This is a genomic window from Robiginitalea insularis, assembly GCF_052497835.1.
Window position 1 is genome coordinate 81,239 of the sequence record NZ_CP199296.1, and the last position, 57,671, is coordinate 138,909.

Here is a 57,671-nt window from a genome sequence, read left to right on the forward strand (position 1 = left end):
ATGAACCCGTTACCAGTCCTCCGGTATATGAAGGGATCGGCAGTTTGCAGGCTTACCTGAAACAGTCGCTTTACTATCAGGTCAGTGAGGTGGCCGGGGATGATAAAATGATGGCACTGGTCTGGGTAATCGGGCTGGTATTGATCTTGTTTTTCTTAAAAAACATATTCAATTACCTCGCCATGTATTTCATTACCTTTTTAAGGAATGGGGTTTTAAAGGACCTCAGGAATGCCATGTACGAAAAAATAGTGACGCTTCCGGTCTCCTTTTACTCAGAAAAGAAAAAAGGAGATGTTATCGCGCGAATAACCTCTGATGTCCTGGAAATACAGCATTCGTTCCTATCCATCCTGGAACTGATTATACGCGAACCCCTGACTATCCTTTTTACCATTGCGGTTATGTTTTTTATCAGTGTGAAGCTTACACTGTTTGTCTTTATATTCATTCCCCTGGCTGGTTTAATCATCTCAAGAATCGGCAAATCCCTGAAACGAAAAAGCGACAGGGTGCAGGAGGAACAGGGTGCCTTCCTGTCCATTGTGGAAGAGACCCTGGGGGGGCTGCGGGTTATCAAGGCCTTTAATGCAGAATCCCGTTTCAGGAAGGTATTCGAAACCTCAACCACCCGATTTTTTCATTTCTCGAATAGTTTGCTCAACCGACAGAACCTGGCATCGCCTACGGGAGAATTCCTGGGAATACTCGTAATAGGGGTGCTATTATGGTTCGGGGGGAAGATGGTCCTTGTTGAAGAAAGCCTGGATGCTGCCTCCTTCATTGCCTACATGGGTTTGGCCTATAACATCCTAACCCCCGCCAAGGCGATCAGCAAGGCTTCCTACGGGGTGCGCAAGGGAAATGCTGCCGCCGAACGTGTGCTGCACATCCTGGAAACGGAAAACCCTTTAAAAGATCCGGAAGACGGCAGGGAAATCAATGAATTCAGGGAGTCCATATCTTTATCAGAAGTCTGTTTCAGCTATGAGGCTGAGCAGGTTCTGGACCATTTCAGCCTGACGGTAAAAAAAGGGCAGACCGTGGCCCTGGTCGGGCAATCGGGCAGTGGAAAAAGCACCATCGCGAATCTGGTAACCCGTTTTTACGATGTGAATTCCGGCAGTATTCAGATTGATGGCACAGACATCCGATCAGTCAGCAAGGCCTCTCTCCGTCAACTGATGGGCCTGGTTACCCAGGACTCCATTCTATTTAACGATACTGTCCGGAATAATATCCTGCTTGGAAAAGAGGGGGCGAGCCAGGAAGAAGTTGAAGAAGCAGCCAGGATTGCCAATGCGCACGATTTTATCATGCAGCTTCCCAGGGGTTACGACACCAACATCGGAGATAGCGGTAATAAGTTGAGCGGCGGGCAGAAACAGCGCTTGTCAATAGCCCGTGCCGTACTTAAAAACCCTCCAATTATGATATTGGATGAAGCGACCTCTGCCCTGGACACAGAGAGTGAAAGACTGGTACAGGACGCCCTGGAGAAAATGATGCAGAACAGGACCTCCCTGGTCATTGCCCACCGGTTGAGTACCATACAGAATGCGGATTTGATTGTGGTCCTTCAGAAAGGTAAGATTGTTGAACAGGGGACCCATCAGGAACTGATTAACCGGAAAGGAATCTACCACAAACTGGTAAATATGCAACAACTGGCATAAAAATGAGAACCGGCAAAAAGGAGGTGTTGGACCACTCATTTAAACCTTTTCGCAATCTTTCTGTCTAAAACGTAATTCGCGTATATGTCTTCAGAAACGATTTTGGTCAGCCAATTACAGGACAGGCACTCCAAGGAAGCAGCCTTTCGTTCTCTGGTAGCCCAATACCAGGAACGCTTGTACTGGCATATTCGCAGAATGGTCCTGTGCCATGAAGATGCAGACGACGTATTGCAAAATACCTTTATCAAGGTTTTCAAGAATATTGATCAATTCAAAGGGGAGAGTAAATTATATTCATGGATGTACCGGATTGCCACCAACGAGGCGCTGAGTTTTATGAAGAAAAGATCGAAAATCCAGGGGGTGAGTGATGCCGAAATCGGACAGCTCATGGTAGACCAGCTGGAGGCTGACCCTTATTTTGACGGGGAAGCAGCACAGCTGCAACTGCAGCGGGCCCTGGCGACGCTGCCCGAGAAACAACGGCTGGTCTTCAATATGAAATATTTTGAAGAAATGAAATACGATGAGATTTCGGAGGTACTCGAAACCTCTGTTGGAGCCCTGAAGGCATCGTACCACCTGGCTGTAAAAAAAATAGAGAGTTATTTAAAAAAGAAACCTTTGGAATAAATTCTGACAGGGGGTATTAAACCTTTTGCAAGAAAAAGTATCTAATAAGAGATGAAACCGACATCTAAACATAAGGGCTTTAATGTGCCGGAGGGTTATTTTGACGCTCTGACAGACCGGGTATTGGAACAGGTCAAAAAAGAGCATATCCCTAAAACAACTGAAGATCAGGGTTTTAAATTGCCAGAAGGGTATTTTGAAAACTTTGGTCAGCGATTGGAAAGCAGGATGCACCGGCCCGAAGGAAAGGTCCGCAGGCTTTGGGGACCCCGAATGGCACTGGCCATGTCTGCCGCGGCAGCTATAGTGTTGATGCTGGTTTACTATCCTTTCAAAGCGGATCAAGGATTGCAATTTGATGATCTCGGCAAAAGCGAGATACAGGCCTATTTGGAATCTGAAGAAATGGATATGAGCACCTTTGAACTGGCAGAAGTCCTTCCCCTGGACGGAATCGGAATGGACGATGTACTGGAGGCAGGGCCTAAAGAAGAACAAATTCTGGACTATCTGGATGACAATATGGAAGGTCTGGATGAAATATACTGGGAAACAGATGAGTAAGATATACCTACAATGGGTTCTGGTTATCCCGTTTGTGCTTTTTAGCATGATGGGTCATACTCAGGACAAGCCGAACCAGCAGAAGATAAAAGCATTAAAAATTGCTTTTTTTACAGAACGACTGGAACTAAGCCCCGAGGAAGCTTCGGTTTTTTGGCCTATTTACAATAAATACGAGCAGGAAAAAGAACGCTTGAGAAATTTGGAAATCAAGGAAGTCCGAAACCGGATTGCCGCCGCAAATTCCTTTTCAGAAAGCCAGGCAAAACAAATCCTGAACCGGTATATCGCCATCGAGGAAGAACAGGAAGAGCTGGACAAAAATTTTTACCGGGAAATGGCCGCTTCGCTTTCGGCCTCCAAAACGCTTCAATTATTCCGGGCAGAACACGAATTCAGGCGTCGCCTCTTAAAGGAATTCCGTAAACGGCAGGGGGATTAATCTTATCGAAAGGTAAGCTTTGCTATCCTTCCTTTTCCGGAGGCATAGGCCACTGAATCATTTATAAAGCGGATACTGTAAAAGGATTCCTCTGAGAGCTGGACCCAACTGCTTCCCTGGTCGGCCGAATAGACCACTCCTGTAAAACCTACAGCAGCCAGGTCCATTCCACTGGAGCCGGGTATGAATTGCACGCAACTCTTGTATCCCGGATCTGCCCCATCCCCTACTAGTTCCCACTGCCTGCCACCATCGCGGCTGAGGGCTTTGTTAGCTCTGTTGATTTCGGGCTCCGTATAATCACCTCCTATTGCAAAACCCAGTTTTTCGTCATGAAAATCAATACTGTAAATGCCCTGGGTTTGTAAACTGTTTACGATGGGGGACTGAAAAACTTCCCAGGTGCTTCCCAAGTCCGGGGAATAATAGATTCTCCCGGCAGTAGTCCCTATCCAACAATGCGTACCAAATAGGGCCACATTGGTGTCGCTGGCCGCAAAGGCACCTTCTCCTTCCAAGGCCGGCGGAAGGGACTCACAGGGTAATTTCTTCCAGCTGCTGCCCCCGTCACGGGTAAGCAATACGCTTAGGCAACCGCTAAGGGCATCGCCAACCACTATCCCATATGTATCATCCCAGAAAGCCATGGAATCGTAAAAAACCCCAGGGCCACTCTCGGTATAAACCAGTTCCATCTGACCGCGGTCTCCCGTTTTAAAAAGCAAGGCCGGATCTCCGGCGGAGAGCATGAAAAAATCAGTATTTGTATGCCCCACAGCGCGGAAATCGGGAAAAAGGCCCTGATATTGCTGCCTGGATACCCGTACCCGGTCTGTTCCGGTTTCAACATTCCCGAAAACACCTCCGCTTCCGGCAAAAGCAACCACACCGGGCATTACTTCCAGGGCACGGATGGAGACACTGTCTTCAAAAACCGTTTTGATTTCAACCGATGAAAAACGATGGGAAGGATTTTTTTCTTCACAGGAACAGGCAATTAACAGGCCTGCCAGGAATAGTACTTTTTTCATTGGTTTCTTTTTCCCTAAAGATACTTTTATTCTCCTCAAAATGATACCTTTGACGCCCAATTCAATTCGATGCGATTTCATAGAAACCTCGTGTACGCCGTAGTGGACGGTATGGACCAGATCTTCAACCAGGACGAGTATGCAGATAAGGTAGTGGAGCGCCTGCTCAAAAGGGATAAGCGCTGGGGCAGTCGTGACCGCGGATTTATAGCGGAAACCCTTTATGATATTGTGCGCTGGAAACGCCTCTATAGCGAAATCGCGGAGGTTAAGCCTCCTTATAGCAGGACAGATTGTTTTCGGCTGTTTGCCGTCTGGTCCGTACTCCGGGGCCATCCCCTGCCCGACTGGAAAGAATTTGTACAGGTGCCCGAACGCCGTATTAAGGGGCGGTTTGATGAGCTGAGTAAAATCAGGAAATTCAGGGAATCAGTACCAGACTGGATAGATAAACTGATGTCGGAACAGCTGGGGGAAGCCAAATGGGAAAAGGAAATTCACGCTTTAAACGAGCCTGCCCCGGTCATTTTAAGAGCCAATGCACTGCTTAACAGCAGGGAAGAATTGGCAGAATCCCTGGCTGCAGAAGGGATTAAATGTCGCTTTATAGCAGCCTGCCCGGATGCCCTGGAGCTGGAGGAACGAGCAAATGTCTTTACCACTGAGGCCTTTAAAAAGGGTTCTTTTGAGGTTCAGGATGCAGCCTCCCAACTGGTGGGGCCGTTTCTGGAGGCAGCCCCGGGCATGCGTATTATTGACGCTTGTGCAGGAGCCGGTGGCAAAACGCTGCACCTGGCCGCCCTGATGCAAAATAAAGGGCAATTGCTGGCCCTGGATATCTATCCCAATAAATTAAAAGAACTTAAAAGAAGGGCTTCACGGGCAAAGGCTTTCAATATTGAGACCCGGCCCATCACCTCTGCAAAGACCATAAAACGTCTGGAACGATCGGCCGACCGGGTATTGATTGATGCCCCCTGTACCGGTTTGGGGGTGCTGCGCCGGAATCCGGATGCAAAATGGAAATTAAAGGAGGGCTTTGTAAATGAAGTCTGCGGCCTGCAACAGTCATTGCTTTCTGATTACAGCAAAATGGTAAAACCCGGCGGGAAGCTGGTCTACGCCACCTGTTCCATCCTTCCGCTCGAAAACCAACTGCAGGTCTCGGAATTTCTGAAGTCCGAAGCCGGCCTTGAATTTACACTGGAAGAAGAGCGCACTATCTCTGTATCGGAAACCGGTTTTGACGGTTTCTATATGGCCCGTCTCAGTCGAAAAGCGCTTTAAGGCCATTTAAAAGGTATTTTGAGATTAATCAACAAAAACCAGCAAGGCTGTTGATTAATATCTCGCGGAATTTCAGCGATAAAATGGTACCTTTGAGGCTTTTAATTCACTTAACAGGCTTTTCATGATTCATTTCTTCGGAGATCCGCAAAAAACCGTTTATGCCCTGGATAGCGGAGGGGATCTAGACCCGGAAACCATTGCAAAACTTTCCTGGCTCTTTGGAAATCAACCCATGCTGCAGGGGGCGTCCGTAGACGCCTTTTTTGTTGGCCCGCGTTCGGCCATGATTACTCCCTGGAGTACCAATGCCACGGAAATTACCCAGAACATGGGGATCAGCGGGATCAATCGTATTGAACGATTTCAGGCTGCGGAAAAGGATGCTCAGGACTATGACCCTATGCTCTACCAGAAATACGAGAGCCTTACCCAGGATATCTTTACCATTGAGCATGAGCCAGAGGCCATCCGTGAAATACATGATATAGCTGCATACAACCGCGAAGAAGGCCTTGCCCTGAGTGATGAGGAGATTGCTTACCTGCAGGAGTTGAGCCAGCGGCTGCAGCGGCCCTTAACCGATTCTGAAGTATTTGGGTTCAGCCAGGTAAATTCTGAGCATTGCCGCCACAAGATCTTTAACGGCACGTTTATTATCGATCATCTGGAAATGCCGGAATCTCTTTTTAAACTCATCAAAAAAACATCGGTTGAACATCCTAATGATATCGTTTCTGCCTATAAAGACAATGTTGCCTTTGTAAAAGGCCCTGAAGTGGTACAATTTGCCCCGCGAACGGCAGATCGGCCCGATTTTTATGAGGAGCAGCCTTTTGAATCAGTACTTTCCCTTAAGGCTGAAACACATAATTTCCCTACTACTGTGGAGCCGTTCAATGGAGCGGCCACCGGATCGGGAGGGGAGATCAGAGACCGTCTGGCGGGTGGAAAAGGCGCCCTGCCGCTGGCGGGAACAGCCGTCTATATGACCGCTTACTCCCGGCTTGAAAAAAACCGGCCCTGGGAAAATAACATGGAGGAACGCAAATGGCTCTATCAAACCCCCATCGATATCCTTATAAAGGCCTCTAACGGGGCTTCGGACTTTGGGAATAAATTTGGACAGCCGCTTATAAGTGGTTCCGTGCTAACTTTTGAGCACAGGGAAGCTGATCGTTACCTTGGCTACGATAAGGTAATAATGCTGGCAGGGGGTATTGGTTACGGAAAGGCTAACCAGGCCCTGAAAGACAAACCCTCTAAAGGAGACCGCATTGTGGTGATGGGCGGGGATAATTACCGTATCGGGATGGGTGGTGCAGCTGTTTCCAGTGCGGATACGGGCGAATTCAGTTCTGCCATCGAACTCAATGCCGTGCAGCGATCCAACCCCGAAATGCAGAAAAGGGCAGCCAATGCTATCCGTGGCCTGGTAGAAGGCGGGCACAACCCGGTTGTTTCCATTCATGACCATGGAGCAGGAGGCCATTTGAACTGCCTCTCAGAGTTGGTTGAGGAAACCGGTGGACGCATTGATCTGGATAAGCTGCCGGTTGGCGACCCCACCCTCTCTGCCAAAGAACTTATAGGGAACGAATCCCAGGAAAGGATGGGCCTGGTAATGGCGCCAAAAGATATGGACCTGCTAAAAAGGATAGCCGCCCGGGAACGCGCCCCCTTATACGATGTGGGCGAGGTTACCGGAGACAACCGTTTTACAATAGCTTCCGCCACCGAAAAACCAATGGACCTGGCACTTGCTGACATGTTCGGCAGTTCTCCCAAGACCATTATGGAGGATAGCAGGATTGAGCGGTCTTACCAGGAATTAGAATATAATCTGGAAGCCTTCCATCAGTATCTGGATCAGGTGCTGCAGTTGGAGGCCGTTGCCTGTAAAGACTGGCTCACCAACAAGGTAGACCGCTGCGTGGGGGGGCGGGTGGCCAAACAGCAATGTGCCGGACCCCTGCAACTACCCCTGAATAATTGTGGGGTAATGGCCCTAGATTTCAAGGGAAAAGAAGGGATGGCCACCTCCCTGGGGCATTCGCCTGTCTCCGCCTTAATTGATCCGCGGGCCGGTAGTCAGAACAGTATTGCCGAGGCGCTAACCAATCTGGTCTGGGCTCCTTTAAAAAAGGGTATCAAATCCGTATCGCTTTCGGCCAACTGGATGTGGCCCTGTAACAACCCGGGAGAAGATGCCCGCCTGTATGAGGCTGTTGCTGCTGCCTCTGAGTTTGCCATTGCCCTGGGGATCAATATTCCAACCGGCAAGGATTCCCTCTCCATGAAACAGAAGTACCCGGATAAGGAAGTCCTTGCTCCGGGGACCGTCATCATTTCGGCAGCCGGACATTGCAAGGATATAAAAAAGGTGGTAGAACCTGTTTTTAAGAAAAAAGGTGGGCCTATCTATTACCTGAACCTTTCCGGTGATGCTTTTAAACTGGGCGGTTCCTCTTTTGCACAGGTTCTTGGCAGCATTGGAAATGAGGCCCCGCATATTACAGACGCTGCCTATTTTGCCAAAGCTTTTAATACCATTCAGAGGCTGATTGAAAATGGTGACATTCTCGCCGGGCATGATATTGCCTCGGGAGGACTTATCACCACCTTGCTTGAAATGTGCTTTGCCGATACAGACCTGGGGGCCGACCTGGACCTGACTGCCCTGGGGGAGGAAGACCTTCTGAAGGTGTTATTCGCCGAAAATGCAGGGGTAGTGATCCAGGCCCGCAATACCAAAGTGGAAGCTTTCCTGGAAAAAGCTGGGGTGGCTTTCTGCAGGATTGGTACCGTAACGGAAGGAAAAAGTATACAGCTGAAAAATTATCGGCTGACCATGGAACTGGATGTCCCAAAACTGCGGGATTGCTGGTATAAAACCTCTTATTTGCTGGACCGCCGGCAAACGGCAGGAGATCTGGCAAAGGTCCGTTTTGAGCAATACAAAAAACAACCGCTTTCTTTTGCGTTCCCCAAAAAATTTAAGGGTCGCCTGCCTGAGGGTAGCACAAAGGCCTCAGAACGACCAAAGGCAGCCATATTAAGGGAAAAAGGAAGCAATTCGGAGCGGGAAATGGCCCATGCGATGTACCTGGCCGGTTTCGATGTAAAGGATGTACACATGACCGACCTGATCTCAGGGCGCGAAACCCTTGAGGATATTCGGTTTATAGGGGCCGTGGGCGGTTTCTCCAATTCCGATGTACTGGGGAGTGCCAAAGGCTGGGCAGGGGCATTCAAGTATAACGAGAAGGCCCGAAAAGCCCTGGACCGCTTTTTTAACCGTCCCGATACGCTTTCTGTAGGCATCTGCAATGGCTGCCAGCTTTTTATGGAGTTGGAACTCATACATCCCGATCACGACAACCACGGGAAAATGACCTATAACGATTCCCGGAAACACGAAAGCAGTTTTACCTCCGTAACCATTGGGAAAAACCACTCGGTAATGTTATCTGATCTGGAAGGGGCCACCCTCGGGGTCTGGATTTCACATGGGGAGGGGAAATTCAGCTTGCCATACGAGGCGGGCAGGTACAATATCGTTGCTACTTACGGATATAAGGCCTACCCTTCCAATCCGAATGGCAGCGACTATAATACCGCCATGCTTTGTGATGACAGCGGCAGGCACCTGGTTACCATGCCACACATAGAACGCTCTGTTTTCCCGTGGAACTGGGCCTGTTACCCGGAGGATCGTGACGATGCCGTTTCACCCTGGCTTCAGGCCTTTGTAAATGCACGGAAATGGATTGAGTCACATTAAGACCTGACGGAGAATATCCTGAAAAGACGAGTGAATGAGCTATTTTACGAGCTTTGATTAAACAACTTCTGTGAAAACAACCGAGGATCCGGTAGTGCTTGAGGCGGATTTTAATCATCCCCTCCCAAGGCTATGGAAAGCCCTGACAGACCGGGAAGAAATGGTTCAGTGGTTTTTTGAAAATATCCCGGAATTTAAGGCGCAAAAGGGGTTTAAAACCAGGTTTTCAGTCCTTTCAGGGGGTCGGACTTTCGAGCATATCTGGCATATCAGTGAAGTTGTCCCTTTAGAGAAAATCGTTTATGACTGGTCGTATAGCGGTTATCCGGGACAGTCACAGGTTCTGTTTGAAATATCAGGAGATGCTGCTTCTTCCCGGCTGAAACTCACCCATTCTGTACTTGAAGATTTTCCTGATGCCATCCCCGAGTTTCAGCGGAAGAGCTGTCTGCAGGGATGGGAATATTTTATTGGAGACCGGCTTAAAGCCTTCCTGGGGTAAATCTCCGGCTAAAAGTCCGCTAATTACTTCGATCATTTTTGTTTAACTTCCGGGAAAGAATTAAGCCGCTAAACTTCCAAATCGGCAATAACCCTTTTAATAGCCCTATGAATAAACCTGTAATAATCCTTCTGATGTGCATCTGCTTTATCGGATGCTCGGAACCCAATGCAAAAAAGGCTGACACCCAGGATACTTTTGAAACCGATGAATACAAGGACCTGGTCCTTCTTTTTCAGGACTGGCGTCAATTTGAAAACCCGCCTCTCTTTGAGGGAGCCCCCGATTACCGTCAGCAGACTTTCGATAAAAGACGCCCGGAATTTCAAGCCTTGCGCAGCAGGCTGCAGCAAATAGACACTGCCAACTGGGATATTCCACAACAGGTAGACTGGATGATCGTATGGGCAGAAATGAACGGATACGATTTTAATGAGCGAATCCTGAAACCCTGGCAAAGGGATCCCGCTTTTTATAAATCCGTCTGGACAGCTCGAAGCGATGTTCCTGCGCACGAAGGCCCCACAAACCACGGAACCACGGAATTGTGGACGTACCAGTTTCCATTGACCCCTGAAGAAAAAACAAGATTGGAGGCAGACCTTAAGCGAATTCCTGCTTTAAACCGTCAGGCACAAACCAACCTGGTTGGCAATGCAAAAGAGTTATGGGTTGCCGGAATACGGGATATTAAAGAACAGAGCGAGGTATTATCATCCCTGGCAAATGATCCGCATATCTCTGAAGACCCCGAACTTAGCCGTCTCGTGGCTGAAGCAAAAACCGCCACGGACGAACTGGTTTCCTGGTTACAGGCAGAAGCCGGCAACAAAACAGGCCCCTCTGGCATCGGAAAAGAAAACTATAGCTGGTATCTGCAAAATGTACATCTGGTTCCTCTTAGCTGGGAAGACGAGGTACTGCTACTGAAGCGGGAACTGGCAAGAGCCTGGACCGCGCTGAAATTTGAGGAACACAAAAACCGGGATCTTGCCGAGCTGGAAGATGCCAACTCTGTGGAAGCCTATAATGCGATGGCAGACAGGGCTGCCAGCAGTCTTATTTCCTTTTTGCAAGAGCAGCAGATCGTTACCGTAAAACCCTATTTTGAACCTGCCTTGAGGGAACATCTGGGGAGTTATATTCCCAGGGAGAAGCGCAATTTTTTTGTAATCGGGGAGCATCTGGATCCCAGGCCCTTATACTCGCATTTTTACCATTGGTTTGAACTGGCCCGTATGGATACCGAACCGAATCAGAGTGAGATAAGAAGGGGCCCTTTACTCTATAATATATTTGATTCCCGCAATGAGGGTACGGCAACCGCTGTGGAGGAGATGTTCCTGCAGGCCGGTTTGTATGAAGACAGTCCCCGAAGCCGGGAAATAGTATATATCATGATCGCGCAGCGGGCGGCCAGGGGCCTGGGCTCCCTTTATGCCCACGCCAACCTGATGAGTATGGAAGAAGCCGGAGGGATACATTCGGAATATACGCCCAGGGGTTGGATGAAAACCGAAAAGGAATTGTTACTCTTTGAGCAGCACCTCTATATGCGGCAACCCGGATATGGCAGCAGTTATATCAGCGGGAAATATTTGCTTGAAAATGCTTTGGCAGATTATGCCCTGCAGCTTGAAAATTCCGGAGAGCCGTTTGTTCCCAAAAACTTTTTCGATCAGCTGAATAAAATAGGCAATATTCCGGTTAGTCTTGCCCAATGGGAGTTGACGGGATCTAAAAAAGCCTTATCCCCAATCATTTCTCAAAAATAATCCACTGGCCTCTTGTAAAAAACCAATTGCTCAGGCCGCGATCCAAAAAAGACTAATCCACTTCAATCATCAGGTTTTTACGAAAGATTGATTTTTATTGAAATATGTAAGACCCTGACTAAAAGCTTTTATGGAACGTGAGAATATCGTAAATTTATAGAAGCTGGGTACACTATATCGGCCAGCATAACGGATTTATTCCATGATTGAAAAACTAATTGCATTTTTTAAAAAGGACCGCAGCGAAAACGCCGGGAAAAGCCCGGAAGGAGTTTGTCCGAATTGCTGGGGGAAGCAGGAATACGATCAGCAGATCCGGGAACTCTATAAGGATAAGCAGATCGACGTCAACAATCATATGGCTCACTACTCTTTTATAAAGGATTTCGTAATAAAGCATATTGACGGGATACGGCTGAAAAAAGGAAGCAATAGCCTGGAATGTCCTACCTGCAAGGTTAAGTTTGACAAGCAGTCCTAGTCCCTGTCCATTTCCTTTGGTAAACTACTTTAAGTGTTTAGAAATAGGGGGTATTCCTCTTAAACCGCTCAGAGAATCTTAATGAAGCAGCATCTTTTTAAATTTTTCCTTTTAGCTACCCCATTTTTTATTCTCCTGGCCTCTTGCAGAACTGCAACCCATAAAGGTATAGTGATCGCTTCGGCTTCTAATATGCAGTATGCTCTTGAGGATATCTCCGCTGCTTTTACCGCAGAAACGGGTATTACCTGCCAACTGGTGCTCGGTTCTACAGGAAAACTCACGGCGCAAATACGGGAAGGGGCGCCTTACGACATTTTCCTGGCGGCAGATATGAAATACCCTCAGGATCTTTACAACAAAGGGTTTTCAAAAAAAGCGCCAGAAGTGTACGCCCTGGGAAGTCTGGTTTTATTAAGCCTGAAAGACAGTATCAATCCCTCTTTTGAAGTCTTACAACTTCCTTCCATATCCCACATTGCAATTGCCAATCCGGTTACAGCCCCCTACGGCCGGGCTGCAAAAGAGGTATTGGAGCAAAAAGGCCTCTACCGGCCCTTACAATCCAAGCTGGTTTATGGGGAAAATATCGGACAGACCACTCAATATATTTATTCCGGGGCCGCCGAGCTTGGTTTTACAGCACGCTCCGCCCTGTTTGCCCCTGAATTGCAGGGAAAAGGCAGATGGATGGCGGTTAATCCGAAACTGCACAAACCTATTCGTCAGGGGATTTTACTGCTTCATCCTGAAAATGGCTTGAAAAAGGGCGTTCAGGAATTTTATCAGTATCTTTTTTCCCGACAGGCCAGGGAAATCCTGAAATCTTATGGGTATTTAATTAATGAATAAGTTAAAGGGACATATCAGTTCGGTCGTCAGCCATGGAAACCTCAGCCGGGTAGTGGTAAGTGTTTCAGAGAACCTAGACCTTCAGGCAGTGGTTATTGATAAGCCCGGGACGGCAGACTATCTGAATGAAGGTTCCGCGGTAAACCTGATATTTAAAGAAACTGAAGTGATTCTGTGTCAGGCAGGAAGCCCACTTATGAGTGTGGCAAACCGCATTTCCGGGGTTGTCTCCCAAGTGCAGGAAGGAAAGATTCTCAGCCGTATAGATGTACAATGGGATGGTGGATCAATATCAGCTATCGCAGATACAAAGGCTATTGAGGCTATGTCCCTTGAAAAAGGGATAGATTTACTGATGGTAATCCCTTTTAATCAAATAATGTTGCAGCCGGCATGAACTGGAACCCGCTTGTTCTGACTTTTGAACTGGCCTTGGCCACTACGCTGCTATTACTGTTTCTTGGGCTTCCCCTGGCTTACTGGCTGGCACATACCCGTTCGCGAATCAAACCTGTGGTGGAAACCCTGGTCAGTATGCCGCTGGTATTGCCACCAACCGTGCTGGGTTTTTATTTCCTGATTGCCTTCAGTCCGGGCAACAGTTTTGGGGCCTGGCTGGACCAGTGGCTGGGCCTGCAATTGGTCTTCTCCTTCGAAGGCCTGGTTCTGGCTTCCCTAATTTACAGTCTCCCTTTTATGGTACATCCCGTACAGGCAGGGTTTTCCGGGCTCCCTCCCTCCCTGCGGGAAGCGGCATTCGTTTTGGGAAAATCCAAATGGCAGACCTTGCTGAAAGTACAGCTACCCAACATCAGGGCTTCCCTTTTAACAGGGGTTGTACTTTCCTTTGCCCATACCGTTGGAGAGTTTGGGGTGGTTTTGATGATAGGTGGGAATATCCCGGGAGAAACCAGGGTGGCCTCCATTGCGATTTATGAGGAAGTAGAGGCCATGAATTACGGGATGGCCAATTTTTATTCACTCATCCTGTTTGCGATAACTTTCTTTATACTCCTGACCGTCTATCTTGCTAATGGGAACTACCTGAACCGCTTCTGGAAATGATTGTACTGAATCTTCATAAAAAGCTGGACGGACCTGAGGAATCCTTTTCCCTTGATGTGGAAATGGAAGTGCTGCAGGGTAAATGCATTGCCCTGTACGGACCATCCGGCGCTGGGAAGACTTCCCTGCTGCGGATCTTATCGGGCTTGTTAAAGCCGGACTCCGGACAAATCCGGATAGGGGAAAAATACTGGTATGAGGCTTCCAAAAAGATTAATCTTAGTCCCCAAAAACGAAATACGGGCTATGTCTTCCAGGACTATGCCCTCTTTCCGAATATGACGGTTTTGGAAAATATACAGTTCGCGGAGGCCGGAAAGGATCGTGGACGAAAAACCAACTCAATTATTGAATTGATGGAATTGGGTGCACTATGCCAGCGAAAACCCGCAACCCTGTCCGGAGGTCAGAAACAAAGGGTTGCACTGGCCAGGGCTCTGGTCCGGCAACCGGAGATGCTGTTACTCGATGAACCCTTATCTGCCCTGGATGGAAAAACGCGGAACAAATTGCAGGATTATATTCTTAAAATACAACGGGAGTTTAAACCAACCACTTTTCTGGTTAGCCACGATATATCTGAAATTATGAAACTGGCCGGGGAAGTCTGGGTGATGAACAATGGAAAAATAACCCGTCACGGTCCGCCACCCAAAGTATTCTCTAACAATACCCTTAGTGGGAAATTCACATTTACCGGAGATATTGTAAACATTATGGAAGAAGAGGTAGTTTCTGTCATTACCGTCCTGGTGGGAAACGATCTTGTAAAAGTAATTGTTGAATCGTCAGAGGCCGGAGCATTTCAAATCGGAAACAAAGTACTTCTGGCATCCAAGGCATTTAACCCTGTAATACAGAAAATCAACCCTGCAGAATAAACAGTAGCTCTTTTCGTCGATACAGGCTTGCAAGTATCCATGCATATTTTGCAAAAAAAAGATCAGGATGAGCCGTTTAAAATGTAAATCCCACGGATCTTGTTTGTCACCATAGCTCCCAGCGGCTTCACTTACTGCGAATTCCTAGCACCCTATCCAAAAATGCCTTATCTTATACCAAACTTAATAACTAACTGAAATGAAGACTACCAAACAAATAGTATTACTTGCCATTGGAGCTAGCTGTTTTTTTATGCAATGGGGGCATGCCCAGACAGAACGTATTATTACGCTGTATGTTAATACTGCTGAAATACAAAACCCAGATGTTAACGCCTCTTGTAATTTCGGGCAGACGGACGGTAGTAGTAATGAAGATTATACCATCAGCGCCAACGTGGATGATATTATTGTCTGGAAGGGAGTGGCACTTGGGGCTACTGAAACAAGTAGTGTGGAAATTGTGGCGATCAACCACCAGGGGGCCAATGGGGGGAGAGATGTATTTGGAGGGGATAATCGCCTGACTGCGGACGACGGAGAAGTAAGGGGCACCATTGTAACCACAACGGAACCCGGGACAGATTACAAATACAAAATATCCTTTCGGGTAATTCACGAAGGTGAAAGTAAAGGAGGTATTTTTCAGATAGACCCGAAGATTAAGGTAAACTAAAAGATAGTAGCAGCTGCTTTTTATGTCTGCACCAAATAAAATCTTATTTAAAGTAAGGAAAACATTGGCCCGGATATGCCTGGGCTTTTTTTTTAGTTGTGGCCTTTCGCAGCTATGTGCCCAGCAACAGCTTCCCCAATCCGCAGACAGCCTGGAAGCGTATTATCTGAATGGCCCGTTTGAGCCGGCAGACAGTATTGCAATCCTTGGGGAACTTACTTATGCTTTGCAGGATCCCCAAAAAATGCTTCAGTATAGCAACGCCTACATCGAGATGGCGATCCGAATGGATTCCCCGGAAGCCCTCTATAATGGCTATTTTCGGAAAGGAACAGCGTATCGGATGACGGGAGATTTTGCAGAGGCGCTGAAAAACTATTTTTATGCAGCCAACCTGGCAATTGAGCGTGAAAACGACAAGGATTTAGGTCAGGCCTACATCACCATTGCAGATTCCTATTCTTTGATGGGCAATACCCAAAATGCCAGTGATTACTATAACCGGGCCATCAGGATACTGAAGACCACCGGCGATTCACTCTCTGTAGCCATGGCACTTTCCAATGCAGGTGATGAGTATTTCAATCAGGGAAAATTGGATTCCGCCCTGATCTATTTTGAGGAATCGGGTGCGTTATTCAAAGCTGTTGATTTTAATTTGGGCAAAGGGTATTATCTGGGCTCAGTTGGCATGGTACTCGGAAAACAGGGAAAAGACTCCCTGGCCCTATTAAAACTAAATCAGGGTCTGGAAATTCTGCGTGAGGAAAAGGACTTTTATGGAATTGCTGCCTTTCTCCCTTATGTGGCAGATATCTACCAAAATCAGAACAATCTGGATGCTGCCTTGCGTTATACACACCGTGGTCTCGCCATTGCCGAAGAATACGGGCTGAAAGAACAAATTAGCGATGCCAATCTGAAACTTTCCGAATTGTATGAGGCCAAAGGACTAACGACCCGGGCACTGGGATATTACAAAACCTATACCGCATATAAAGACAGTATCAATAATGTTGATCTCGTTCAACAAATGGCCAAAATGCGAAACGATTTTGAAATTTCCCAGAAACAGGCCGAGGTAGATTTACTGGAAAAAGAGGCTGAAATTCAATCGCTTAGGGATCGTAAACAAAAATCCATCCTCTATGTAAGTATTGGAATTACCGGCCTGGTGTTTCTGCTTGCCCTGGGCATGTATTACCGCTATCGCTATATTAAAAAGACTTCCCGCATCATTCAGGATGAAAAGATGCGCTCAGATAATCTGTTGAAGAATATCCTGCCGGACGAAACGGCGGAAGAGCTCAAGCGCAGCGGAAGGGTAAAGGCTAAAAAATTCGATTCTGCCACGGTTATGTTTGCAGATTTTGTGGGCTTTACCCACCACTCCGAAAATATGGGCCCTGAGGCCCTGGTTCAGAATGTGGATTTCTATTTCTCAAAATTTGATGAAATCATTGGAAAGTATGAGCTGGAAAAAATAAAAAGTATAGGAGATTGCTATATGTGTGCCTCGGGATTGCCTTTCACTTCTTCAGACCATGCCGTTAGAATGGTTAAGGCCGCTATGGATATCATCCGGTTTGTAGGGGAAGTAGAGGCAGATAATACTCCCGGAGGCCAAAAATTTGAAATCCGTATCGGTATTAACAGCGGGCCGATAGTGGCCGGAGTGGTGGGAACCAAAAAATTTGCCTACGACATTTGGGGAGATACCGTTAACACGGCTGCAAGGATGGAAGCGAACTCTTCCACCAGCAAGGTCAATATCTCTGAGAACACCTTTAAACTGGTTCAGGATCATTTTCAGTGCGAGTACAGGGGAATGATTTCGGCAAAAAATAAAGGAATGCTTAAAATGTATTTTGTGACTTCTGAAAAAGTAAAGGAACATCAGGATAATTCAGAACTTGAAAATGTAAAGTCGTGATTGCTGTGCTGTATTCAAAGTCTGCTACTAAAACCAAATACAATGGATACTAATAGAATAATCTCAAAAACATTACTAATCGCGCTCCTAATGACCGGAGCAACAGCCTTTCCCCAGACCCAACTTGAAAATATGCTTGCAGGGCCCTATGCCCAAACCATTGAGGGTACTGCAGACGGAAAGGCGATTGCATGGATTGTCAACAAAGAGGGCGTCCGCAACATCTGGCACAGCCTGGTTTCGGAGCCTGCTCCTGTCCAACTCACTAATTACCGGGAAGACGATGGCCTGGATCTTGGAAATCTGATCCTTACCGCAGATTTTCTGATCTATACAAAAGGTAATGGCAACAACCGTCAGGGTTATCCCGCAAATCCGGCCAGCCTGCCAAGTACTCCGCAGCGTATTTTATTGCGAATGCGACTTTCTGATAAACAAACCGATACCCTGGCCACTGCCAGTTCCGCTGTCCTTTCCCCGGATGGAAAATCTCTTATTTACCCTTCAAAACAGGGGGTATACCTTATCCCTGACCTTTCCGTTGCCCGTGCGAAACCGAAAAAACTATTTGAGGTTCGAAGTGGGGCCGGTTCCCTTACCTGGTCCCCCGACGGCAAGGCCATCGCCTTTGTGAGTTCCCGGGGTGATCACAGTTTTATCGGACAGTATCAGATCAATCAGCAAAAAATTCAATGGGTAGCCCCCTCTCTGTATTTTGATGAACATCCGGCATGGTCTCCAGATGGAAAAAAAATAGCCTATATCCGCAGGCCTGGACAGGGTAAAGACGAACTGCGAAATATTATGGGCGGGAACCCTTTTACAATCATGGTTGCAGATGCCGATGGCAATAATGTAAAGGCCATCTGGGCATCGCCAGGAGATGATGGTGGTTTTGCTCAATATTATCCCAACGATCCGCTCAGATGGACCCGCAGTGGGAAAATTCTCTTCAGTTCGGAACACCAGGGATGGAATCACTTGTATGCCATCAACCCGGACGGGAGCGGGTTAACAGACCTGAGTCCCGGACAATGTGAAATTGAGAACAGCACGCTGTCTCTGGATGAAACTTCGGTAATAATCTCCACGAATTGCGGAGACACACACAGAAGGCACCTGTGGAGGAGCAATGTCCAAAACGGGCAAACAGAAAGGATCACTTCAGGCAAGGGCATAGAGACAGATCCCGTTGCCCTTGAAGGGGATGCTTTTGCCTTTCGGGAGGGCCTTTACGACCTTCCCACGGGAGTTGTTCTTCAAAACGGGAATGGGAAACATCGGCTAACACAAATCGAGGACGATTTTCCAAGGGATGCCTTTACTGAACCCGTTCCGGTTCAGTTCACCGCTGCCGATGGCCTTACCATCCACGGACAGTTGTTCTTACCCGATACCGCAAAAAAAGACAGGAAACCAGGGTTGATTTTCATGCATGGAGGGCCCATCAGGCAAATGCTGCTGGGCTTTCATTACAGTGGTTATTACGCAAATGCCTATGCGATGAATCAATATCTGGCCTCTCAGGGTTATGTGGTACTGGCAGTGAATTTCCGTACCGGGATTGGCTATGGCAGGGATTTCAGAAGGGCTGATAAACAGGGTCCCAGAGGCGCATCCGAATACCAGGATATCCTGGCTGCAGCCCGTTATCTGCAATCACGGCCAGAGGTAAACCCAGACAAAATAGGACTCTGGGGCGGTTCCTACGGAGGTTTCCTCACCGCTATGGGGCTGGCCAGGAATTCAGACATCTTTAAGGCAGGGGTGGATTTACACGGGGTTCACGACTGGTCCTGGCGCGCCCGTGACTTCTCTCCAGGAGGCGCCTGGGGAATCGGAAAAGATCTGATGGAACTGGCGTTGGAATCTTCGCCTGTTAACGATTTAAGCAAATGGCAATCTCCTGTTTTGCTTATTAGCGGAGATGATGATCGCAACGTAATGTTCGGACAGTCAATAGATTTAAAGAATCGGCTGGATGCGCTTGGGGTTTATAATGAAGCCCTGGTTTTCCCTGATGAAGTTCATGGCTTTCTCCGCCATGAAAGCTGGCTAAAAGCCTATGAGGCCTCTGCAGACTTTTTTAACCGACATCTAAAAGATTAGCGGGCTCATTCCAGCTGCATTATGAAAACACCCTTTTCACTTGAGTTTTTGGATCACGTTGCCCTCAGGGTGAGCGATATGGAGCGCTCGGCTACTTGGTACCAGCAGGTACTCGGGCTAAAGCGCTATCAGCTTCCTGAATGGGGGGATTTCCCTATTTTTATGTTATATGGAAAAAGTGGAATTGCCCTCTTTCCGGTTAAGGATGGCGCATCCAATACACCTGATATTTCAGGAATTTGCATTGATCACTTTGCATTTCAGGTGACCCGCGAAAACTACGACAAAGCGCTGGGGCACTTCAGGCAGCTGGGTATTGAATTTAAAGAACAGGATCATCACTATTTCCATTCGGTTTACATTCAGGATCCGGATGGACATGTAGTGGAACTGACCACTCTGCTGGGAGAGGCGGACGATTTTTATAAATAAGTCCGCACTAGAGGCTCAGGCCTGCATTTATGACGGGGGCGTTTCTCTCAATCCGGAGAAATATCGGACCGGGGGGGTATCCCCCCCCCTCCAACAATTTAAAACAGGAAACTGCAGCTGGCCATCATAAAACCAATCTTCAACTTAAAAATGGGTACATGACCATTGGCTCATTGTGCACTATTTTGCCAATTACGCAAAAATACAGTGCAGATATTATCAGCCTTCTTGTAAAATACCACTCCCTTTTCTTATTTTGCAATGCACTAAGCAGCTAAACAAAATGCAAGAAGTAAAACGCCTCTTCGAATTCCCCTACTATCAACAAGCCAACTGCGCCCTGGAAAAATCCATGGTAACCAAATACGGAGACCAGTGGAGAGCGGTTTCTACAGCAGAATACCTCAACCAAGCCAATGCAATAAGCAGGGGATTATTGCGCCTTGGGGTTCAGGCAAATGATAAAATTGCCCTGATCTCTATGACCAATCGCACCGAATGGAGTATTATGGATACAGGAATCCTTCAGGTTGGGGCCCAGGACGTACCGATCTACCCTACCATCTCAGAAGCCGATTATTCGTATATCCTGAATCATTCGGAAGCGGTCTTTTGTTTTGTCTCCTGTGAGGAAGTGCTTGAGAAAGTGGAGGCTATCCGGTCTGAAGTTCCCAGTTTAAAAGGGGTATACAGTTTTGATGAGATTCCGGGCTGTAAGCATTGGAGTGAAGTAAAGGAGTTGGGGAAAGACGAATCCAACCAGAAGGAAGTACAGGCGCGGATGGACTCAGTAAGGCCCGAAGACCTGGCGACCCTTATTTACACCTCCGGGACCACCGGAAAACCAAAAGGGGTTATGTTGTCGCACCACAATATCGTCTCTAATGTGCTGGCCAGCCAGAAACGGGTTCCTTTTGACTATGGACACAGTGCTCTTAGTTTTTTACCGGTTTGTCACATTTTCGAACGGATGATCCTCTACCTGTACCAGTATTGCGGGATCAGTGTTTACTATGCCGAAGGACTGGACAAAATCAGTGATAACCTAAAGGAGGTCAAACCCAATGTCATGACGGTGGTTCCCAGGTTGCTGGAAAAGGTCTATGACAAAATTATCGCCAGGGGTGCAGATCTTACAGGAATTAAAAAAGCCTTGTTTTTCTGGGCGGTGGAATTGGGATTACAATACAAACCATACGGGGCTAATGGCTGGTGGTATGAGAAAAAGCTAGGGCTGGCACGCAAATTGATTTTTAAAAAATGGCAGGAAGCCCTGGGCGGTAATTTGGAAACCATGGTCTCCGGAAGTGCTGCCCTGCAACAGCGCCTTGCCAGGATCTTTGCTGCTGCAGGCATCCCTGTTATGGAGGGATATGGTCTTACGGAGACTTCGCCTGTTATTTCTGTAAACGACCAGCGAAATCGCGGATGGAAAATCGGCTCCGTTGGAAAGATTATAGAGGGGGTCGAAATAAAGATTGCCGAAGACGGGGAAATTCTCTGCAAAGGCCCCAATGTAATGATGGGCTATTACAAGGATCCGGAAAAAACTGCCGAGGTACTAAAAAACGGCTACTTCCACACCGGGGATATCGGAGAGGTCGATTCGGAAGGCTTTTTAAAGATCACCGATCGCAAGAAGGAGATGTTCAAAACCTCCGGCGGCAAGTATGTGGCCCCGCAACTGCTGGAAAACCGTTTTAAACAATCGCGCTTTATAGAACAAATCATGGTGTTGGGAGAAGGCGAAAAGATGCCTGCTGCCCTGATACAACCCAATTTTGAGTTCCTGAGCGAATGGGCCAAAAGGCATAAGATTGAATTGTCCAGCAATCAACAAATTGTGGATCACCCGCAAGTGGTGGCGCGCTATCAGGAAGAAGTTGATCTGGCCAACGCGCAATTCGCCAAGTGGGAAAAGGTGAAGGACTTCCGCCTGACCCCGGATATCTGGACTGTGGAAGAAGGTCACCTCACCCCTACCATGAAACTGAAACGCAAAATTATCCTGCAGAAATACGCTTCCCTCTACAGTGATATTTACGGGCATCCCGCCGAAAAAATATAGTTCTCCACTTAAAAGGCGCTACAACTGATTTTTATAAATTTATTATGCATGCATAATAAATTTTATTATATTTGAAGTGCTTATTACTGCATATGAAGGATATCACAATTGATTATGCCCTTCGGGCTACATGGCAGGCCGTGGCCCGCATGTACAATGAAGAGGCAAAAAATTTCGACAGTACCATGGCCGTGGGTTTTACGCTATTGAGTATTGACCCGAAAACGGGAACGCCTTCTACTGCTTTGGGGCCTAAGATGGGTATGGAAGCAACCAGCCTCTCCCGTATCCTGAAAAGCATGGAAGAAAAAGGGCTTATCTGCCGCAAACCCAACCCTGAAGACGGAAGGGGCGTACTTATACATCTTACGGATTTCGGACTTGAAAAACGCAAGGATTCCAAAGACGTGGTACTTCGCTTTAATGAGGCGGTAAAATGTGAACTGAAAGACGAAGATCTGAAGGGGTTCTATGCAGTTGTGCAAACCATCAATCAATTGATCAGCGAAAAAAAAATCTATCTGAAATCAGACCAATCAAAATCCAAATAGAAGGGATCCATGAAAAAACACATTAAAAAAGTTGCCGTAATTGGCTCAGGGATAATGGGCAGTGGGATAGCCTGCCACTTTGCCAATATAGGAGTGGAGGTATTACTGCTGGATATTGTCCCCCGGGAACTTACAGATGCTGAAAAGGCGAAAGGCCTCAGTCTTAAGGATGCGGTAGTACGCAACAGATTAGTAAACAATTCCTTAACTAACGCCCTGAAATCCAGGCCCTCCCCTATTTATCACAAAGATTTTGCTTCCAGGATTCAAACCGGAAACCTGGAGGATGATATCAGCAAAGTCGGCAGTGCAGACTGGATTATCGAGGTGGTTGTGGAGCGACTGGATATCAAAAAACAGGTATTTGAAAAACTGGAAGCACATCGCGAGCCGGGCACCCTTATTACCTCGAATACCTCAGGGATTCCAATTCACTTTATGAGTGAAGGGCGGAGTGAAGATTTTCAGCAGCATTTCTGCGGAACGCATTTCTTTAATCCCGCCCGCTACCTGAAATTATTTGAAATCATCCCGGGGCCCAAAACCAAGCCGGAAGTCCTGGATTTCCTCAATAGTTACGGGGAACAATTTTTGGGAAAAACTTCGGTAGTTGCCAAGGATACCCCGGCCTTTATCGGCAACAGGATTGGGATTTTCAGTATCATGAGCCTCTTCCATACGGTTAAGGAAATGGGAATGACCGTGGAAGAAGTAGACAAGCTTACCGGCCCGGTTATCGGGAGACCAAAATCTGCCACTTTCCGTACTGTGGATGTTGTGGGACTGGATACCCTGGTACATGTAGCCAATGGGATTGCCGAAAATTGTCCGGATGACGAACGCAAAGACCTGTTCAAGCTGCCCGATTTTATCAAAACCATGGTAGACAATAAATGGCTGGGTAGCAAAAGCGGACAGGGATTCTATAAAAAAGTCAAGAACAAGGACGGCTCCAGTGAAATCCTGAGCCTGGACCTCGATACGCTGGAATACCGCTCAAAAAAACGAGCCCAGTTTGCCACCCTGGAAAACACCAAAACTATCGATACGGTTATTGATCGTTTTAAGGTACTGGTGGCTGGAAAAGACAAGGCAGGCGAATTTTATCGCAATAGTTTCGGGGCTTTATTTGCCTATGTCTCCCACCGTATCCCTGAAATCACAGATGCGCTTTATAAAATTGATGATGCGATGAAGGCCGGGTTTGGCTGGGAACACGGTCCCTTTCAGATCTGGGATGCCATCGGCCTGGAGCAGGGGATTGAGCTTGCCAAAGCCAACGGGCAAGAGGTAGCCCCCTGGGTCATGGAAATGAAGGCAGCCGGATCAGAGCAGTTTTATACTGTCAAGGACGGGGCCAGCTGGTACTACGATATCCCTGAAAAAGCACAGCGCAAAATACCCGGGCAGGATGCCTTTATTATTCTGGATAACATCCGGGAATCCAAAGAAGTCTTTAAAAATACCGGAGTGGTAGTGGAAGACCTTGGGGACGGAATTTTAAATGTGGAGTTCCGCTCCAAAATGAATACCATTGGTGCCGATGTCCTGGCGGGTCTCAATAAGGCGGTAGACCTTGCCGAGAAGGACTTTCAGGGCCTGGTAGTCGGAAACCAGGCTGCAAACTTTTCAGTAGGGGCCAATATTGGAATGATCTTTATGATGGCCGTTGAACAGGAATATGACGAGCTTAATATGGCTGTAAAATATTTCCAGGATACAATGATGCGCATGAGGTATTCGGCTATCCCTGTAATCGCAGCACCCCACGGTATGTGCCTGGGTGGTGGATGTGAACTTAGTTTACATGCAGATAAGGTTGTAGCGGCGGCTGAAACCTATATAGGTCTGGTCGAATTCGGTGTTGGGGTAATCCCCGGGGGCGGAGGATCCAAAGAAATGGCCCTGCGCGCTTCGGATACCTTTAGGAAAAACGATGTGGAGCTCAATGTACTCCAGGAATATTTCCTCACCATTGGGATGGCGAAAGTCTCCACTTCTGCCTATGAAGCCTTTGATACCGGGATCCTTCAGAAAGGGAAAGACATCATTGTCGTAAATAAAGACCGGCAGATTGCCACAGCTAAGCAGTATGCCCGTATTATGGCTGAAAGCGGTTATTCACAGCCTATACGAAGGAAAGATGTAAAAGTCCTTGGGAAACAGGCCCTGGGAATGTTCCTGGTGGGCACGGATTCAATGGAAGCCGGGCATTATATTTCAGAACACGATAAAAAGATTGCCGACAAACTCGCTTATGTAATGGCGGGAGGCGACCTTTCAGAAGCCTCCTATGTAACTGAACAATACCTCTTAGACCTGGAAAGGGAGGCTTTCCTCTCCCTGTGTACCGAACGCAAAACGCTGGAACGCATCCAGCACATGCTTAAAACCGGAAAACCCTTAAGAAACTAATTATAAATAGAGATCCAAAAAAGATCATGAAAACAGCATATATCGTTAAAGCATATCGCACCGCTGTGGGCAAAGCCCCGAGAGGCAAATTCAGGTTCAAGCGACCTGATGAACTGGCAGCTGAAACCATCGCCCATATGATGGCGGAATTACCAGGGCTGGACAAAAAGCGTATAGATGACGTGATTGTAGGGAACGCCATGCCGGAAGCCGAACAGGGCCTTAATATGGCCCGACTGATCTCCCTGATGGGCCTGCAGATCGAAGACGTGCCCGGGGTTACCGTTAACCGTTACTGTGCCTCAGGTTTGGAAACCATAGGGATTGCCACCGCAAAGATACAGGCCGGGATGGCAGACTGTATTATCGCCGGAGGGGCCGAAAGCATGAGTTATATTCCCATGGGCGGATACAAACCCACCCCGGATTATAAAATAGCAAAAGCCGGGCACGAAGACTACTACTGGGGTATGGGGCTTACTGCCGAAGCGGTGGCAGAACAATTCAAGGTTAGCCGGGAAGACCAGGATGCCTTCGCCTATGCATCCCACCAAAAAGCATTGAAGGCACAGGAAGAAGGGAAATTTGATTCCCAGATTGTGCCCATTGAGGTTTCACATACCTATGTAAATACCGCCGGCAAAAAAACGACAGATTCCTACACCGTATCCAAAGATGAGGGTCCGCGTGCAGACACTTCCCTGGAAGTACTCGCCAAGCTTCGGCCTGTATTTGCAGAAGGGGGCAGCGTAACGGCAGGAAACAGCTCACAAATGAGTGACGGGGCTGCTTTTGTACTGGTTATGAGCGAGGAAATGGTGAAGGAATTGAAACTGGAACCCATTGCCCGACTGGTAAACTATGCAGCAGCCGGGGTAGAACCCAGGATCATGGGAATCGGACCTGTTAAGGCCATCCCTAAAGCACTTTCCCAGGCCGGATTAAAGTTGGCAGATATCGGTCTGATCGAATTGAACGAGGCATTTGCTTCCCAGTCCCTGGCAGTGATCCGGGAACTGGGCTTAAACCAGGAAATCGTAAACGTAAACGGAGGAGCAATTGCATTAGGACACCCGCTGGGATGTACCGGTGCCAAACTCTCTGTCCAGCTTTTTGACGAAATGCGCCGGCGAAATATGAAAGGGCAATACGGCATGGTAACCATGTGCGTGGGTACCGGACAGGGAGCTGCCGGTATTTTTGAATTCCTTGCCTGATAATAAAATTGGATAAACAGATTTAAATAAAAAAACTATGAACACCGAAACCAAAGAAAAAGATATCCTGCGCGGGGGGCAGTTTCTCGTAAAGGAGACAGACTGCGATGATATTTTCACCCTAGAAGACCTCGATGAGGAACAAAAAATGATGCGTGAGAGCACCATTGAATTCGTAGACCGCGAGCTTTGGGCCCATTGGGAGCGATTTGAGAAAAAAGACTACGCCTATACGGAAGCCTGCATGAAAAAGGCGGGGGAGCTGGGGCTGTTGAGTATTGCTGTACCTGAAGCCTATGGCGGAATGGGGATGGGCTTTGTCTCCACCATGCTGGTCTGTGATTATATTTCCGGCGCCACCGGCTCCTTCAGCACTGCTTTCGGTGCCCATACGGGGATTGGCACGCTGCCCATAACCCTTTATGGAACAGAAGAACAAAAACAAAAATACGTGCCCAAACTGGCCAGCGGGGAATGGTTCGGGGCATATTGCCTTACCGAGCCGGGAGCCGGCTCCGACGCCAATTCCGGGAAAACCAAGGCAGTTCTTTCCGAGGATGGTAAATACTATTCCATTACAGGACAGAAGATGTGGATTTCAAACGCCGGATTTTGCCAGCTTTTCATTGTTTTCGCAAGGATAGAAGACGATAAGAACATAACCGGTTTTATTGTTGAAAACGATCCGAAGAACGGGATCAGCCTTGGGGATGAAGAAAAGAAACTCGGGATCCACTCCTCCTCTACCCGTCAGGTTTTTTTCAACGAAACCAAAGTGCCGGTTGAAAATATGCTTTCCGAACGTGGAAATGGGTTTAAAATCGCCATGAATGCCCTGAATGTGGGGCGGATCAAACTGGCTGCAGCCTGCCTGGAAGCCCAGCGACGGGTAACAGACGAAGCTGTCCGCTATGCTGCGGAACGGGTTCAGTTTAAAACCCCTATTATCAATTTCGGAGCCATCAAGGCCAAAATTGCCACGATGGCTACCAATGCCTATGTGGGTGAAGCTGCCTGTTACCGGGCTGCAAAAAATATTGAAGATCGTATTGCGCTGCGTGTAGCTGCCGGAAACTCGCACCAGGAAGCAGAATTAAAAGGTGTTGAAGAATACGCCATAGAGTGTTCGATCCTGAAAGTTGCCGTTTCCGAAGATGTACAGCAAACCACGGACGAAGGGATTCAGATCTTCGGGGGAATGGGCTTTAGCGCTGATACGCCTATGGAAAAGGCCTGGAGAGACGCACGGATCTCCAGAATATATGAGGGAACCAATGAAATCAACCGGATGCTATCGGTGGGAATGCTCATTAAAAAGGCCATGAAAGGCCACGTGGACATGCTGGGCCCGGCAACGGCCGTGGGAGAAGAGTTAATGGGAATCCCTTCCTTTGACATCCCCGATTTTTCCGGCCTGCTTGCTGAGGAAAAAGACATGATCGCCCGATTGAAAAAGGTTTTTCTGATGGTAGCAGGAAAGGCCGTACAGACGTATGGCCCAGACCTGGAAAAACATCAGCAACTCCTTATGGCTGCTGCTGACATCCTGATCCAAATCTATATGGCAGAATCAGCAATCCTAAGGGCTGAGAAAAATGCCAAGCGTTCTGGTCCGGAAGCCCAGGCAACCCAGATTGCCATGGCAAGGCTCAACCTGTACGAAGCGGTAGATATCGTAATCAAACAAGGAAAAGAAGCCATAGTATCCTTTACCTCCGGGGACGAACAGAAAATGATGCTGATGGGTCTGAAGCGATTTACCAAGTATACCAATCAGCCCAATGTGGCGGCACTTCGCGAGCAGATTGCCGATAAGGTTGCAGCCGACGGCGGGTACAAGTTCGACTGATCTTTTAATAAAGTATACAATTAAAGCCGCCCGTTTCGGGCGGTTTTTTTCTTCCCGCCCCTGACGTACCTTTAGCCATAATTTGGCTGATAGTACCATACCCTTACAACCATGGATCAAAACCTGTTACAAAAAGCTTTCAATCCTGATCATTTTCTGGCTGCAGGGAACATGCTGATGGAACAGCTTCATGCACATCTGCAACTGTCTACAAAGGGGGTTGCCCCGCAGGTATTGCAGTGGGAAGATCCGGATAAACAACTCGCGTACTGGAAGGAATTTATGACCTCGGGTAATCCGGAACAATTCTTTTCCGAAGTAATTAAACGGACAACCCATACCCACCACCCCCGTTACATGGGGCATCAGGTTTCTGCAACGGCCCCCCTTACAGCCCTGAGCGGGATGGTCAGTGCGCTGCTGAACAATGGGATGGCCGTGTATGAAATGGGGATGGCCCCTTCCGCTATTGAACAGTGTGTTATTGAAGCACTAGCCGAAAACATGGGCTTTCGGAAAGCTGCCGGCGGCCTGCTTACCTCCGGTGGTACATTGGCCAATTTGACAGCACTGTTGTCTGCCCGAAAGGCGAAAGCCAGCCATGATGTCTGGAATGAAGGGTTGCAAAAACCCCTTGCTATCATGGTAAGCGAAGAAGCCCACTACTGTATTGATCGCGCTGCAAAAATTATGGGGCTTGGAAATAAGGGAATAATCAAAATCCCTGTAAATAAGAATTTTGCGCTGGACCCATCCCAGCTGGAAATATACTATGAACAGGCTCAGTCCGAAGGCCTGGAGGTTTTTGCCATAGTCGGAAGTGCCCCCTGCACAGCAACCGGGGCTTATGATGACCTGCAGGCAATCGCCCGCTTCGCCAAATCAAAAAACCTGTGGTTCCATGTAGACGGGGCCCATGGAGGGGCTGCTATCTTTTCGGGTAAATACCGTCAGTTGCTTCAGGGGATTGAACAGGCAGATTCCGTTGTCATTGATGGGCATAAAATGATGTTGATGCCCACTATTACCACAGCCCTTATTTATCGCAATGGGAGGCATGCCCTGCACACCTTTAGTCAGAAAGCAGACTACCTCCTCAGTGAGGTGGAAGAAGCGGGATGGATCAATAGCGGGAAGAAAACCTTTGAATGTACCAAGACCATGATGAGCCTGCATTGGTATTTGTTATTCAAGGTTTACGGGACAGCCCTTTTTGACCAGTTCCTTACCCGTCAGTACGACCTTGCTGCCGATTTCTGGCGTATCCTGGAAGATGCAGACGATTTTGAAGTTGCAGTCCGTCCCATGTCAAACATTGTGTGCTTCCGGTATGTTCAACCGGGAATGTCCCTGGAGGCTCTGGATCAGTTAAATGCATTCACAAGGGCGGAAAGCCTGAAAGCGGGCCGCTATTATATTGTGCAGACCAGGCTTAAAGGGAGGTTATACCTGAGGACCAGCCTGATGAATCCTTTTACGAGCCTCCAAGACCTGAAAAACCTGCTCAGTTACCTGAGGGATTTGGCGAAAAGCCAGCAGAGATAAGGAGTCTCCGTTCAGGAAACCTCTGAATACAGGGTAAATGGAATGCAGAATCAGGCATTTTAAATACTCCGCCTTCATTTTCCGGGGGCCCCACCCCCTTTTTTTAAATCTAATCCCTATCCCCGCAAATACCTTTCATTCCATTAAAAACGCCAAGGAAATCCCAGCCGGGCTTCTGCCCTTAATTCTGCATAGATTTCAGTATCTGAGCCTCGTGGGCCTTGTTGGAAAAATTCACAGCACACTCTATCAATGCCAGATGGGAATACGCCTGAGGGAAATTCCCCAGCAGGCGTTTGGTTTTAAAATCGATATCCTCACTGAAAAGGCCTAAATGGTTGCTGTAACTCAATAAGCGGTCAAAGAGCTCCTGGGCCCGGTCTTCCTCCCCTATTTTAAACAGGCTGTTGATAAACCAAAAGGTACATATGGTAAAAGATGAGGAGGGAAGTCCAAAATCATCTTCGTTCTTATAGCGGTACAACAAACCGTCATTACTCAATTCCCTTTCAATGGCGTACACCGTACTGACAAATTTGGGGTCCTTGGCATCAATAAAATCATAGCTTTCCATCAGCAGAACAGAGGCGTCCAGATTTTTGGATCCATAGGATTGGGTAAAGGCCTGAACCTCCTCATTCCACGCATTCTGATGGATATCTTCGCGTATCTCCTGTTCCAGAAGGTTCCATTTCTCAATTTTACGCTGTTTCCTGAATATTCGCGCAACTTTTATAGCCCTGTCGATGGCCACCCAGCAAAGGACCTTGGAAAAGGTAAAATGACGGTCTTCGGTCCGGAATTCCCAGATGCCTTTATCGGCTTCCCGCCAGTGACGTTGTACAATCCAGACGATCCCCTTGGTAAGGGTCCAGAGCTCTTCCCCGTTCTCGATGTCGTTCTCAAAGCGCACCAGTTGCGCATAGATTACATCCATGAGGATGCCGTAAATATCGTTTTGGCGCTGTTTGTAAGCGGCATTGCCAATCCGCACGGGTTTAGACCCTTTATAACCGGCCAGGTGGTCCAGGGTGGTTTCGGTTAGTTGTTTCTCTTTATTGATCCCGTACATGATCTGCAATTTCTCGTCTTTGTCGGGAATCAGGTCTACAATAAACCTCAGATACCTCCGGGCCACATTTTTATGCCCCAGGTCGGAGACCACCTTGACTACCATAGAGGCATCCCGTATCCAGCAAAATCGATAATCCCAATTCCGCACCTCCCCTATGGTTTCGGGAAGGGAAGTAGTTGCAGCAGCCAGCACGGCCCCTGACTTGTCGTAACTCAGCAGTTTCAGCGTTATGGCTGATCGGTGTATCTGGGCGTTGTATTGTTTATAAACCGGGGTGCGGGCACTCCAGTTTAACCAATATACCTTGGTTCGCTCCAATTCCAGGTACATTTTTTTTGTAGTGGGCTTAAACAACTTCTCATTATACCCCAGCAGGAAAAAACCATCCTCCGTCAGTTCGATGGGCCTGCCTTCAACCACCGCATTCTTGTTAAAGGAGGTATACAGGAAAACGGTATCGTACTTCTCCCCATGATTCAGGCTCACCACAAAATTGTGCTTCACAAAGGTTTCGGTATGCCCCTGGGCGTATTCCAGGCGCGGGTCGTACTGTACTCTGAAGACCGGTTTCCCGCTTATATAGCGAATGTAACGCACAATTTCAGGCGGGGCCTGGTATTGCCGGTCTTCCTTGTAGTAGCGGGGCATAAAATCCCGTACCTCAAAAATATTTTCCCCATCTGAAAAGCGGGTAACCAAAAGGGCTGTATTCTTTTTGTATCGTTGGGTGATGGTATAGGAGTCGTCTGTAAGGATAGCGAAACTCCCTCCTTTCTCCTGGTCCAGCAATTTGGCAAAAACAGAAGAGGAATCGAACTCAGGCAGACAACACCAGTCCAGGGAGCCCGTTTTGGAAATCAGGGCCGCCGACCGGCAATTCCCTATAATTCCATAATCCAGATTATCCATAAGCTATATTTTCTTTAAAATTTTCGAATTAATTGGCTTTGCGCCTCAATTTGACGAAATTTAGGCAAAATGAATTCAAAATCCACGAATAAATCCCGTTTCATGAGCAAAACTATCATTATCTCAAACAGACTTCCCGTTCAATTGCAAATCAGCGATGGGGGGCTGCAGGCCATTCCCAGTGTGGGCGGGCTGGCTACGGGGATGAAATCGGTACACAGTGACGGGGAAAGTCTTTGGATTGGATGGAGCGGACTAACGGATGAAGAAATTCCGGATGGCCTGGAAGGAGAAATAGATAAAGCGCTGGAAGCACATGGATGTTCCAAGGTACGGCTCACGAAAAAAGAAGTGAATGGTTTCTATTTTGGATTCAGCAACCGAACGGTCTGGCCCCTTTTCCATTATTTTATGGAATACTCCGAATTTGAGCTCTCAAACTGGGAAATTTACGAAGCGGTTAACCAGAAGTTTGCCAATGCCATTTTGGAGGTGGCCGAAGAGGATGATGTAATTTGGGTACACGATTACCAGCTGATGCTTGTTCCCGAAATGGTCCGCAAACAACGTCCAGAAGTTTCCATTGGCTTTTTCCTGCATATCCCCTTCCCCTCCTATGAAATATTCAGAACCCTGCCCTGGAGGAGGGAGGTCCTCAGGGGCCTGCTGGGCTCGGACCTGATCGGCTTCCACACCTATGATTACGAGCGACATTTTTTGAGTTCGGTACGCCGGCTGCTGGGGCTGGAAGTGAGTTTTAACGAAATCCACCTGGAAGAGCGTATCGTAAAGGTAGACTCCTTTCCCATGGGCATCGACTACAAAAAATTCCATCAGGCCGCCCTGGACCACAGCAAGTTAAAGGCGGGCGAAGAATCAGACCTGAAACGCCGCCTCAACACTCATAAGGCCTCTACCCCTAATGCCAAATTCTTCTTGTCCATAGACCGGCTGGATTACACCAAGGGGATTGCCAAACGCATCAATGCCTTCGAGTACTTCCTGCAGAAATACCCGGAGTATAAGGAAAAAGTACGCCTGATTATCCTGGCGGTTCCCTCCCGCTCCAAGGTTCCCCAATACCAAAAACTCAAAAAAGAAATAGACGAACTGGTTGGGCGAATCAACGGCGAGTTATCTACGGTCAGCTGGACCCCTATCTGGTATTTCTACCGTTCGCTCCCCTTTGACAACCTCATAGACTTATACACCAGTTGTGACATTGCCTGGTTAACCCCTATCCGCGACGGGATGAACCTGGTAGCCAAGGAGTACATCGCCACACGTACAGACCAGAGCGGGGTACTCATCTTAAGTGAAATGGCGGGATCGGCCAATGAAATGAATGAAGCCCTGCTGATCAACCCCAATAACTTTGAACAGATAGCCGATGCGCTGCACCAGGCCATCAATATGCCCAAAGAAGAACAGGTAGCCAGGAATGTGCCCATGCAAAAACGCCTGGAGCGCTATAATGTTGAAAAATGGGCCAATGATTTTATGGACTCCCTCAAAGTACAGAAGAAGCAGGATTTCAGTTTTGTGGCCAGGCGCCTATCGGTGGACCAGACCAATACCCTGATGAAAGATTATCGGAAAGCCGGAAACCGCATCCTCTTCCTGGATTACGACGGTACCCTGGCCGGCTTTAAAAATGATCCGCAAAAAGCCAGTCCGGATAGCGAGTTACTGGATCTTTTGGATGAACTCCACAAGCAGACCCGTACAGACATCTTCCTGATCAGCGGCCGTGACAAGGATACCTTCACGAGGTGGTTTGAAGGGAAGCAATATTCCATGATCGTAGAGCACGGCGTCTGGATCGCTGAAAAAGGGGAGCCTTTCCAGCTGCTGGAGAATGTCAAGAATGACTGGATGGCCAAAATCCGACCGGTACTGGAGTCCTTCGTGGATCGTACCCCGGGCTCATTTATTGAGGATAAAAATTACTCCCTGGCCTGGCACTACCGCAGTACAGATCCTGATTTCGGGCAGAAAAGGGCTTCTGAGCTCAATACGGTGCTGACCTCCCTGATTGCCAATGACGACCTCAGCGTACTCAATGGCAATAAGGTGGTAGAAATCAAAAGCAGTAATGTAAATAAGGGCCGTGCGGCATTGCGGATGATCTCCCGCAAGTCCTATGACTTTATTTTTGCCATCGGGGATGACTGGACAGATGAATTTATGTTCCAGGATTTACCAAAGGAGGCCATTACGGTAAAAGTGGGGCGCATGAAGACCCAGGCGCGATACTATGTGGACGGGATTGGAAATGTACGCGAATTATTAAAGCGTTTTACGAGTATTTAAATTATTTCCGGGGACCCTGATCCAATGAAAAATAAATATTATACTCATGATATCTTTCAGATAAACCAGCTTTATGCCGCACATATCAGATCATTAAGCATTCCTTATGACTACATTAAGCAAAACCCTTATTTTCCAGGCCCTTCGGGGGGTTATCCTCTTGAGCTTTTTGGGCAGCCTGCATGCTCAAACGGAATCGGAAATATACCTGGCCGGACTTGAAATCCGGGAGGGGGTAATCCGTCTGGATAAACCCATAAACATCTCGAATAACGCTGGCTATGATAACCAGCCCTCCTTCTTAAACGAGGGTGAATTACTGTATTCCCGTACACGAAACGGACAGACAGATATTGCCCGCTACACCATCAGTGACAGCCTGCTGAGCTGGGTTACCAACACCCCTGTCGGGAGCGAATACTCCCCCTTGAAAATCCCGCATCGGAATGCTGTTTCGGCCATTCGCCTGGATACAAGCGGGCTGCAGAGGCTCTACAGTTATAAGCTGTCTTCCGGAAAATCAAAAGTGCTGCTTGAGGATCAGAAAGTGGGGTACCACCTGTGGTACTCCAAAGACCTGCTGGTCTGTACCGTTTTAACCGGAGAGGGGATGAACCTGGTGGTTGCGAATCTGAAAGATCATACCGTCTACACTTTTCAGAAAGGAGTGGGGCGCTCCCTGCAGCGGATTCCCGGCTCTGACCGTATCAGTTATACAGCGGTTGAAAACGGGCAGTTGCTTTTAAAATCCATGGACCCGCGTTCAGGAGCCACGGACCCGATTGTCCAACTACCGGAAGGAAGCCAGGATATTTGCTGGTTACCGGACGGGCAGTTGCTTTGCGGGTATCAGAATATGCTGCTTTCCTGCAGGCCCGGGAAAGATATGGAATGGCAACCCTTACAGGAATTTCCTGAAGCATGGGGAACCATCAGCCGTATGGCCCTGAGCCCGGCAGCCGATAAGCTGGCCTTTGTGGTGTCTCCAAAAAATTAACCCTATGAAATTTCCGCATAACAGCAACCGATTGGAAGCCTTCAGCGATGGAGTTTTCGCCTTTGCAGCCACGCTGATGGTAGTCTCTCTGGACCTGAACCAGAGTTTTATGACCTTAAGTACAAAAGGCAGCAGCCTGATCACCATTGGTGTTAGTTTTTTTGTACTAGCCGCCCTTTGGGTGGTGCATTACAATTATTTTAAAAGAAGCGGGTATGTTGATAATTGGATTATCACCTTTAATACGGTTTTGCTTTTTGTAATCCTCTATTATGTTTTTCCCATGAAGTCCCTGATCCGCACCTGGATGGGACAGGAAGAAATCAATATGCAGGGGCTGGCAGACCTGTTTCAATGGTACAGCCTTGGCTTTATGCTAATTTTCCTCTGTTACGCGCTGATGTATTACCGGGCCTACCGGAAAACCCGCTCCCTGTCAAACTCCATTGTCCTGTATTTTTACGCCCGGCACTTTTCGATATATGTGTTTGTTGGCCTGATATCAATAGCCCTGTCTACCCTGAAAATTGGAATAACCTATGGATTGCCAGGTTTTATATACGTACTTTTAAGGCCGTTTTGTTATGCACATTCCCAATGGTTCGAAAAAAAATTTAAAACCCCCGAATTATGAAGAGATTAGTACTCCTGTTCACTGCTATTAGCAGCCTCAGTTTATCGGCACAAACCGATGCCCGTATTTACGAGATTATCGAGAAGGTTTCTGCGGATCGCATCGAAAATGACATTACCACCCTGGTAGGTTTTGGTACCCGCCACACCCTGAGCGATACGCTTTCGGAAAGCCGCGGAATTGGAGCGGCCCGCCGATGGATTAAAAAAGAATTTGAGAAGATCTCTGCAGATTGCGGGGGATGCCTGGAGGTGTTCTATCAGAAAAATTTGGTGAAGGCCGCCGAAAACCAGCGTATTCCCAAAGATGTCTGGGTCGTAAATGTGGTTGCTATACAACGCGGAACCGAACACCCGAACCGCTATATAATGATGAGCGGAGACATTGATTCCAGGGTAAGTGACCCAAACAATGCCACCGATGATTCCCCCGGGGCCAATGACAACGCCAGTGGGATGGCGGGAACCATAGAGGCAGCCCGGGCACTTACCGGTTATAAGTTCAATAACTCCATTGTTTATGTAGGGCTTTCCGGGGAAGAACAGGGCTTATTTGGGGGAAAAGGGCTGGCCGAATACGCCAAAGAAAATAGCTGGGATATCATCGGTATCCTCAATAACGACATGATCGGAAACATCCGCGGGGTTGACGGGGTTGTCAGCAACCGGGATTTCCGGATTTTCTCTGAACCTGTACCTCCCACAGAAACCGAGCGGGAACGCAGAGGGCGCCGCTTTTACGGCGGGGAAGTAGACGGTCTCTCCAGGCAACTGGCGCGATATGTACACAAAACCACCCGAACCTATATGCCGGAAATGAACCCCATGCTCATTTACCGCCTGGATCGTTTTGGACGTGGCGGGCACCACCGGCCCTTTAACGATATGGGGTTTGCAGGAATCCGCATTATGGAAGCACATGAAAACTACACCCAGCAACATCAGGATATCCGCATGGAAGGGGGTATTCAGTACGGGGATTTGCTTCGTTTTGTGAATTTTGACTATGCTGCAAAACTGACCGCTGTTAATGCAATAAGCCTTGCTTCCCTCGCATGGGCACCGCAGGCACCCGAAGAGGTGGAAATTGGCGGGATTGTGGAACCCTCCGCACGGTTGCGCTGGAAAGCTGTTCCCGGGGCCGTTAAATACAAAGTTTACTGGAGGGATACCACCTCCCCTACCTGGGACTATTTTAAAGTAGTGGAGGAAGGGACTGAAATTACCCTGGATGGCATTGTAATTGATAATTACTTTTTTGGAGTAGCAGCCGTTGGAGCCAATGGACATGAAAGTGAAGTAGTTTTCCCGACCGGAGTCTTTCGTTAATCCCAACCCGTTTCTTCACTATAATTTGAGTTGCCAATGAAAAATCTTCTTTTGTGCGCGCTGTTGTGCCTGGGGCTGGCCTGTGCGGATAAAAAAGACGAGCCCATAGATTATGAGGCCTTGTACCTGCCAGAAATGGAGCAGCTCTTTGAGCGTTACAACAAACTTGAAAGTTCCGGTTCCTATCTTGCCCTTGCGCAGATACTGCAAGATGCCAACCGGGATCTGCAGGCCTCGGAGTTATATGTACAGGCGGCTTATATGTACCAGGAGGCCGGGATTACAGATTCAGTCGTTCTACAGCTGCAGCGGGCTATTGACCACGGCATGTCAAACCCTAAGATACTGGATAAGTTTCCAGGGCAGCCCATGGATTTACGAGCGGAAGACTATCCTGAATTAGCCAGGCGCCTGGATTCCATAGCCGGCGCCCTGGGGTCTGTTTCCAATTTTTCACTGGAGACAGGGGCTATGAATGCGTTCTGGCCCTATTTTGAAAAAGCCCTGGCAGACACTTCCCAGGCCCGAAAATTGCTCAGGGAATTTATTTTTACTGGTCCGAGGGAGCTCCGGGATTTTTATGTGGTACGATATGGGAGTATTGATCTGATGTACGGTCAGATGATCAACGCCGCCCCGAACTATTACCGTTACCTGAAAACGCAGTTTGATCCGGATAGCCTCGCCCTTGCCAAAGAAAAAGCGGCGGATTGGATGCAGAACTTCAAAGGCATTTATCCGGAAGCCGTCTTTCCTAAAATCTATATCGTTCCGGGAATTCTCAATAGTGGGGGAACAGCGACCGAAATGGGAATGTTTATAGGAGGTGACATGTACGGAAGGTCTGAAAAAATGCCGGTGGAGGAGCTTACCGAATGGCAACAAAATGCCATCATGAACTTTAAAGACCTCCCGGGACTCACCATCCATGAACTCATGCACTTCCAGCAAAATTACGGGGATACCGAAAATGCAGAAAATGTGCTTGGAGCGGTCATACAGGAAGGCGTATGCGATTTCCTGGTGGAAATCGCATCAGGCGAGCCCCTGCAGCATCCGAACTTGGTGTTCCTGAGCGAGCCGGAAAACCATCGCTGGATTTTCGGGGAGTTGCGGGCCGATCTGCTGCAGGATGACTACTCCAAATGGTTGTATAACGGGGAGAATGTAAATGACAGGCCCCACGACCTGGGCTATAGTGTGGGGTATCTCATCAGCAAATCGTATTACGAGCTGCATCCCGATAAAAAAGAAGCCGTATATCAATTACTCAACACCTCAGATTTTACCGAAATCGTCAGGCAAAGCACTTATAAATGGCTGCTGGAGCCCGAAATATTCTGATTTAAAAACCTTATTTTATCCCCATGAAATATCTTGTTTTCCTAATCTTTTTTCTCCCGATGCTCACAGCAGCCCAATTGCTGCAACCACCTGCGGAAAACTTTACCCGGGCCGACACCCTCAGGGGCAGCATTACCCCGGAACGCTCCTGGTGGGACCTGAAATATTACAAGCTGGATATTGCCGTAAATCCGGAGCAAAAATCGATTGGCGGAAGCAATACAGTGGGATATGAAGTAATCGAAGCGGGAAAACGGATGCAAATCGATTTACAGCCCCCCTTGAAAATAGAGTCCGTTTCCCAGAATGGCGAAACCCTGTCCTTTACCAGTGAAGGGAATGCCCATTTTATCAGCCTGAAGGCACCTCAAAAACCCGGGTCCTACCAGGAATTGCAGATCACTTATTCCGGACAACCCAAAGTTGCGGTGCGGGCCCCGTGGGATGGTGGATTTTCCTGGGAAACAGACAGCAATGGCCTGCCCTTTGCAGCCACTTCCTGCCAGGGGCTGGGCGCCAGTGTATGGTGGCCTAACAAAGACCATATGTACGATGAGCCGGATAGTATGGCCATACGGGTACAGGTCCCCAAACCGCTTGTGAATGTTTCCAATGGCAGGCTTCGGGAAGTGGTGGAAAACGAACATTCCCGCACTTATGAATGGTTTGTGTCCAATCCGATCAACAATTATGGCGTAAATGTCAATATCGGGGATTATGTGCATTTTGGGGAAACCTACGAGGGAGAAAAGGGTACGCTGGATCTGGATTATTACGTGTTGCGTGAAAATCTGGAAAAAGCCAAAAAGCAGTTTGAGCAGGTACCCATGATGATGAAAGCCTTTGAACACTGGTTTGGCCCCTACCCTTTTTATGAGGACAGTTTTAAATTGGTGGAAGTGCCTTACCTGGGGATGGAACACCAGAGTTCGGTTACCTACGGCAACGGCTATCAGAATGGGTACAGGGGCTACGACCTTTCCGGGAGCGGCTGGGGCCTGAAATTTGATTTTATCATCATCCACGAGGCCGGCCATGAATGGTTTGCCAATAACATAACCTATCGGGATGCTGCGGATATGTGGATACACGAAGGATTTACAGCTTATTCGGAAAACCTCTACCTGGATTACCACTACGGGCCCAAGGCTGCTTCCGAATACGTTATTGGGACCCGGAACAATATCAGAAACGATCGTCCTGTAATCGGCCCTTACGGAGTCAATAAGGAAGGATCCGGGGATATGTACTACAAAGGGGCCAATATGCTGCACACGCTGCGGCAGCTGCTGGAGGACGATGCCCTCTGGCGCAATATCCTCAGGGGGCTGAATGAAACCTTCTATCATCAGACGGTTACTACGGCGCAAATAGAAAACTATCTCTCGGAGCGAAGCGGGAAGGACCTTTCGGCTTTCTTCAATCAATACCTGCGTACTACCCTTATTCCAAAGCTGCAATACCGCTGGAACGGAGACCAACTGGAATACAGGTATCTGGATATAGTAGAGGACTTCGATATGCCGGTACGCGTCTTTCTGGATGAAAAGGAGCACTGGCTCTTTCCGGAAGCCGAATGGAAATCCGAAGAAATGGGCAGGCAGCCCGGCACCTTTGAGATAGATCCGAACTTCTACATCGAAATCGAAGCGCTTTAGAGAGTTAAAACGCGCTTCAGGCTTTGCTTTTTGCCCAGGAGGTTTCATACCCAAATTTATTGGCGTATTTTTAAAGGACCTCCCTTTTTGGCAGGGGACCTAAACAACCGGATATGAAACCAATTACAAACGGGCTTGCCCTGTTGCTGCTACTGGCAATGGCAGCCTGCGGACAAAGAGAAGCAGTCTTCAGCCCTGCTGCCCAACTACTCAGCAATGTCAATATTGTGGATGTGGAAACAGGTGAAATCCTGTACAACCGGCAGGTGGTGGTAGACTCCGGAAAAATTATCCGTATTGACAGCACCCTTACTGATGTGGCAGGGTTCCGCAAAAATATAGACGGAGCGGGTGGTTACCTAATTCCTGGGCTGACGGAAATGCACGCCCACATCCCAAGCCCGCCCACATCTCAACAGCGGATTAAGGAAACGCTTTTCCTGTACTTATCCAATGGAATCACTACAATTCGTGGAATGCTGGGCCATCCCTATCACCTGGACCTCCGCTCGCGAATCCTTTCAGATTCCTTATCGGCACCGAGGGTTTTTACTTCCAGCCCCTCCCTTAACGGGAACACGCTTCCCAGCCCGGAAGAAGCACGGGCAAAGGTTACCCAATACGCAGAAGAAGGATATGATTTCCTAAAGATCCACCCGGGTATTAAACGGGATGTTTTTGATACACTGGTGAAAACAGCCAGGGAAAAGGGAATACCCTTCTCCGGCCATGTTCCTGTAGAAGTGGGCATTCGCCATGCCCTGCAGAGCGGGTATGCGACCATAGACCACGTTGATGGGTACCTAGAAGGCCTGGTACCGGAAGAAGCAGGCGTGGCACCTAATGAAAACGGGTTTTTTGGTTATAATTTCACCCCTTTGGCCGATACCAACAAAATTGATGAACTGCTGGCCCTAACCAGGGAAAACGGAGTTTGGGTAGTACCAACCCAGAGTTTGTTTGAGCGCTGGTTTTCCCCTGCAGCTGCAGACAGTTTACTACAACAACCGGAAATGCAATATATGCCACAGGCTACCCTTGAAAACTGGAAACGGGTAAAAGAACAGTACCTGAATGATCCGGCCTGGGACCCCGAACAATGGAAACGCTTTGACAGCATCCGGCTGACCCTTATCCAAAAACTGCAACAGGAGGGAAAAGGACTGCTTTTAGGTTCGGATGCCCCGCAATTATTCAATGTGCCGGGCTTTTCCATCCACCATGAGATTGACGGGATGCTGCGGGCCGGGATATCCCCTTTGGAAATCCTGCGGATGGGCAGCCTTTACCCAGCAAGGTTTTTCGGGCAGGAAAAAGAATGGGGCAGCATTGCCGAGGGTAAAATTGCCGATTTCGTGCTTATCCGGGCCAATCCGCTGGAAGATCTGGACGCCCTGAAAGACCCGGAGGGGGTAATGCTGCGCGGAAAATGGCATTCCAGGGAAATGATTACAGCCCGACTGGAACAAATAGCGGAGAATCAGAAAGCAAAATGATTTCTTATGGAGCGAAAAGAATTTCTAAAAACTACTGCCCTGGCCACTGCTTCAGGTCTGCTGGGGGCAGCACCGCTATGGTCACGAGCCATACCCCTGCCTGTTAATAAAAAATTAGATGCATTGGGACTATCCCTGTTTTCGGTCCCGAAAATGCTGGAGAAGGACCTTGGGGCAGGCCTGGAGTTACTCTGGGAAATAGGCTTCCGGGAATTGGAACTATACGGACCCTATCCCTTTAGTGCTCCTTCCAATAAAGAATTCTGGAAGCAAACGACCCCCATGCTCGGCTTTGAGGGGAGTGGCTTTTTTGGTAAATCAGAAGATGAGTTTGCCCAAATAGCGAGTGAAATTGGCTTTAGTATACCCTCATTGCATACCGATCTGGATACGCTCCTGGAAAGGATGCCCTTTTTGGCAACAGCAGCGCACAAGCTGGGAGCGACCTATCTGACCCTGCCCTCTATCCCGCCAGCAAGAAGGAAGGATATGGCTGGTTATAAAAGAATGGCAGATACATTCAATAAAATAGGGGCTGCTGCAAAAGAGCAGGGGCTGCGCTTTGCCTACCACAACCACGGATATGGGTTACAGCCCGTTTCAGGGATCGTGCCCTTCGAAATGATGATAGAGGCCACGGATCCTGAATTGGTCTACCTCGAGATGGATATCTTCTGGACCACTGCGGGGCGCGTCAACCCTATCGACTACCTGAAAAAATATACGGGCCGCTACAAGATGCTTCATTTAAAGGACATGAAAGAATTAAGGTTTTTTTCGGGTGATGGCGGGGACCCCTCACAGTGGATACCTCTCTTCCCGTATATGACCGCTGCAGGAGACGGGGTTTTGGCCCTGGCACCCCTGGTTGATGTAGCCCTGAAGACCGGGGTGGACCATTTTTTTGTAGAACAGGATATGGTTGCCGATCCGGAAACCGCTCTTGGCAGGAGCTATACCTATCTGAAAGGACTTAACTAAGGAGTAATGATGAAAGTATTAAATATTGGACAAAAAAACAGCCACAGGAGTACAGCCCATGTAAAACGCAATCTTATATGGGTTTTACTGATCTTTACAGCACACATGATTCAGGGGCAAATACTGCTGGTCCCGGAACGTGTTTTCGATGGCGAAAGCATGCAGCAAAACTGGGTGGTGCTGGTACAGGACTCCATTATACAGTATGCAGGGCCTGAGACCGGGTTACGGCCGCCTGCAAGCACCCAAAAGATTACACTGCAGGGGATGACCCTGATGCCTGGCCTTATTGAAGGGCATTCCCATCTGTTATTGCACCCGTATAATGAAACCCCCTGGAATGATCAGGTACTGAAAGAATCTCCTGCAGAGCGAGCCCTGAGGGGGTCTGTTCATGCCCGACGGAGCCTGATGGCAGGGGTAACCTCTATGAGGGACCTCGGATCGGAAGGGGCAGGATATACTGATGTAGCCCTAAAAAAGTCTATAGACCAGGGCATCATACAGGGACCGCGCCTGCTGGTTGCCGGGCCGGCCATTGTCGCTACAGGGGCCTACGGACCCAAAGGCTTCCATGATGGGGTGAGGGTACCCCTGGGAGCAGAAGCCGTAAGCGGTGTCCCGGAAGCCATCCGGGAGGTACGCACACAACTGGGCAATGGGGCAGATTTTATCAAAGTGTATGCAGATTACCGCTGGACCCCCGGAGCGGCATCCCAGCCAACCTTCCTGCAGGAAGAACTGGATGCGATGGTAGCCACGGCCCAATCTGCAGGCAAATATGTGGTGGCTCACGCCAGTACACCGGAGGGGATGCGCAGAGCGGTCCTGGCCGGGGTAGAAACCATTGAACACGGGGATGGCGGAACCCCTGAAATTTTTGAATTGATGAAAGCCCGGGGCACCGTACTCTACCCTACCCTTGCGGCCGGGGATGCCATAGCGCAGTACAATGGTTGGCTTAAGGGACAAAATCCTGCCCCTGAGCGGATCCAAAAGAAAAAGGCCAGTTTTCAGGACGCCCTCCAATCCGGGGTGCTGATCGGCTTCGGAGGGGATGTAGGGGTTTATCCCCATGGAGAGAATTATCGGGAATTAGAATTAATGGCAGCCTACGGCATGCCCGCTTTAGAGGTATTAAAAGCTGCAACTTCCCTCAATGCCCGAATCTTCCATCTCCCCTCCCTTGGTAGTATAGAAAGGGGGTTTCTTGCCGATCTGATTGCTGTTCCGGGAGACCCCGCAAAAGACATACGAGCCCTAAGGGAAGTCGCATTTGTAATGCTGAACGGGTCTATTGTAAAGCAGCCTTAGCCTCCGACCTGCCTTTGAAGTTCCTGCAGTTGCTGGTCCAGGGCTTTGAATTGTTCCAGGGCGTCCCTCCCGGGAAGCTGGTCGGCCTGCCCCATCATATAATACAAATATTCCCATTGATCGGCCAGCATCGGCTTCATGTAAATCCCGTCTTCGGTGCGGATTTGGGCGAGCAGGGCTTCTAATTGCGTCTGCTTCTCCTTTTCTGCCTGCGTTTGTGACTCTCCTTTGTTTAAATCCGCTATTTGGCTTTCAAGCTTTGCCTGCAATTGCCGGGTCTGGCTGAGCTTCTCCCGTATCTCCAGCTGGAATTCCACCTGTTTTTCAATATGCGAGGGGCGCACCCCGGCGACCATCACCCGTAGATCCATCACTATTTCAAATTCCTGGATTTGTTCCTGCTGCCCCATCCTCAATACAGCCGTATAGGTTCCGGGAGCCACCAGGGGACCATTGTGGTACCTCCTGTTTTTATTGCTGTCCCAGGGACCCGCCTGGCTCATATCCCACTTAAAACGGTTCAAACCTTTCTTCTTTGTCAGGGAAGTATTGATTCGGGTCCGGGTGTAATTGGTAGCCATATCCCGCTCACTCCCATCGGTCATCTCCGGGATGCTGTCACTACTAAAGGAAGTGAGGATCTTTCCGCTGGTGTCCAGAATGTTCAACTGCAGGGGTTCCTCTGTAGCTTCCGGCAGGAAATAATCCAGGGCTACCGCAGGCCTTGGATAGTCTGGGCTATCACTGCCTCGGGCACCCGAGGGCAGTCGGTACCGCATAGTGGGACCCGGCTTAAAAAGGTGTAACCCTGTATAACCGGAAAGTTCAAACTGCCTTAGAACAGCGATCTCATCCAGGATCCAGAAACCCCGCCCCATAGTGGAAAGGACCAGATCACCCCTATGTATCTTGAGATCTGTAACCGGGGTAATGGGTAAGTTATGCTGCAGGGAATGCCAGTTCCTGCCATCATCCAGGGAGTAATACATCCCGTATTCCGTACCCGCGAAAAGCAGGCCTTCTCGAACCGGGTCTTCCCGAACTACCCGGGTAGGAGTATCAGCAGGGATTCCATTGGAACCACTGGTGAGGAGTTTCCAGCTCTGGCCGTAATTCTCCGTTTTGTAGATATAGGGTTTTGAATCACCCAACTGGTATCTTAAAACCGCAATATAGGCCTTGGCCGGGTTGTGCGGGGAGGGTTCCACCGCATCCACACGCCCGCCGGGAGGTAGGTTTTTGGGGGTAACATTCTTCCAGCTCTCACCTCCGTCGCGGCTAAGGTACACCGGGCCGTCATTGGCTCCAGTCCAGAGGACCCCCTGCACAACAGGAGACTCCCCAATGGCATAAATGGTACTGTAAAACTCTTCCCCGGTAATATCGCGGGTTATCGGTGAACCAGAAATGACCTGTTTGTCTGCCTCAAAGGCAGTAAGGTCCGGGGAAATGGTTTCCCAGTTCCGGCCTTCGTCTGTTGTTTTATGTACATATTGGGAGGTGTGATAGATGATGTTGGGATCGTGGGGTGAAATAAGGATGGGGGATACCCGTTGAAAGCGGTATTTCAAATTCTTCGGGTTATGGCCGTACATATTGGAGGCCCCAACATAATACGATTGTTCGGTGCCGGTCCATTTATTGTAAACCGTAAAGCGCCCTTTGCAGTTGGAGTATACGATATTCGCGTCCTTGCGACTAGGAACGGCCGGTCCGGTTTCACATCCCCCCGTATTCTGAATATATCCAATTCCGGGTACCTGAACTCCATAAGGCGGAAAGCTGGGGACGGATACGGTTGAATAATTATCCTGCTGCCCGCCATAAAGCCAGTAAGGATATTGATTATCTACGGCAACCTGGTAGATTTCAGCTGTTGGCTGATTGAATTGGGTAGACCAGGTCTCGCCTCCGTTATGGGTCACGTTGGCACCCCCGTCATTGCTTTGTATAAAAAGGCTGGTATTATGAGGGTTGATCCACATATCATGGTTATCACCGTGTGGCGGGCGCATGCGCTTCCAGTTCTTGCCTCCGTCTTCGGATTTGTAATACCCGGTCGCCATCGCATACAGCACCTCACTGTTTTGCGGGTCTACTTTGATATTGGTGTAGTAAAAGGGCCTGGTGCGAATCCCGTCATGAGAAGAAACCTGTATAAAGCTCTCCCCCTGATCGGTGGATTTGTAGAGGCCGCCTTCCTCCCCGGGTGCCTCTACCAGAGCATAAACGATACGGGAATCCGAGGGGCATACCTCAATGTCAATTTTACCTATAAGTTCCGAGGGAAGCCCTTTCTCAATTTTGGTCCAGCTTTCCCCGCCATCTACACTTTTATAAATGCCGCCCTCTTCAGGGGTACCTCCGCTGATGATCGTCCAGGGGGTCCTCCTGCCTTTCCAGGCAGCGGCGAAGACAATATTGGGGTTGGAGGGTAATAATTCCACATCCGAAATCCCGGATTCTTCGGAAATATAAAGGACCTTTTTCCACTGCTTACCCCCATTGGTAGTCTTATACAGGCCGCGCTCCGGATTAGACTGGAAGGCCTTTCCGATGGCCGCCACAAAGACTGTATTATGGTCTGTGGGGTCAATACGGACACCCCCAATCTGTCCTGTTCCTTCCAGGCCAATAGCGGTCCAGTTGGCTCCCGCATCTATGGATTTGTACATCCCGCGTCCTTCAATAACATTACTTCTCAACCCGTCAGAACCCGTCCCTACATAGATGATATTGGCATCGTTTTGGGCCACTGAGATCGCACCTATCGAAGGGGTTTTAAAAAACCCGTCAGAAATGTTTTTCCAGCTTTGTCCGTAATCCTCTGATTTCCAGACACCTCCTCCGGTTGCCCCAAAATAAAAGGTTCCCGGAAGGGAAGCGATCCCGGCCACGGCCGTCACCCGGCCTCCCCTGTAAGGCCCCACATTCCGGTATTCGAGGGAAGACAAATCCTGGGCAGGCAAGGCCTGGCTAAGCAGGCAACTGGCCACAAATAAGAAAAAAGATCTGTTCATTGGTGAAGTGTATTAACTGCCGTTCGGCAATAGTGTGCATTAAAAAAATAACAAGGGAGAACTGTGTTGCGGGAAGCCCCCTGAACTTTCTGATTAAATAAGTTGCTCAATATTAGTTTGAAGTCTGGTCTATAAAGGCATCCACATCTGTCTTGAATTGCTCCATAGACGGGGGATGCGTATACATCATATGCCCGGCCTCGTAGTATTTCATAATGATATTTTGCTTTAACTCGGGCTTTAGACCCATGTGATTTATGGAGTGTTCCACCCCATAAAAGACCGTTGCCAGGTCATAATATCCGTTCAATATGAGGATTTTCAGGTTCGGGTTGCGGTTCATGGCAGAGGTCATATCCGGCAGTGTGCTTACGGCAACCTGTGCATTCCAGCTAATATTTCCCTGGTGCTTCCAGTCCCACTTAAAACCTTCCCGCTGCCCGGCGGTGGTAACATAACTAAGGTCCTTTCGCACCCCCAGGTCCTCGTAGAGATAATTTTTAAAAGCCGCTATATAGGGCGAGGAAATGGCGTCGGATTGCGGATCGGTTTGGGCGAACTGCCCCAGCAGGTCTTCGTTAACCCCTGTAAATCGGGAATCCAGCCGTCCTACCGTTTCCCCCTCATCCCGTAATAATTCCTGAAAATACTCTCCATTGGTGACCCGTAAATCTGCCTTGAGCCAGAAATCAGCACTAAGGCCTGAATACATAGCCAGCTTTGAGGCAATGCTGTTTTTTTCCTGATTGCTGAGCTGATCGCCCTTCAGAAGGGCCGGGGCGTATTCAGATTCAGCAAAGGCCCTTACTTCCTGCAGAAAGGATTCCAGCCCTTTGCTTTTATCTGCAATTTTATTGTGGTACCAGGCGGTTGCCGCATAGGTCGGGAAATGGACCAGGTAGGCAATATCGTCACCCGGACCAAACAAAAGGTGCTGCAATTCAAAAACGGCAGAAACCATTATGACCCCGTTCATTGCAATGCCCTTGTCTTGCAGGTATTTTACAAGGCCGGCATTACGGAAGGTGCCATAACTTTCCCCCAACAGGTATTTGGGGGCATTCAATTTGCCGGATTTGATCAGGAATTGTTCGATAAAGAGACCAATGCTGCGGATATCCTGGTCTACTCCCCAGAAATCAGACCATTTCGCTTCCCCTACCGGCCTGCTGAAACCCACGCCAACAGGGTCGATCATTACCAAATCTGCCTTATCGAGTATCGAATAATTGTTGTTTACTACTTCATAAGGAGCCGGGCCGGTGTAGTCCGGATCGTTTACGACGATCCGTTTAGGGCCCAGTATCCCGAAATGCAGCCAGAAAGAGGCAGAAAGCGGTCCCCCGTTAAAGGCGAATACAATCGGCCTGCTTTTAGCGCCTTTAAGCGCATAGTGCGTATATCCGAACAGGGCAATGGGTTTATCATCCTCATCCCTGAGCAGGTGTGTCCCGGTTTCGGCATTCAGGGCCAGGGATTTTCCATTTATGGTTACCGATTGGCTCGACCGAAAGGTTTCGGCTTTTGGAATTTCTTTTTTGTCTGTTTCTTTTTTATCCTGCGCTACAATCGCAAAAGAACATATCAGAAACAAGAGGGTCAGTTTTTTCATCTCAGTGTGGTTTGCCCTGAAGATAAATGTTTTTGCTGAAATAAAGCTGAGGGATTTTTAAAAAGGCAACTGTATGGTTCTTACAACCCAACAGGGCTTTTGCTCCTTGCCTACTGCTCAATCCGGTTAAAGCGGAACCGGTTGTTCCAGAGGATTGACAGACCTGCCGAATCCCTTTCGAACTGAACCTCGTCTCCTTTCTCTATATCGATGAAGGTTAAGGAATCCATATGCTTTAAGATATTGGTGTCCCCGTTATTAGGGTCGTTTACAAAGAGGTTGCCGTCCTGCAGGCTAACCTCTATTATATAGTCTCCAATATCCGGGACCTGAAAATCCAGAATATAGTTTCCGGTTAGCCCCTGAATAACCCCTGCTTCAGTAGCCGTTAATACAACCTCTCTGGGGCTGGCCATTTCCCATTGATAATAATCGGAAATTCCCCGGGTGATTTCCCCCATCAAAGAAGTACCCTGGTCTGCATTGGTCATCACTATAATACCATTTCCATGATGGGCCGAGGCGATCATATTGTTACTGAAACCGGCATTTTTACCCCCATGTCCAAATAAAAGTGAATCCCCTTCTTTTAGGAGGGCAGGGCCCAGTCCCCATTCTCCCATATGCTTGTTGAGCATTTCGGAAACCATCTCCCCGGAAAGCACCCCATCCCTTTTTCCTGCAGCGATTTCCTGGATTTCGATGATGTATCGCCCCAGGTCAGAAGGGGTTGTCCACAATCCGGCAGCAGCCTGCTCCGGATAATTATGCCAAAGCCCTTCTATGATCTTTCCTTCCGAATCATAAGCCGCACTGGCCCTGTCAGTGAAATCGGGCCCCAGGGGTTGCTGGTAAGTGCTGTTTTCCATTCCTAATTCCGGAAGGATATGTTTTCCCATATACGCTTCCAGGACTAAACCACTTATGTCCTCCACCATTTTTTCCATAATGGTATACCCGCCGCCCGAATAGCGCCACATACTTCCGGGGATGGTATCAACCCGAATGGGCGGAGTGTTGCCTTTTCCGTCCAAAACCGCAATGATATCCGGAAAGGTATCCTTTTGCATATACCCGGGGAAACCATGTACGGTAACCCCTGCGGTATGTGTTAGCAACCTGCGGAGGGTAACTTTTTCGGTTTTGGTATAATCCGTTTCGGGTATTTGCCAGTCCCGGAGGTAGTCGTTTACATCTGTGTCCAGTTCCAGGATTCCCTGATCAACAAGATGTAGAGCCGCCAGAGCAGCTACGGGCTTACTGATAGAACCTGCCTGGAACAGGGTTGCTACTGTAACTTTTTCACCCGTTTGGGTGTTGGCCAGCCCGTATCCTTTGGCCCACTTTAATTTTCCAGCTGCCACCACGGCTATACTGATTCCGGGGACCTTATAGAATTGCATCCTGTCGTAAATATTATAATGTGCCGCGCTGTCACCGGCTACCTTAATAGCCGGTAAGAGGGAATTTTCGATAGCAGCTATTTCGCTGGATAGATCTTCCGGGGAATTTTGCCGGCAGGCTATAAATAAAATACAACAGCTAAAAAAGAGAAAAACGGATTTCATTTTAAAAGGTATAGGTTGATTAACTAAATGTACAAATTGTCAAATGAACCGACTTTATGAGCTCGCTACAGGTTTCCTATTAACAGACTTTTAAGACTTGCCGGAGGGCTTTTTAATATCTTTAGGCGACTAATCCAACACACCAAAATGAGAAAAATTTTACACCTCTGGATGCTGCTGGCATCTCTTACCCTTTCTTCACAGGAATTCAATATGAAACTCGCCGGGGACCTAAAGCCCCGAAACATCGGCCCTGGTGGAATGAGCGGGCGGGTCACCGCAATTGATGTGGTCAATTCCAATCCGGATATTATGTACGTAGGGACGGCTTCCGGAGGGCTGTGGAAATCCAACTCGGGCGGAATCAAGTGGGAGCCCATTTTCGACAAGCAGGTTACTGCTTCCATTGGGGCGGTAGCCATACAGCAATCCAACCCTTCCGTGATATGGGTCGGAACCGGAGAAGGAAACCCAAGAAATAGTTTAAATGGAGGTTTTGGGGTATTCAGAAGCCTGGATGGTGGAAAACACTGGCAGCGGATGGGCCTTGAAAACACCCGGCATATCCACCGTATTATTATCGACCCGGACAATCCCAATACCGTTTACGTAGGTGCAATCGGCTCCCCATGGGGCGAACACCCGGAACGGGGTTTATACAAGACAACAGATGGAGGGGAGACCTGGCAGAAAATCCTCTTTGTCAACAACAGAACAGGAGTAGCCGATATGGTAATGGACCCGTCCAACCCCAATAAAATTCTGGTGGCCATGTGGGAACATAAACGGGATCCCTGGTTTTTTAAATCAGGCGGGGCCGGAAGTGGTTTGTATATGACCCATGACGGGGGTAAAAACTGGAAACAATTAACTGAAAAAGAGGGTTTGCCTGCCGGGGACCTGGGCAGGATCGGGATTGCCATTTCAACTAACAAGCCAGATGTAATTTACGCCCTGGTGGAAGCTAAAAAGAATGCCCTGTACAAGTCCGAAGATGGCGGCTTTCACTGGAAAAAAATCAATGACAAAAATGATATCGGGAACCGGCCTTTTTATTACTCTGATATTTTTGTGGACCCCGAAAACGAGAACCGCGTATACTCTGTCTTTACATATGTGAATGTTTCAGAGGACGGTGGAAAATCATTTAAAGAGCTGATGCCGGCTTACGGAGTGGATAATGGGGTGCACCCAGACCATCATGCCTGGTGGATTCATCCGCAAAACGGGCAATTTATGATCGATGGGAACGACGGGGGGATGAACATTACCAAGGATGGCGGAAAGACCTGGAGGTTTATTGGAAATTTACCCGTGGGTCAATTCTACCATATTAGTGTGGATGAAGAATTCCCATACAATGTTTACGGGGGGATGCAGGATAACGGTTCCTGGAGGGGGCCGGCCTATGTATGGCGCGCCCAGGGTATACGAAATTCGTACTGGCAGGAGATTGCCTTTGGCGATGGCTTTGATGTGGTCCCGGACCGGGATAATTCGCAATATGGCTATGCGATGAGCCAGCAGGGTAACGTCCGCCGTTACGACTGGAAAACCGGAAACGACTATTCTGTCCGCCCCACCCCTCCTGATGACACCACCGAATTGCGGTTTAACTGGAATGCCGGAATCGGGCAGGACCCTTTTGATAACAGTACGGTATATTTCGGGAGCCAGTTCGTACACAAGAGTACGGATAAGGGCCTTACCTGGACCGTCATCTCACCGGACCTGACTACCAATGATCCGGAAAAACAAAAGCAAAAAGATAGTGGGGGCCTTACCATGGATGCAACCGGGGCTGAAAACCACTGTACGATATTGGTTATAGAACCTTCCCCTCTTGAAAAAGACATGTTATGGGTGGGGACAGACGATGGCCGCGTCCATATTACCAAAAACGGGGGAGCCTCCTGGACAGAGGTGACCCAGAATATAAAAGGACTTCCCAAAGGGAGCTGGATACCTCAGATCAGGGCCAGTACCCGGAGCAAAGGAGAGGCCCTGCTTATCGCCAACGATTACAGGAGGTATAACTATACCCCCTACGCCTACCGCACACGCGATTATGGTAAAAGTTGGGAACGTATTGTAGATGGCAAAGATGTTGCCAGTTATACCCTTTCTATAATTGAAGACCCGCAAAATCCCAAACTGCTCTTCCTGGGGACAGACGACGGGCTGTATATTTCCATGGACGGAGCAAATAGCTGGAAGAAATGGACCAATGGTTATCCAACGGTTTCCACCAAAGACCTCGCTATTCATCCAAGGGAACAGGATCTGGTAATCGGGACTTTCGGGCGCGCAGCCTGGGTATTGGATGATATCCGGCCCTTACGCGCTATTGCGGGGAACCCTGCCGTTTTATCAAAAGAGATCAGTCTCTTTCCAAGCCCGACAGCCTACCTTGCCGCATACCAGCAACCCTCTGGCATGCGTTTCGGCGGGGATGCAACCTTTAACGCGGAAAACCGCAAACCCGGGGCTATGATAACCTATTACCTGCGAGAAGGTAAACAGGAAGCCAGCGGGAAAAAACAGGAAGACTCAGAACAGCAGTCCCAGGAAGAAGAACAGGATTCCACTGATACCAAAAAAACAACCCGGGACTCTGTATTTCTTAAAATTTATGACGGTGAACGGCTGATCCGTACCCTGAAATACAAGACCCCGGATTCTGCAGGACTGCATCGGGTCTATTGGGGGCTAGACGAAGCGGGGCCGGACAGGCCTTCCCGCACAATTCGCAAACGCAATCGGGAACCGGGAGGCACCAATGTAAAACCGGGCAGCTACCGTGCGGTTATCCATTTGGGCGAGCAAACGGACGAAACAACTATTGAGGTTGCCCCGGATCCTCGTCTCGAAGGGAATCCCGCTGCCATTGAGGCTGCCTATAATGCCTCTAAAAAGCTGGAAGGATTTACGCAGACTGCCGCCGATGCCGTAAAACAGCTGGTGGAAAGCAAAAATATTGCTCAAAAATTCCAGAAGGACTTAAAGGAAAAAGACAAGGAGCAGTACAAAGAGCAAATAAAAGCCTCTGGGGAGATCGTAAAACAAATTGATTCCCTCATAGCCGATTATCTGGGAGTGGAAGATAAACGACAGGGTATTACCCGAAATCCTGAAATGACAGTACTTACGCGTATTCGAAATGCTTCCCGATATGCCGCAAGCAGGCCGGCAGGTTTAACAGCTACCGAGAATAATCTTATGGCGTATGCCGAAAAAGACCTGAAAACTGCCCTTTCAAAAACCAATGCCTTCTTTGCCGGGACCTGGAAAGAATACAGGGAAAAGATGCAGGCACTGGATCTTTCTCCCTTTAAAGAGACTGAAACCTTTAACGTGAATTAAACGTCTGATAGTACCTAACCTTAAATTAATAAAATGAAACATTACACGCTTATTATTGCCCTGATGGTTTTTCTGGGCTGCAAAGAGGAAGCCAAGGAGCCTTCTGTTGCAGAAAGCCTGAAATCCTATACCATCCAGCAGATGATGGATAACGAAAGTATCGGGGGAGGAAGTTTTTCTCCGGACAAATCCAAATTACTGATTTCCAGCAACCGTTCCGGTATCTACAATATGTATACCGTGGATGCTGCAGATGGAACCTTGTTGCCGGTAACAGCCTCCGATAGTTCTTCGGTTTTTGCCATCTCCTACTTCCCGGAAGACGAGCGCAAATTATTCCGTATGGATAATAACGGGGACGAAATCTACCATATCTATTTGATGGATCAGGAGGGTTCGTTCAAGGACCTAACCCCGGCCGAGGGAGCTAGGGCACTGTTTTATCGCTGGGCTCAGGATGATAAAAGTTTCTTTTATGCTTCCAATGAGCGGGATGGCCGTTATAATGACCTGTATGAAATGGATTTGGAAACCTTGCAGCCTGAATTGCTTTATCAAAACGAAGAGGGCTACAATCTGGAGGCTATTTCTCACGATAAGGCCTACCTGGCAGTTTCAAAGTCCATCAATACCAATGACAGCGATTTATTCCTTTACAGCTTTGAGGATGATGCCCTTATCAAAATCAATGAAAACCAGTCCGCCAATTCGGCTGAGGATTTTTCCCTTGATAATTCATCATTTTATTATACCACAGATGACGGAGCAGAATTTGCATACCTGATGAGGTACAATCTTGAGGATGGCAGCCGGGAAAAGGTGCTCGAAAAAGACTGGGACATCACAGGGACTTCGTTTACCAAAAATGGCAAATACAGGGTAACATATATTAACGAAGATGCCAAAAACACTATCGAAGTGATGGATACCGAAAGCGGGGAACTGCTGGAGTTGCCTTCCATGGATAATATGGACATAAGCAGTGTTGGCTTTTCTGATGACGAGACTGTGATGCGGTTTTATGCCGGTGGCTCCCACACTCCGTCTAACCTGTTTATTTACAACCTGGAAACCAAGGAAATGAAGCAACTTACGGATGTACTGAATCCGGAAATTGAGGCCAGCCATCTGGTACAGGCAGAAGTAGTGCGGTTTACTTCTTTTGACGGCCTGGAAATCCCGGCTATCTACTACAAGCCCCACCAGGCTTCTGCTGAAAATAAGGTGCCCGCCCTGGTCTGGGTACACGGGGGGCCCGGCGGACAGTCCCGCCAGAATTTCAGTTCTTTTTTGCAATATCTCGTAAACCATGGCTATGCGGTATTAGCAGTAAACAACCGCGGGAGCTCGGGTTATGGAAAGAGTTTCTATCAGATGGACGACCTGAACCACGGGGATAAGGACCTTAAGGATTGCGTGGCAGGTAAGGACTGGCTGGCCACACAAGCAGAAATCGATGGTGAAAAAATAGGGATCCTGGGAGGATCTTATGGAGGTTATATGACCATGGCTGCCCTTACTTATACGCCTGAGGAATTTGCTGTAGGCGTTAATCTTTTTGGGGTGACCAACTGGATCCGTACCCTCAGGAGCATTCCGCCCTGGTGGGAATCATTTAAAGACGCATTATACAAGGAGTTGGGTGATCCGAACAGTGCCGACTCCGTAAGGCTTCGGGCGATCTCCCCGCTGTTCCACACAGACAAGGTAACCAAACCGCTTATCGTTTTACAGGGGGCACAGGATCCGAGAGTTTTACAGGTTGAATCCGATGAGATTGTGGCCGGAGTTCGCAAAAATGGGGTTCCCGTGGAATACGTCCTTTTTGAGGACGAAGGACATGGATTTGTTAAAAAGGAAAACCAGATTAAGGCGTACAGTAAGGTACTGGATTTTCTGGATACCTACCTTAAGAAAGATCCGGGCACGCCTATACAGGACGATGCCCTGGAAGGTGAAATTGAATCAGAATAAGGCAAGCTTATCCATGATAACATCGGGTATTGATTACAATCATTTAAAGAAAGCAGGCCGTACATACGGCCTGCTTCTTATCCTGTTTTTTTGTTCTTTCCAATTACCCGCGCAACAAACCGGAGAAGACAAGTGGGGAGCCTGGTACATGTATTTCGGAACCAATCAGGTTGCCGATCGCTGGAGTATCCATTCAGAGGCGCAGTTCCGATATTATGAAACCCTCGGGAATTTTAATCAGATGCTGCTGCGAACCGGCCTGAACTATCACATAAGGCCAGATGCCTTAGCTACTATTGGATATGCCTATATCGATACCGATCCGAGCTTTGAGGATAGAGCGTTGGCTGATGCAGGTTTTGCGGGTAATAAAATTCTGGAGCACCGAATTTTCCAGCAATTCATACTCCGGGACCAGGTATGGGAGGTTTTGATTGAACACCGGTATCGGCTGGAACAACGTTTTCTGGAATTTGAGGATTTTAGTGAAACCCAGCACCGTGCGCGCTACCGCCTGCAACTCACCCTGCCACTGACCAGTACTTTTTTTATAAATTTCTACGACGAAGTATTCCTGAACCTACAGGATGAAATTTTCGGGCAAAACCGTTTATACGGCGCCTTTGGAGTACATATAACAGAAAAAAGCAGTCTGCAGCTGGGATACCTCAAAAACCATTTTAACGGGATTAATTTTGACCGCCTGCAAATAGGAGTCTTCTTCAACCCTGACCTGCGTAAAAAATAAGACCAATGCGATCTGAAAAAGTACATTTTCCATCTTATGAACAGGAACAGCTCACCGGTCGCCTGGAATTGCCGGTAGATCAACACCCGCATAATTATGCCCTTTTCGCTCATTGTTTTACCTGTTCCAAAAACCTGAATGCAGTCAAAAAAATCAGCAGGGCCCTGACCGGATTGGGTTACGGGGTTCTGCGGTTTGACTTTACCGGATTGGGAGAAAGTGAGGGATCCTTTACGGATACCAATTTTTCAGGAAACGTGGAAGATCTGCTTGCTGCTGCGCAGTTTTTAGAAGAAAATTACAAGGCTCCCCAACTACTCGTTGGTCATTCCCTCGGGGGTGCCGCCTGCCTTAAAGCAGCCTTTAAGCTTCCGGATATAAAGGCAGTTGCAACTGTGGGGGCCCCGGCCAATCCGGACCATGTTACCCACGTTTTTAGTTCAAAATTAGATGAAATTAAGGCCAATGGGAAGGCTGAAGTAAATATCGGAGGTCGCTCCTTTACCCTGAAGCAGCAGTTTGTTGAAGATCTCAGGCAACATCAGCTGAAGGATCAGCTTCAGGAGCTCGGAAAGGCACTTCTCATTATGCATTCCCCTCAGGACACGACAGTATCCATTAGCAATGCGGAAGTCCTTTACAAAGCAGCCAGACACCCCAAGAGTTTTGTTTCGCTGGACGGGGCGGATCACCTGCTCAGCAATCCGGCAGATGCAGAATATGCCGGAAAGGTAATTGCACAGTGGGCAGGGCGGTATGTTGGCATTCCGGAAGAACCGGACCTCAAAACCGCAGACCAGGTAATGGCCCGTCTGGATTCAGATGCAGGCTTTACCACCGATATGAAGCTTGGAAAACATTATATGCTTGCGGATGAACCTCGTGATTTTGGGGGCAATGATTACGGTCCTTCTCCATACGAGCTGGTTTCTGCAGGTCTGGCCGCCTGTACGGCCATGACGCTGCAGATGTACGCCCGGCGCAAAAAATGGGACCTGCAGCATGTTGAAGTTCATATCTCCTACAGCAAAAAACACGCGGAAGACTGTAAAGCCTGCGAGGCCAAAGATTCCAAAATAGACACCTTTGAAAGGAGTGTAAAGTTGGTTGGCGACCTGGATGATTCCCAGATCAACAAATTATTGGAAATTGCAGATAAATGCCCTGTACACAGGACATTGCACAATGAAATACAGGTCAAAACCCGTTTGGAAGAGCCATAACAGGCCGGCCAGATAGCCTGCAGCAGCCTATCTTCCAGCACCTCGTGATTACCAAAGGCAAACCATCACGACCCAAATAGGTTGACAACAATCCCAATTATGCTTACCTTTAAGAATAAACAAATGTCAAAAATCATGAAAAAAATAAGCCTACTGCTAATCGGACTGATACTAATGAGTTCATATAGCTGTAAAGAAGCCAAAAAAGAGGCCGAAGAAGCCTCAGAAGCAGTTGAAGAAAGCATGGAAATGGTACAGGAAGAGGTTATGGAAGAATCCATAGCTTTTAAAATGGAGCCCAAAAGCGATAGTAATGTAAGCGGGGAAGTTAGTTTTACCCAAA

Annotated in this window: 42 protein-coding genes (2 of these 42 running past the window's edge); 37 read left to right on the forward strand and 5 right to left on the reverse strand. The window is 48.3% G+C overall.

The window, feature by feature from the left end:
* The 4 genes from ACT6NV_RS00425 to ACT6NV_RS00440 all read left to right on the forward strand — a co-directional run.
* On the forward strand, positions 1-1,676 hold the 3' portion of the coding sequence (locus ACT6NV_RS00425; protein WP_445385313.1) for an ABC transporter ATP-binding protein. 148 nt of this gene lie to the left of the window's left edge; the window shows 1,676 of its 1,824 coding nt (coding positions 149-1,824); its start codon lies beyond the left edge, outside the window; the stop codon is at positions 1,674-1,676.
* Positions 1,677-1,760: 84 nt separating this feature from the next.
* On the forward strand, positions 1,761-2,312 hold the full coding sequence (locus tag ACT6NV_RS00430; RefSeq protein ID WP_445385314.1) for an RNA polymerase sigma factor: 552 nt from the start codon (positions 1,761-1,763) through the stop codon (positions 2,310-2,312).
* 51 nt (positions 2,313-2,363) lie between these two features.
* Positions 2,364-2,876, forward strand: coding sequence for a hypothetical protein (locus tag ACT6NV_RS00435; RefSeq protein ID WP_445385315.1), 513 nt, complete (start codon positions 2,364-2,366; stop codon positions 2,874-2,876).
* The gene (locus ACT6NV_RS00440) at positions 2,869-3,318 is read left to right on the forward strand and encodes a hypothetical protein (RefSeq protein ID WP_445385316.1); all 450 of its coding nucleotides are present in this window, start codon (positions 2,869-2,871) and stop codon (positions 3,316-3,318) included. Before ACT6NV_RS00435 ends, ACT6NV_RS00440 begins: the two co-directional genes overlap by 8 nt.
* Before the next feature lie 2 nt (positions 3,319-3,320).
* On the opposite strand, the gene ACT6NV_RS00445 is transcribed toward ACT6NV_RS00440, so the two are convergent.
* Complete coding sequence (locus tag ACT6NV_RS00445) at positions 3,321-4,349, reverse strand: WD40/YVTN/BNR-like repeat-containing protein (protein WP_445385317.1); 1,029 nt, start codon at positions 4,347-4,349, stop codon at positions 3,321-3,323.
* Between the two features lie 69 nt (positions 4,350-4,418).
* On the opposite strand from ACT6NV_RS00445, the gene ACT6NV_RS00450 reads away from it, so the two are divergent.
* The 19 genes from ACT6NV_RS00450 to ACT6NV_RS00540 all read left to right on the forward strand — a co-directional run bounded on the left by ACT6NV_RS00450 (position 4,419) and on the right by ACT6NV_RS00540 (position 29,771).
* On the forward strand, positions 4,419-5,636 hold the full coding sequence (locus ACT6NV_RS00450; protein WP_445385318.1) for an RsmB/NOP family class I SAM-dependent RNA methyltransferase: 1,218 nt from the start codon (positions 4,419-4,421) through the stop codon (positions 5,634-5,636).
* Between the two features lie 124 nt (positions 5,637-5,760).
* Entirely contained in the window at positions 5,761-9,420 is a 3,660-nt protein-coding gene (gene purL, locus ACT6NV_RS00455) for a phosphoribosylformylglycinamidine synthase (RefSeq protein ID WP_445385319.1), read from the forward strand.
* A gap of 70 nt (positions 9,421-9,490) precedes the next feature.
* Positions 9,491-9,922 carry an SRPBCC family protein gene (locus ACT6NV_RS00460; protein ID WP_445385320.1) on the forward strand — a complete coding sequence of 144 codons (432 nt, stop codon included), beginning with the start codon at positions 9,491-9,493 and terminating at the stop codon, positions 9,920-9,922.
* Positions 9,923-10,029: 107 nt separating this feature from the next.
* Positions 10,030-11,697 carry a hypothetical protein gene (locus ACT6NV_RS00465; protein ID WP_445385321.1) on the forward strand — a complete coding sequence of 556 codons (1,668 nt, stop codon included), beginning with the start codon at positions 10,030-10,032 and terminating at the stop codon, positions 11,695-11,697.
* 202 nt (positions 11,698-11,899) lie between these two features.
* Positions 11,900-12,178 (forward strand): hypothetical protein, encoded by a 279-nt coding sequence (locus ACT6NV_RS00470; RefSeq protein ID WP_445385322.1) that lies wholly within the window; start codon positions 11,900-11,902, stop codon positions 12,176-12,178.
* Positions 12,179-12,259: 81 nt separating this feature from the next.
* Positions 12,260-13,030: a molybdate ABC transporter substrate-binding protein gene (gene modA, locus ACT6NV_RS00475; protein ID WP_445385323.1), complete on the forward strand. Its 771-nt coding sequence runs from the start codon at positions 12,260-12,262 to the stop codon at positions 13,028-13,030.
* Positions 13,023-13,427, forward strand: coding sequence for a TOBE domain-containing protein (locus ACT6NV_RS00480; protein WP_445385324.1), 405 nt, complete (start codon positions 13,023-13,025; stop codon positions 13,425-13,427). Before modA ends, ACT6NV_RS00480 begins: the two co-directional genes overlap by 8 nt.
* The gene (gene modB, locus ACT6NV_RS00485; RefSeq protein ID WP_445385325.1) at positions 13,424-14,095 is read left to right on the forward strand and encodes a molybdate ABC transporter permease subunit; all 672 of its coding nucleotides are present in this window, start codon (positions 13,424-13,426) and stop codon (positions 14,093-14,095) included. Before ACT6NV_RS00480 ends, modB begins: the two co-directional genes overlap by 4 nt.
* The gene (locus ACT6NV_RS00490; protein WP_445385326.1) at positions 14,092-14,976 is read left to right on the forward strand and encodes an ATP-binding cassette domain-containing protein; all 885 of its coding nucleotides are present in this window, start codon (positions 14,092-14,094) and stop codon (positions 14,974-14,976) included. The genes modB and ACT6NV_RS00490 overlap by 4 nt, the downstream gene beginning before the upstream one ends.
* 199 nt (positions 14,977-15,175) lie before the next feature.
* Entirely contained in the window at positions 15,176-15,652 is a 477-nt protein-coding gene (locus ACT6NV_RS00495) for a hypothetical protein (RefSeq protein WP_445385327.1), read from the forward strand.
* A 64-nt stretch (positions 15,653-15,716) separates the two neighbouring features.
* Positions 15,717-17,585, forward strand: coding sequence for an adenylate/guanylate cyclase domain-containing protein (locus tag ACT6NV_RS00500; RefSeq protein ID WP_445385328.1), 1,869 nt, complete (start codon positions 15,717-15,719; stop codon positions 17,583-17,585).
* Between the two features lie 42 nt (positions 17,586-17,627).
* Positions 17,628-19,694, forward strand: coding sequence for a prolyl oligopeptidase family serine peptidase (locus ACT6NV_RS00505; protein WP_445385329.1), 2,067 nt, complete (start codon positions 17,628-17,630; stop codon positions 19,692-19,694).
* Positions 19,695-19,715: 21 nt separating this feature from the next.
* On the forward strand, positions 19,716-20,126 hold the full coding sequence (locus ACT6NV_RS00510) for a VOC family protein (protein ID WP_445385330.1): 411 nt from the start codon (positions 19,716-19,718) through the stop codon (positions 20,124-20,126).
* A 283-nt stretch (positions 20,127-20,409) separates the two neighbouring features.
* Positions 20,410-22,194, forward strand: coding sequence for an AMP-dependent synthetase/ligase (locus ACT6NV_RS00515; RefSeq protein WP_445385331.1), 1,785 nt, complete (start codon positions 20,410-20,412; stop codon positions 22,192-22,194).
* Between the two features lie 92 nt (positions 22,195-22,286).
* Positions 22,287-22,745 carry a MarR family winged helix-turn-helix transcriptional regulator gene (locus tag ACT6NV_RS00520; RefSeq protein WP_445385332.1) on the forward strand — a complete coding sequence of 153 codons (459 nt, stop codon included), beginning with the start codon at positions 22,287-22,289 and terminating at the stop codon, positions 22,743-22,745.
* Positions 22,746-22,754: 9 nt separating this feature from the next.
* Complete coding sequence (locus ACT6NV_RS00525) at positions 22,755-25,160, forward strand: 3-hydroxyacyl-CoA dehydrogenase/enoyl-CoA hydratase family protein (protein WP_445385333.1); 2,406 nt, start codon at positions 22,755-22,757, stop codon at positions 25,158-25,160.
* A 26-nt stretch (positions 25,161-25,186) separates the two neighbouring features.
* Positions 25,187-26,377: an acetyl-CoA C-acyltransferase gene (locus ACT6NV_RS00530; RefSeq protein WP_445385334.1), complete on the forward strand. Its 1,191-nt coding sequence runs from the start codon at positions 25,187-25,189 to the stop codon at positions 26,375-26,377.
* A gap of 37 nt (positions 26,378-26,414) precedes the next feature.
* The gene (locus tag ACT6NV_RS00535; protein WP_445385335.1) at positions 26,415-28,226 is read left to right on the forward strand and encodes an acyl-CoA dehydrogenase family protein; all 1,812 of its coding nucleotides are present in this window, start codon (positions 26,415-26,417) and stop codon (positions 28,224-28,226) included.
* A gap of 111 nt (positions 28,227-28,337) precedes the next feature.
* Positions 28,338-29,771 (forward strand): pyridoxal phosphate-dependent decarboxylase family protein, encoded by a 1,434-nt coding sequence (locus ACT6NV_RS00540; protein WP_445385336.1) that lies wholly within the window; start codon positions 28,338-28,340, stop codon positions 29,769-29,771.
* A gap of 181 nt (positions 29,772-29,952) precedes the next feature.
* On the opposite strand, the gene ACT6NV_RS00545 is transcribed toward ACT6NV_RS00540, so the two are convergent.
* A complete protein-coding gene (locus tag ACT6NV_RS00545; RefSeq protein WP_445385337.1) occupies positions 29,953-31,755 on the reverse strand; it encodes a glycoside hydrolase family 15 protein in 1,803 nt (600 codons plus the stop codon).
* A 102-nt stretch (positions 31,756-31,857) separates the two neighbouring features.
* Between ACT6NV_RS00545 and ACT6NV_RS00550 the strand changes: the two genes are divergently transcribed.
* The 9 genes from ACT6NV_RS00550 (at position 31,858) to ACT6NV_RS00590 (ending at position 43,820) form a co-directional block, all read left to right on the forward strand.
* On the forward strand, positions 31,858-34,068 hold the full coding sequence (locus ACT6NV_RS00550) for a bifunctional alpha,alpha-trehalose-phosphate synthase (UDP-forming)/trehalose-phosphatase (RefSeq protein WP_445385338.1): 2,211 nt from the start codon (positions 31,858-31,860) through the stop codon (positions 34,066-34,068).
* Between the two features lie 106 nt (positions 34,069-34,174).
* Positions 34,175-35,065, forward strand: coding sequence for a hypothetical protein (locus ACT6NV_RS00555; protein ID WP_445385339.1), 891 nt, complete (start codon positions 34,175-34,177; stop codon positions 35,063-35,065).
* Positions 35,066-35,069: 4 nt separating this feature from the next.
* Positions 35,070-35,699: a TMEM175 family protein gene (locus ACT6NV_RS00560; RefSeq protein WP_445385340.1), complete on the forward strand. Its 630-nt coding sequence runs from the start codon at positions 35,070-35,072 to the stop codon at positions 35,697-35,699.
* Entirely contained in the window at positions 35,696-37,027 is a 1,332-nt protein-coding gene (locus tag ACT6NV_RS00565; RefSeq protein WP_445385341.1) for a M28 family metallopeptidase, read from the forward strand. Before ACT6NV_RS00560 ends, ACT6NV_RS00565 begins: the two co-directional genes overlap by 4 nt.
* 36 nt (positions 37,028-37,063) lie before the next feature.
* Positions 37,064-38,371: a hypothetical protein gene (locus ACT6NV_RS00570; protein WP_445385342.1), complete on the forward strand. Its 1,308-nt coding sequence runs from the start codon at positions 37,064-37,066 to the stop codon at positions 38,369-38,371.
* Positions 38,372-38,394: 23 nt separating this feature from the next.
* A complete protein-coding gene (locus tag ACT6NV_RS00575) occupies positions 38,395-40,029 on the forward strand; it encodes a M1 family metallopeptidase (RefSeq protein ID WP_445385343.1) in 1,635 nt (544 codons plus the stop codon).
* 113 nt (positions 40,030-40,142) lie between these two features.
* Complete coding sequence (locus tag ACT6NV_RS00580; RefSeq protein ID WP_445385344.1) at positions 40,143-41,525, forward strand: amidohydrolase family protein; 1,383 nt, start codon at positions 40,143-40,145, stop codon at positions 41,523-41,525.
* Between the two features lie 6 nt (positions 41,526-41,531).
* On the forward strand, positions 41,532-42,506 hold the full coding sequence (locus ACT6NV_RS00585) for a sugar phosphate isomerase/epimerase family protein (RefSeq protein ID WP_445385345.1): 975 nt from the start codon (positions 41,532-41,534) through the stop codon (positions 42,504-42,506).
* A 6-nt stretch (positions 42,507-42,512) separates the two neighbouring features.
* Positions 42,513-43,820: an amidohydrolase family protein gene (locus ACT6NV_RS00590; protein WP_445385346.1), complete on the forward strand. Its 1,308-nt coding sequence runs from the start codon at positions 42,513-42,515 to the stop codon at positions 43,818-43,820.
* Here the strand turns inward: ACT6NV_RS00590 and ACT6NV_RS00595 are convergent.
* From ACT6NV_RS00595 to ACT6NV_RS00605, 3 genes are all read right to left on the reverse strand, one after another.
* Positions 43,817-46,840, reverse strand: a complete 3,024-nt coding sequence (locus ACT6NV_RS00595) for a VPS10 domain-containing protein (protein ID WP_445385347.1) — start codon at positions 46,838-46,840, stop codon at positions 43,817-43,819. The two genes, ACT6NV_RS00590 and ACT6NV_RS00595, sit on opposite strands and share 4 nt — an antisense overlap.
* 112 nt (positions 46,841-46,952) lie before the next feature.
* Positions 46,953-48,452: a S10 family peptidase gene (locus ACT6NV_RS00600; protein WP_445385348.1), complete on the reverse strand. Its 1,500-nt coding sequence runs from the start codon at positions 48,450-48,452 to the stop codon at positions 46,953-46,955.
* Positions 48,453-48,562: 110 nt separating this feature from the next.
* Positions 48,563-50,020: a serine hydrolase domain-containing protein gene (locus tag ACT6NV_RS00605; RefSeq protein WP_445385349.1), complete on the reverse strand. Its 1,458-nt coding sequence runs from the start codon at positions 50,018-50,020 to the stop codon at positions 48,563-48,565.
* A gap of 147 nt (positions 50,021-50,167) precedes the next feature.
* Between ACT6NV_RS00605 and ACT6NV_RS00610 the strand changes: the two genes are divergently transcribed.
* The 5 genes from ACT6NV_RS00610 to ACT6NV_RS00630 all read left to right on the forward strand — a co-directional run.
* Positions 50,168-53,383, forward strand: a complete 3,216-nt coding sequence (locus tag ACT6NV_RS00610; protein ID WP_445385350.1) for a WD40/YVTN/BNR-like repeat-containing protein — start codon at positions 50,168-50,170, stop codon at positions 53,381-53,383.
* A gap of 33 nt (positions 53,384-53,416) precedes the next feature.
* On the forward strand, positions 53,417-55,357 hold the full coding sequence (locus tag ACT6NV_RS00615) for a S9 family peptidase (protein ID WP_445385351.1): 1,941 nt from the start codon (positions 53,417-53,419) through the stop codon (positions 55,355-55,357).
* A 13-nt stretch (positions 55,358-55,370) separates the two neighbouring features.
* Positions 55,371-56,105, forward strand: coding sequence for a DUF2490 domain-containing protein (locus tag ACT6NV_RS00620; RefSeq protein ID WP_445385352.1), 735 nt, complete (start codon positions 55,371-55,373; stop codon positions 56,103-56,105).
* A 5-nt stretch (positions 56,106-56,110) separates the two neighbouring features.
* Positions 56,111-57,328 carry a bifunctional alpha/beta hydrolase/OsmC family protein gene (locus ACT6NV_RS00625; protein ID WP_445385353.1) on the forward strand — a complete coding sequence of 406 codons (1,218 nt, stop codon included), beginning with the start codon at positions 56,111-56,113 and terminating at the stop codon, positions 57,326-57,328.
* A gap of 135 nt (positions 57,329-57,463) precedes the next feature.
* Positions 57,464-57,671: the start of a superoxide dismutase family protein gene (locus ACT6NV_RS00630; RefSeq protein ID WP_445385354.1), read on the forward strand. The gene runs 380 nt beyond the window's last position; only the first 208 of its 588 coding nucleotides appear in the window; it begins with the start codon at positions 57,464-57,466; its stop codon lies off the right edge, out of view.

Excerpts from the sequence above, each read along its gene's own strand:
- ACT6NV_RS00580 (WP_445385344.1), top strand. The coding sequence starts at position 40,143 with ATGAAACCAATTACAAACGGGCTTGCCCTGTTGCTGCTACTGGCAATG.
- ACT6NV_RS00565 (WP_445385341.1), top strand. The coding sequence starts at position 35,696 with ATGAAGAGATTAGTACTCCTGTTCACTGCTATTAGCAGCCTCAGTTTA.
- purL (WP_445385319.1), top strand. The coding sequence starts at position 5,761 with ATGATTCATTTCTTCGGAGATCCGCAAAAAACCGTTTATGCCCTGGAT.
- ACT6NV_RS00595 (WP_445385347.1), bottom strand. The coding sequence starts at position 46,840 with ATGAACAGATCTTTTTTCTTATTTGTGGCCAGTTGCCTGCTTAGCCAG.
- ACT6NV_RS00465 (WP_445385321.1), top strand. The coding sequence starts at position 10,030 with ATGAATAAACCTGTAATAATCCTTCTGATGTGCATCTGCTTTATCGGA.
- modB (WP_445385325.1), top strand. The coding sequence starts at position 13,424 with ATGAACTGGAACCCGCTTGTTCTGACTTTTGAACTGGCCTTGGCCACT.
- ACT6NV_RS00540 (WP_445385336.1), top strand. The coding sequence starts at position 28,338 with ATGGATCAAAACCTGTTACAAAAAGCTTTCAATCCTGATCATTTTCTG.
- ACT6NV_RS00575 (WP_445385343.1), top strand. The coding sequence starts at position 38,395 with ATGAAATATCTTGTTTTCCTAATCTTTTTTCTCCCGATGCTCACAGCA.
- ACT6NV_RS00610 (WP_445385350.1), top strand. The coding sequence starts at position 50,168 with ATGAGAAAAATTTTACACCTCTGGATGCTGCTGGCATCTCTTACCCTT.
- ACT6NV_RS00525 (WP_445385333.1), top strand. The coding sequence starts at position 22,755 with ATGAAAAAACACATTAAAAAAGTTGCCGTAATTGGCTCAGGGATAATG.
- ACT6NV_RS00590 (WP_445385346.1), top strand. The coding sequence starts at position 42,513 with ATGATGAAAGTATTAAATATTGGACAAAAAAACAGCCACAGGAGTACA.
- ACT6NV_RS00560 (WP_445385340.1), top strand. The coding sequence starts at position 35,070 with ATGAAATTTCCGCATAACAGCAACCGATTGGAAGCCTTCAGCGATGGA.
- ACT6NV_RS00435 (WP_445385315.1), top strand. The coding sequence starts at position 2,364 with ATGAAACCGACATCTAAACATAAGGGCTTTAATGTGCCGGAGGGTTAT.
- ACT6NV_RS00520 (WP_445385332.1), top strand. The coding sequence starts at position 22,287 with ATGAAGGATATCACAATTGATTATGCCCTTCGGGCTACATGGCAGGCC.
- ACT6NV_RS00620 (WP_445385352.1), top strand. The coding sequence starts at position 55,371 with ATGATAACATCGGGTATTGATTACAATCATTTAAAGAAAGCAGGCCGT.
- modA (WP_445385323.1), top strand. The coding sequence starts at position 12,260 with ATGAAGCAGCATCTTTTTAAATTTTTCCTTTTAGCTACCCCATTTTTT.
- ACT6NV_RS00450 (WP_445385318.1), top strand. The coding sequence starts at position 4,419 with ATGCGATTTCATAGAAACCTCGTGTACGCCGTAGTGGACGGTATGGAC.
- ACT6NV_RS00545 (WP_445385337.1), bottom strand. The coding sequence starts at position 31,755 with ATGGATAATCTGGATTATGGAATTATAGGGAATTGCCGGTCGGCGGCC.
- ACT6NV_RS00570 (WP_445385342.1), top strand. The coding sequence starts at position 37,064 with ATGAAAAATCTTCTTTTGTGCGCGCTGTTGTGCCTGGGGCTGGCCTGT.
- ACT6NV_RS00505 (WP_445385329.1), top strand. The coding sequence starts at position 17,628 with ATGGATACTAATAGAATAATCTCAAAAACATTACTAATCGCGCTCCTA.
- ACT6NV_RS00530 (WP_445385334.1), top strand. The coding sequence starts at position 25,187 with ATGAAAACAGCATATATCGTTAAAGCATATCGCACCGCTGTGGGCAAA.
- ACT6NV_RS00510 (WP_445385330.1), top strand. The coding sequence starts at position 19,716 with ATGAAAACACCCTTTTCACTTGAGTTTTTGGATCACGTTGCCCTCAGG.
- ACT6NV_RS00625 (WP_445385353.1), top strand. The coding sequence starts at position 56,111 with ATGCGATCTGAAAAAGTACATTTTCCATCTTATGAACAGGAACAGCTC.
- ACT6NV_RS00480 (WP_445385324.1), top strand. The coding sequence starts at position 13,023 with ATGAATAAGTTAAAGGGACATATCAGTTCGGTCGTCAGCCATGGAAAC.
- ACT6NV_RS00585 (WP_445385345.1), top strand. The coding sequence starts at position 41,532 with ATGGAGCGAAAAGAATTTCTAAAAACTACTGCCCTGGCCACTGCTTCA.
- ACT6NV_RS00535 (WP_445385335.1), top strand. The coding sequence starts at position 26,415 with ATGAACACCGAAACCAAAGAAAAAGATATCCTGCGCGGGGGGCAGTTT.
- ACT6NV_RS00600 (WP_445385348.1), bottom strand. The coding sequence starts at position 48,452 with ATGAAAAAACTGACCCTCTTGTTTCTGATATGTTCTTTTGCGATTGTA.
- ACT6NV_RS00470 (WP_445385322.1), top strand. The coding sequence starts at position 11,900 with ATGATTGAAAAACTAATTGCATTTTTTAAAAAGGACCGCAGCGAAAAC.
- ACT6NV_RS00440 (WP_445385316.1), top strand. The coding sequence starts at position 2,869 with ATGAGTAAGATATACCTACAATGGGTTCTGGTTATCCCGTTTGTGCTT.
- ACT6NV_RS00615 (WP_445385351.1), top strand. The coding sequence starts at position 53,417 with ATGAAACATTACACGCTTATTATTGCCCTGATGGTTTTTCTGGGCTGC.
- ACT6NV_RS00550 (WP_445385338.1), top strand. The coding sequence starts at position 31,858 with ATGAGCAAAACTATCATTATCTCAAACAGACTTCCCGTTCAATTGCAA.
- ACT6NV_RS00495 (WP_445385327.1), top strand. The coding sequence starts at position 15,176 with ATGAAGACTACCAAACAAATAGTATTACTTGCCATTGGAGCTAGCTGT.
- ACT6NV_RS00445 (WP_445385317.1), bottom strand. The coding sequence starts at position 4,349 with ATGAAAAAAGTACTATTCCTGGCAGGCCTGTTAATTGCCTGTTCCTGT.
- ACT6NV_RS00605 (WP_445385349.1), bottom strand. The coding sequence starts at position 50,020 with ATGAAATCCGTTTTTCTCTTTTTTAGCTGTTGTATTTTATTTATAGCC.
- ACT6NV_RS00430 (WP_445385314.1), top strand. The coding sequence starts at position 1,761 with ATGTCTTCAGAAACGATTTTGGTCAGCCAATTACAGGACAGGCACTCC.
- ACT6NV_RS00490 (WP_445385326.1), top strand. The coding sequence starts at position 14,092 with ATGATTGTACTGAATCTTCATAAAAAGCTGGACGGACCTGAGGAATCC.
- ACT6NV_RS00555 (WP_445385339.1), top strand. The coding sequence starts at position 34,175 with ATGACTACATTAAGCAAAACCCTTATTTTCCAGGCCCTTCGGGGGGTT.
- ACT6NV_RS00515 (WP_445385331.1), top strand. The coding sequence starts at position 20,410 with ATGCAAGAAGTAAAACGCCTCTTCGAATTCCCCTACTATCAACAAGCC.